Origin of the sequence: Burkholderia sp. AU30280 (assembly GCF_020420125.1) — a bacterium.
Lineage (GTDB): Bacteria > Pseudomonadota > Gammaproteobacteria > Burkholderiales > Burkholderiaceae > Burkholderia.
This window is the reverse complement of the sequence record NZ_JAIZRY010000019.1, coordinates 111,955-156,034: the sequence shown is the minus strand read 5'-3', so window position 1 is coordinate 156,034 and position 44,080 is coordinate 111,955. Positions and strand designations below refer to the sequence as shown.

Here is a 44,080-nt window from a genome sequence, read left to right as displayed (position 1 = left end):
GTGACCACAGTTCGTCATCGAGTATCGGTTTGGCCATGGCCTCCTCGTCAGCGAAACAACGAAGAGGTTAACAAAACGCGCGGCGGGTTAACAGCCCCCGAACACTCATTTTGTTAGAGATTTTAAGGGAACAATTACGTCCTGGGAAGACGGTGACTTTGTGCGTAGAACAATCTCATGCCTCGGCAGTAACGGTTCGGCCTTGATGGTGCCATCGACATCGACGAATTGAAACGTGCCCATGCGGTCTAGTACGCCTTCGACAAGCGGAACTGGGCGCACGTTTGACTGCAGAACGGCGACATCGAGCCACTGATTGAACCCGTTGAGCTGACCGAGGACCGCGGAGAGCACAAGGAGTTGCGGAGCTACGCCACGTGCTCTGGCGCGTGTAAGCATTGCCAGCAACAATTCGACAGTGATGCCTCGACGAGAGTCCGTGATGAACTGCCCTTCATCCAGCACCACAACGCCCAGGCGATTCAGTACATGCGGCGAGGTTAGCGCAATGTTGAGGAACATCTCGTATGTGAAAAACGCAATGTCGTAGCGACTCGAGAGAATGGCGCCCACGGTATCGTTGGCGTCTCCAGTGCATCGAACAACCCGCAATCCGACCTCGCCGTACCTGGCTGAAAATTCCTCACATTTCTCATTGACGAGAGCGCGATACGGAAGCAAGAAAATAGCCTTCCTTCCCGCGAGCACTGCTTGGACGGCGGCAAGTTCGCCAATCAATGTCTTCCCCGAACTTGTTGGCGCTATCACCATCAGGGATTTGCTCGCGAGCACGCCAAACTCATTCACTGCTCGCAGCTGGAGCGGATTCAGGCCATCCGGGAAGCGAGATGCCCATTGGTCGACGACGCTCTGTGGAAATCCGTGCGGAAGGAGGTCGGAGAACGCGCCAGTCGTACTGACGATGTCCATCGACGGAAAATGCGCTTGAAAATTTTCGCCGCGCTTCAACCGTGGGAAAACGAGGCCGCCCTCAACCTGACCCAGGAACACAGGGGTTTGGGTGACTCCGATACCAAGGCCGGCGACGCGAGCGATTTGAATGATTTCGTCAGCGATGGCAGGGAAGCTCACAGTGTCAACCGACTCGTTCGTCATGGCCTGAATCAGCGCTGCAGTGAGCAATCCATGACCGGTTCCTGGTTGCTCCCATGCGGACTGGGTTGCCGTGCACGCAGCGAGAAGGATTCGACCGTCGCCGGCAACTTGCTCGAATGTGAACGCGTTACGAGGCTTCGCATCAACTTCGAGAACGCGGGCAGGAGCATGACCTGCGAAGCAGGCATCCAGTATGAACAGCACTACGCGGGCATTCGACGCTTTGAAGGCGTCGGCGAAAGTTGCCATTGGCAGCGTAGTGCCTGTTATGTCCGTCCGCTGGGTGTCATAGAAAACGAGGCTACCGTCGGGCGTGCCATGGCCAGCGAAGCTGATGATGACAACGTCGTCATTTTCCGCTGTCTCAAGAGTTTGCAGGATGGCCTGAGACGTCGCTTGTTTGGTCGCAGACTCGTCGACTATAAGCCGTGAGCTGATGTCAGGCAGCGTGTCGGTAAAGAGCGACCACAGCGCGACAGCGTCCCGACGAGTGCCCGACAATTCGTCGATAGTAGGGTCAAGCTGCTTGCTAACGCCAACGAATACTGCTTTGGTGGCCATGGCGGCTCCGGTTCGACAACTCATACGTATTGGTTCGACGGCTCGCCTTCTTGCAGCAATATATCTTCGCTACAATGTTCTCGGCGACGCCGTTTCCTGAAGACGTGCGTCTAAATCATAGCCCGGATTCCGTGGACCTCGGCATCCGCGGGAAACACCGGAAAGACGCGGACATTGACACAGCTGATAAAAGTTGATTTGCGTCAAGAACGATTTCAACAACAAGACCACACGGGAAAGGGTTTACACGAATGACGGAAGCCGATAATCAAGCCCAGGACGCGAATACTGAGGCTGACGGTGGATATGGGGACAAGTGGAAAGATTTGGACCAACACATCATCATTCGCAGGGCGCGGGACTACTGTGTCTGCCTCAAAAAGGACCTTCGAATAGATTGGCAGACCAGCGAGGAATTCGACAAGGAGGAGGAGTCCGGCGAGCCCGAAGTCAGGAAAAAGCGCTCAGCACTCCTGGCGGAAATCACAGTCGAAGAATTGAAGCCCGCAGACGGCTTCAGCGAATCTGTTCTCATTCGGCAACGTACACTGCTCGGAGAGGCAACCGTCTTATGCTTGGAAGGCGACTTTGACGGTGCTGAAAAGACCATCGCATCTGCCAGGGCGGTATTTCAGTCGCGCAGCGATGAGATGTCGCGTCAGTGGTATCTCCAGGCGAGCGCCGTTGCTCTGCTGCCATTCATTGTTGTCTGCGCCGTGTTTTGGCTTAAGCGTCATTGCATCGAAGAACTCCTGGGTTCTACAGCATACTGGCTTCTCTTTGCCGCGTGCGGTGGCGCGCTCGGCGCACTCTTCTCAGTCATCATTCGCAGCGGAGACATGCACTTCGAACTCGGAGCCAGCAAGAGTCTCCATCACCTGGAGGGAGCATCTCGAATAGTTGCGGGAGCAATCTCGGGGTTGGTCGTGGCTATGGCAGTTCGTTCAGACTTGGTCTTTGGCGCATTCGCTCGCGGTGAGCACATGTCGCTCGTATCAATGTTGGCGGCGATTGCCGGCGGGACCGGGGAGCGGCTTGCGAAGTCGATTATTTCTCGGTTTGACGAAAAACCTCAGGAAGAGAAGGGCAACGGCTCTTAAGGAGAATGATGTGACCAGTTTACAACGTAAGGCGCTGGTGATTGGATGCCCGGACAAGGAAATTCCGGGAGTGTGGGACGACATGAAGAACTATCCGGCGTTCTTCAAAAGTTCTGCCGGCGGGGGGTGGTTAGCCAACGAAATCATAATTCTCGAGTCGCCTACGGTAGCGACGGTAAAGAGTGAGATTCAGAAGCTGCGCGAAGTGGACTACTCAGTCGTCGTTTTTGCCGGGCACGGTCGCTACTCGCCTTCAGCCGGTACGGGCATGCTGACCCTGTCGCCCGGTGTCGAGATGGACGAATTCGAATTGAAGCAGGGAGCGGCAAGGAGGACGGTAATTATCGACGCCTGTCGCGTCTTGCCGCGCCAAATCATTTTGGACGAGGCTCGTGCTTCATTGGAAAAATTTGCCTTGGCCCAGGACATACAGGCGAGCCGTCGCATCTTCAATACTCATCTGGAAAAATGTTCACCCGGCATCGCGATAATGTATGGGTGTGCCATCGGTGAAGGCGCTGGCGAAGAGCGCGGGAAGGGCGGGTACTACTCCGCCGCGTTGATAAACGAGGGAAAGAAGTGGGGCGAGTCTTCGTTAGGTCTTGGCGGAGTGTTGACCGTCAGTGAGGCTCATGACAGCGCAGCACGCTGGGTTCAGCGCCATACGGGTATGGAGCAAAATCCCCATGCCGGGTTTCCCCGGACTTTGCCGCGATTCCCGTTTGCCGTGCGCACGTGATATAGCTCACATGTCGCGATGTATCGATTGGATGCGACGCGAGCGTTAGCGTTTGGTCGTGCTCCAACCCAGAGCCAGCAGAGGTTGCGAAGGTGCTCGCTTCGTCTCGCTGAATCTTCCGCGGCTCCCAACAGGCCACCGTTCGATGGCCTGTTCCCTATTGCAGATGCCAACAAGTCAACTTCCATGAATTAGCTTTCTGGAACGCGCAGGCAAAAAGTCAGAATGAAAAAATCGGAGCGGTTTTTCCGCGTCGTCGCGAGACAGTGCAAATCGTGAGCAGGAGGCCGGTACAGTCTGCCGAGTACGTCTGGCAATCGCTGTCGCATCTCGTTTTACAGTGTGACCATTTGTGCTAGGCCTCCGCTCTTATGCGCCTCGACCAGCTACTCCCGGGATACGCTGCTGTCACCTTCGTCGCTGATACCACGCACCGAGTCGAGCAGGAGAAAGTCTCGTACGAACTCACCAGGTTCGCGGCCGAAATGGTATCCACCTCTCCCTACTACCAGACCCGCGCGGTCCGAGAACCTGCAACTTACTGTATTGACTCTGCAAAAAAATGACATTCCGTCCCGCCAGACTACTTCCTGACGAACCTGCAATTGCTGACTCGTTCGGAGCACATGACCGAATCGCTACCGCTCTAGCAACGCTGATTGAATCATCTGATGGGGGAAAAAGCATCCGTCTCGACGGCGAATGGGGCGTAGGTAAGTCAACGGTTGTACAGATTCTTAGAAAGCGCCTATCCAAGGGTCAAGCGCCTGAGGTCGAGAAGAATCCGCTTACTCGGATGTTTGTCTACGACGCATGGGTCCACTCCGGTGATGGCCTGCGTCGCGCCTTCTTTGAAAGCCTCGTGAGAGACCTCCGTTCTTGCGAGTGGATTCATCCAGAATCTGATGCAGATAAGAAATGGACCAAGAAACTTTTGAGCATGTCTGGCAAGCGCAAGCTCGTCATAAAGTCATCGTGGCCGGAATTAACGCAGCGCGCCAGAGTGGCAATGGCTCTCGGCGTGACTGGCGCGCTGTTTTCGCCTGTCGTCTTCAGCTTGCTTTCAAAGGCACTGCAAGGTTTGCCAGCTTCACTATTGTGGGGATTGACCATATCCGGTGCGGCAGGTCTGTTCTATATCGTGCAACGAATAAGTGCGTCGGACCTTCGAGTCATGACGACGAGGTCCACTTTGGATGAGACAACTGAGACGCTGACAGACCCAGAGCCTACGTCAATAGAGTTTCAGGAGGCTTTTGAGAGTTTGATGACGGAGACCCTGACGTCAGCACGGAAACTTGTCATCGTTGTCGATAACCTAGACCGCATCGACTCTGATGAAGCGAAGCAGGTATGGACTCTACTTCGGTCATTCCTTGACAACCCGACGTTTCGAAAGAGGGATTGGTTTAAACGCTTATGGCTGCTCGTTCCCATAGCAGACGCAAGTCGCATCTTGGGACCAACAAGCGTGGACATTGCAGCACCGGTCGCAGGCAGCATGAGGGGGAACATTCTCGAAAAGGTTTTCCAGGTTCGGATGACATTGCCGCTTCCAATGCTGCGACCTTGGAAAGAATTTCTCGCGGATAAGCTCGAATATTGCTTTGGCCCAGACGATGATGGAAGCCACGAAGTCATTGCGCGCTTACTGCACGCTACCAATTCACTTGGCTCACCAACACCTAGAGAGATAGTTGTTCTGGTAAATGAGCTCGTCGCCCTTCATACAGAGCGGCGCGGCGACATGCCGCTATCAACGCTGGCAGCCTACGTTCTTTCCCGGAACATGGAGAGGCACCGAGAATGGCAGGTTCCGCTTGAACTGGCACAAGTGTACTACTCTACTTCCATGGAGCAAGACTTTGCAACTTTGTATTTGCATGCAGTGAAATCTGAAGAATCATTGTATCTATTGATTTTGCCGAGTCTCGAAAGGGCTTTGGAAAAAGGTGATTCTGCCGAGCTTCGTGACATTCTCGATAGCAGTCCAGCCGCGCAGGATGTTCTGGAGCAACGTCTAATTCAGATTTTCTCGATGATGTCGCAATCTCCGGAGAACGCGAATAGGGAGCAGCCGCTTTTCTTTGCGTATCTACGGGCTCTTGTTATTTTTACCGACCCGACATTTTTGAGCCCATTCAAGATTGGGTTGCTGTCCCATATTCGCCCGCGAATTGACCATGTGATGGCAACCGCGTCTCTTCTAAATCTATCCAATCCGAATGCCGCGGATGGCGTTGCTGCATATCTCAAGCTCACCAATAATGATGCATTTTCCGCCAGAAGAATATGTCACCTCTTGAATTCCCTTGTCCCTCTTTCTGAGTCGAGCGAGTCTACTCCACCGGCTGCTTGGGATGTTTGGGTAATGTCTCTGATTGAAATTTTATCAATTGCCGAAATTCGCAATTCCGCGATTGACTTCGTGGGAGGGCGAATTCGTTTGCGAGTAAGCACCGAACGTTGGGCTTCCATCTGCATGAAGATAAAAGCGGAGCCAGAATATGACTTTGCTTTGGATTTTCTGGATACAGCCGATAGTGATAATTATCTGGCGGAGTGGATTGCAAGGGAACTGTTGCCAATGAATTCGGATGGCCGTGCACAATTGGTTCTTCAGCAAGGGTTGGAATCTAGAGGTTCAGGATTTTTTCGGACCGTGACTGACATACTTGAAAAGACAACTCTTGCGCGCGAAAATTTGGATGCGTATGAGATATTGGAATGCTTGACTTGCGTGATATCCGCGTCGAATGACCACGCACGCCCCTTCGTAAGGGCATTGGCGGAGGCCGATAAATTTGCTTCGTGGGCAAGAAACACACAACACGGAGTGGTGTCATTCACGGTCGATGCGAAATTAATTAAATTCGGGATAATTCATATATGGTCAGGCTGCGTATTGCCCAGTGACTCCCGAGACGTCGTCATGACCGTGTTTTCGTCTAACATCCGTCAATTCTTTCGCGAAAGGAATCCTGGATTAAATCACCTCACGAAATCGTGCAGCGAAATTATTTTGCGCACTGGTATATACGACGTGCTATCTATCATCGTGGGTATATCTGATGGGCAACACGAAGTACTGAGCCAGCTGCTGTTGGAGTTGTGTGCGGATGCACATTTTAGGGATGTTGCAGCTGCAGAGTTGACGAGTGGTCTCAATGGGCCGGCATCGAAACTACTTGTTGGACAAAACGCTGCGGTTCTTCGCAATTTGTTAGTTCGTGCTATGGAACACACCGGGCAGAAAGCTTCGAGCCCATCTGCTTGACCTTGGAGGTATGAGGGACTACTGGCCGCTGGATAATGCTGATGAGCTTGAGCAGGCCGCCAAACGCTAATGCAAGCCGCCGCGCGCCTGCCCTTCACTTCGCCGCCCCCCTCTCCGGCCGTGCTCAGTTTGGCTGCGGTCCACGCTGTCGTCTGCCGTCATCACGCGAAGCACCGAGGGATTCGCCCGTGCGAGATGCTGCATTTCCACGTTGTACCCATATAGCCGATGAAGTCCCAGGGCAATTGCGCACGACCGCGAGTACCCGCCCTCACAGTGAACGACAATCGAAGACACCGCGTCGGGCAGGCCTTCGACGAACGAGCGGACCACGCGAGCCTGCTCGGGCGTGAATGCCTGGCTGAGTTTCTCCTGCGCCTTGCTTGACAATTTGGGCTTCAGGAAGTCCACGTCGGCGAAGCTCAGGCGCAATAGATGGTTGAAGCCGTCGAGACGGGCCGGCGGCCTTTCCGGCGCAGTAATGGAGACGATGGCCAACGACGGCAAACGTGGCAGTCTTTCCGCTTCGCATCGCGACAGCGCGAATACTTGGCGCATACCATTCGCCGGCGGCCTGTATAACTTGCCCAAAACATCCCGAAGTCGCTGCGTCATCTCGCCTTGCTCGCACTCTGCTGGCGCTGCTTAACGGCTCTGTTAGCTTTCGCGCGCGTTGCACGACATCGCTCCAACTCTATGCAAAGCAAATCTATTTCAGCTTGCATTTCAGCGGCTTGTTGTAGAAGCCGTCCGACTTCGTACCAATACGCATAGCCTAAATCACCTTCGGCCATCGCCAGCTCGTGAATCTTGCGGAGAGCAATCTCCAGGTCAATGTGATTGTTTGAATGCATCTTGTACTCCTCCGTAGACCTAGCATTTCGCGACTGAAAGGATAAGAGCGCGCGGGCGAAGCTGATGCGATTGTCCGTACGCGATTCGATGACTGCCTTTGTGCGCTCATATGCTGTGGTCATGGGATATTGTTCAATATACGTCGCAATTGCCGGTGCAATTGCACGCGCAGGCGCGCAATGTTCGCTGGCTTATCCGTGTGAGTCGGCTGGAACCAGGTCGGCGACTGGGGCGATGCATTCGTCGCAATAGACGCGGTGCCAATAACCTTTCCGAAGTTCGCCTGGCTTGCCGCAGCTCTCGCATACCTGCCGGGCGCCTGTCACTGCGATTTGCACATGCGCTTGGATGCGCGATTCCACATCCGGGGGACACAGCTGTCCACTGAGGAGAACTACCGTAAGCTGGCCGCCGACCTGCGTGATGTCGGTGCAGAGGGACAGTGCGGGATAGGTGGCCCGGCCGTGCAGGAGTGCCCTATCCATCTGGGCGATTTGCTCCGGAAACTGGAGTTGCTCCCGCCAAAAGGTGCGAAGCTCGGCCTCAATGTCGCGCGCCAGCGCTTCGATGATTGGGTACCAGCCAACGCCGCACTGAATACCAAAGTGCGAGATGTTCGCAAGGTACGACTCAGGATAATGCACCGCGCGAAAGAACAGCGGGAAGCAAGAAAACAGCTCGCGCTGCCTACTGTTCGCCATCCACATGCGGGGCTTAGGGTGCAGTTCGGTGTCCACGGGTTCAACCATCTTCAACAGCCGGCGCACCGCCGGCGAGTTATCACACGACAGCGTGCGACGCAGTCCTCGAGGAGCAATCACCAATAATTCTCCGTCATCGACCTGCGGCGGGACGCGCATGTCCTTCGCGAGGAACGATTGTGAAAGTGAAGTTTGCTACCGGTGCGTGCGTCGTGTGATGTTGACATTCAACGGTAGCGCGGCATCGCGAATCCGCGCGGTGGCAGGCCGAGGTTCGCTTTGCGAATAGTCTATTTTGGACTATTCCAAAATCGCTTGCAACCTTGCGGCTCTTCGCGTCGAGCCGCCAATGGAAAAATCTATCTACTCTCGCCGATACGCTCTGTTCGCTAAGCTGCTGCGAGCAGCCAGAGAAGAGGCAGGCTTTACACAAGAAGAGGTCGCAGCTCGCCTTGAGACCACTCAGACGTTCATTAGCAAGTGCGAGCGCGGAGAGCGCCGGCTGGATGTTATTGAACTATGTACCTGGTGTGAGGCTCTGGGTATACCAGCAAGCCAGTTCGTCGCTGAACTTGAGCAGAAGTTTTGACCAGCTGAGCGCGGTCATCGAGAACGCACAGCGCCATCTGAAAAATGGCCGACGTCAGGTAACAGTGCAAGTTCCCCCGTGTCCACACCTCTGCTGCCCACACCAGAGGTGTGGACAGCCGCCCTACGGGCGGCTCCAGAGTCGCCCAAACTCGAAGGTGTGACGCGCAGGTTTATCCACATCCCTTTGCGCGGCAACGCTCATCCCATTCTCATCGCCTGTTCTTGCTGGCTGCCGTTCGCTTCGTTACTGCGTGCAGCGGTTTGCTTCGCTGACGGTCTACAGCAGGAAGCGGATGGTTCAAGAAATCCTCTGTCAGGTTGCGGGTCTGTGCGTTATAGGCCCAGCGAGCAAACTGCTCCAGCAAAGCGTTGTTCTCGGCAGCAAGTCGTTGGTTTTCCGCTTCCAGCCTTGCGATACGCTGCAGGGCGACCTGCAACTCCGGCGATGCTACCGCCCTGGACTCTGCACTTTGCCCCGACAGCGCCTTCTTTCGCACCGTGAAGGCCAGCCGGATTCGCTCGTGGCGGTGAAGCGTCTGCCGCGTGTATCTGAGGCCCTCCCGTTTCTCGACCGCCTCGATAAGCGCTTCCCAGGTCAACCTGCCATTCCAGCCGTCAAGCACCTCGACGATGATGGTAACGACCTTGTCGTCAAGGTTCCTCTCTCTAATACGAGTCATTCCACACCCTCGCGAGGCGGCGATGAGTCTCCGCCTAAAGGCGCAGACAGCAATACGCGGGCTTGTTCCGCCTGCTCAAGCCGGGACGGAATGTCTGCGGGCATCAACTGGATGACGGCACCGCGCGGAACAGCCGGGTCATCCAGAATGTCGAGCAGTGCCGTTATCCGGGCGAGTTGGGTCCGATGATGCTCTGCCCATTCGCCGGCCCCAAGTTCACCGTCGGCGTCCGCCTGCTCAGCCATCGCCAGCAACCGCGTCGCCTCGGCATGGGCCTGTCGGATGCGATTTTCCTTATCCGACTCACCCTTCACGCAAGCCTGTTCTCCACAGTTGAGGCAATCGCGGTGCATCTGGCACGGCGACATCACGTAGTCGTGGATGCAATATCCGAAGTCCGTCGTGTGCGCCGTCGGCACCTTTAGCCTAGCAAACTCGTCGCGAGTGATGACTGCTGCGCGGGGCCCTGCGGCCAGCGGGCCAAACATGCGTGTGTCGTCGCCGACCGCAGTCCGGATGCGCGCCACGACGGCTGCGGGCGTCTCGTGGTCGTAGTAGCGGTTCTGCCGCACGTCCTTCCGGCCGGACCACTTGGCTATGTCAAGCTGGCTCAGACCACCAGCCTGCGCAAGTGTGTTCAGATAGTGGCGGAACTGATGGGTGTGGACACGAATCGGACCACCGTCGTGCTCATAAAAGCCGCAACGGTCAAAGATAGACTGGATGCCGTTGTTCGCCCCTTGGCCTAAGCGAGGATGGATGTGCGAGTCTGTCACCGGCTCAAGGACGCAGCGGAAGCGCGCCCGCCGCGGATGCAGCGCATTGCGTTGCATAACGAAGAGCGCATTGCTGTATAAGAGTCCTGTCTTTGCGACAACAACGGGGAATCCCCGCGGCAGTTGTCGAAGCACGACCGCCTCCACGTCAGCGAAACGGACATAGGCGTATCCGCTGCGCTTCTGCTTAGAAAGCCGATTGGCATCGCACCAAATGCGTGACGCGTTCGCGTCTACCGGCTCAGCAAAGACGATGTCAGCAACCTCAGCCATACTGAGCCACTCCTGCGTGCGGAGGTGCTCCATGTCTTCGGTCAGGTAAAGCTGGGTCGGGTGCTCTTCATACCAGCGTGCAACGACGCGCGCCTCATCGGTGAGTCTGCGGATTTTTGCAATTGCCGCTTCGACGACGCCGGACATCGTTGGAACAACCCACTTCACCATCGGAGCTGCCCCTTTGGCGGGCCACCATCTCAAGCCGTAGGCCGGCTCCTCCGAGCCTTCGCGTTGCTGCCGGACTTCGCAGTTGACCGGAAGCTGGAGTACCTCGCTGATACGGTCCGGCGCCGAACAAAGAATCGCTATGACCGACGACACGAGAACGTCGCCCGGCGACGTGGCAAGCTGAAATACCTGGGGCAGCGCATCAAGCGCCGCCGGGCTCGGCATCTTGGCCAACCGGCGCTCGTCAGCCTCCTTGCCAACCCTTACCGTATCGCTCGGCCGCCTCAATGGATTTCGCCATCGGTTCGGTACGGCAATCAAACGGTTGTCGCACAGGAAGTTGGCAATTTTTTCGAGTTGACCGCCGGTCCTGTATGCCGTGGTCGAGGCGGTTCGCTCACCAAGACGCTGAGCGGCGCGGTTTAGAACGTACCTGTCAATCCGCACCGGGTCCGCAGTTCCGGTCTCCAGCAGTGCTGCTTCCAGTGCCCTGAGGGCAAGGATGCGCTTCCCTACGTCGTGGGTCGGATTCATTCCGTGCTCATAGCGCATGTAGGACTTTGCGAAGGACTTAAACGGTTCGCGCATCATGACGCGCATCGGCTCGTTACAGGTATCGAGATTGCTATAAATGAGCCGCAGCCTCTTCAGTTTCCCAGCCAGCTTGATGGTGTCGGACACGTCCCAGAAGTCAGCCTCAAAGTCGAGTGACTGGCCGAATACCGTAAGCCTGGTCCTGCATAGGTCAATGAAGGCCATTAAATTGGCCCGGGCATCGAGGTCAGCCTGCGGCACGAACGTAACGAGGTTAGTCATTGGCCGTGCTGCTGTCATCGCGAGCAGCCTTGCAGAGCTGGACGACCTCCGCAACAGCCAAGATGGTACGGTCGTTAATCGACGCGATTCGCGCATCGCCAGCGGCCATCAAACGCTCCCGCTCTGCAATCAGATACTCCAGAACCTCCTCGTGCGGGCCGTCGAGCCACGGTTCGAAACTGTTGCAGGTGTAGCAGGCGATAGGCTTCAGGAACCCGCAGAAGCCGTGATTGCCACAACTGGACATCGCCTCGAATTTGCCAGTAACCGCCGGTGCCCGTATCCGACTCGCCGGGTCGTCGCTCCTCGTGGCCTCGGACGGACCGTTGACGAGCTTACCGGCAAACGCCCGCGCGAGCGGAGCGAGCTGCATCGCGACTGCGCGGTCGATGCGTTCAACAATAGCCGGCGTTGACCGTACGTACACGCCGACGTTTTGCGTGTCGGAATGGTCGAGCAGCTCGGCTATCACCAACTCGCCGTGGCCTTCTTCGGCTGCACGGGTACCTACTGTCTGGCGAAACCTCTTTGGCCCGATATGGATGTTGTCACCGGTGCGCTCCGAGATGACTTTGAGAGCGCTCATCGTCGAATTAATCTTGCCCCGCATTTGACCAGATGTCTGGTGATACTCAAACCCAGCAATCGCGCCATCCACTTTCTCCCCGGGAAACAGAGGAGCATCCAGAGGGTCATCGAGCAATCCGGCGAAACGCGTCTGGACCTCGTGGGCATGTCTGGCTACCAGCGCCCCAATCTCGGGAGTCAGCACGCGGTCCCTGAACTCGCCCCGCGCGTCGCTGTCACGCCCCTTCGCCCTTGGCATGCGGAGTGAATAAGTCGTTGCGCCGTCCTTTTCATGAACAACGACAACATCGCGGACCTTCAACGCCGCGTACTGCGTCGGCCGCTGACCCAGCATCATCAACAGCCAGCACAGCACATACGCTTCCATGCCGACGTCACGCCGGGCATAGGCGGCGTTGAGTGCCGTTTGAAGCGCCTCCAGCTCCAGCGCCGTGAACGGCCCATTCACAGGGTCCAACGTGGCTACGTCTACGCCCTTAGGGTTACCTTTCAACCGAAGCTGGGCCAAGAGCATGTCGGCATCTGACGTGACGCCGGTATAACCGAGTAGCCGCCAACGCTTCAAGAAGCCTGAGACGGCACCCAAATACCATTCATTATCCGGTCCAATATGCGACCTGTAGTTCAGGAGGTCCACACTTGAAATCACTACCAGAGGGGCTTTGCTCGTTTCGGCGACAAATTCAAACAAATGGCGCGCCCGATAGAACATGTTCCTCAAATGTGGCAGCGACTGATTCTGAGCGTACCAAACGAGTGTCGACCGAAACGCCAACTCGAAGTGGCTTCCAAGTCCAGGCAATGTGCCGAATTGGAGTTTTGCACTGAAGGTCGGCTCTCGCAGTTCCCACTCGTCGTCACGGGGGTCGAATATTACGCCCCCACGCGTCCTCACACTGACCGGCAGGATACCGGCATATGGCACAACGACCGGCAAGTCAACGCTGTTACTCGTTCTCATTGCGTGGTTTCACCATCGTGTTCTGCAGTTGCAGCGAGGCCTCGCGCGCCTTCCGCTGGATTTCGCGACGGGTATAGGTTTCAGCTGTGCCCGACGTTTCCGACCAGCCCATCAGGTGCGACCGAGTCTTCTTTTCCTTTTCCGGGTCCATGCCCTGCTCGTCAGCTTTCTTGGAGAAGTTGTAGTTGTTCGTGTGGCGGAACAGGTGCGGGAAGACACCCATCAGTTCAGGGTGCTTCGCGCTCAGCACCTCAAAAATCTTGTTGAGTCCGCGCAACGAAAGCGGCGCCCCACCGTTGGCCACGAACAGAAACGCATGCCTTCGTGCCTCGGGGAAGCCGCGTCGTTCCTCCAGGATGTAATGACGCGTCCGGCGTGCCAAATCGTCACTGATAGGTAGAAGTCGGTCGGCCGTCTTAGCATTGGGCTGATGAACGCGCGGGTCGCTGGGGTCATCCGGCCGTCGGGCGATAAACACTTCGTTCGCCCGGAAGTTCACGTCGTTAACCTTTACGCCAAGAAGCTCACCACGCCGGACGCCAAAGCCCATGAACCAGCGCACGATGAGTTCGTTGCGCAATCTGGCATGCCGACCTTCCCACGGATTATCCGGCGAATTGACGTCGACAATTTGCCACAGACGCTCCTGTGCTGCGTCATCGAGCGCCCTGCGGCCATGCGTCTTGTTGCGGTTGTTGCCGGTCGGAACACGGGCAGCCAAGCCGGCGACCACAATGTCTCTGGCACTAAGCAGTGCCGCGCGCGACGGATGTCGGGCGCTCAGACTCAGCAAACGCCGGTCGGCTAGCCAGCCAATGAACTGCCGGATGTACCGTATCCGCACACCAGCGGAATCGCCTGCAACTTCTGGAAGGCTTCTGTTCGCCCTAGCCCGGTAGCGTTCGATAGAAACGGCCGCTCGCTCAGCCGCAGTCGGGCACGCATCGACCTGCGCCTCGATATCCGACATTGGAAGGCGGCACATTTGCACGAGCGCATCAAGCTCCCCGAGGTCAAGTAACTGCCCTTCCAGCATGCGCGTGGCCAAGTCGATTCGATGCTTGTCACAGAAAAGCAGGAACACCTTCAGCGCACGCAGCACCTGCTCAATGGTGGCGCTCGCCCGATTGCGCGCCCGGAACTCGCTGAGGACGAAGACCGTCGGGTCGAACAACGGCACACCAGTGCGGACATCTATCAGCAGCGGGCAACGCTCGCCTGACTCAAAAACGGTACTCCTGACGGTGTAGCGTTCGGCCATTTATTTACATTTTAAAAGTGCCCGGTTCGCAGCACGATACAAGGCCATGAAAAAAATGTAAATAATAAAAAAGCCCGCAACCACGAAGGTTGCGGGCAAGATAGTTACACTTTCCTAAAAGTACCCGTCAGAACGGAATATCGTCGTCCATCTCGTCGAAGCCGCCGCCTGCCGGTGCGCTCGGACGGCTCTGCGCGCCGCCGCCTGCACCGCCACGCGCTGCGCCGCCGGCACGACCGCCGCGCTCCATCTGCTCGCCGCGGCCGCCGCCACCACCACCACCGTAGCCGCCGCCGTAACCGCCTTCATCGCCGCCGCCACCGCCGCCGCCCGCACCACCGCGGCCGCCGAGCATCTGCATCTGGTCGGCGACGATTTCGGTCGAGTAACGATCCTGCCCGTCCTGGCCCTGCCACTTGCGCGTGCGGATGCGGCCTTCGATATAGACCGACGAACCCTTCTTCAGGTATTCGCTGACGATTTCCGCCAGGCGACCGAAGAACGCGACGCGATGCCACTCGGTCATTTCCTTGAAATCGCCGCTTGCCTTGTCCTTGTAGCGGTCGGTCGTCGCGAGACGGATGTTCGCAACCGCGTCGCCGCTCGGCAGGTAACGGACTTCAGGATCGGCGCCGAGATTGCCGACGAGGATGACCTTGTTGACGGATGCCATGTGTTTCTCCAGTAAATTCGATGCCGGGCCGCCCGGTCATAGTGTCGGTACGGCCCGCCGGGCAAGCCGGCGAACGCCGTCGGTGCCTGCCCGAAGTAAGTTCAGGCCTTGCGCGGTGGCGCTTTCATGCTGGCCGCGATTATAAGCCAGGCGGCAACGAGCCCCGAGCACGTGTAGAACACCGTATTGGCGCCTCCGTGCTTCAGCAGCCAGCCACCCGCGATGCCGCCGAGCGCGAGCCCGATCGACTGCGTGGTGTTGTAGACGCCCGTGGCCGCGCCCTTGCGCGAGCCGGGCGCGAGCTTCGATACGAGCGACGGCTGCGACGCTTCCAGGATGTTGAAACCCAGGAAGTAGACGAAAAGAATCGCCGCCACAATCAGGATGGTATGCGGCGCGCTGCCCAGCAGCAATTGGCCGATCAGGATAGCCAGGATGCCGCCGAGCAGCACCGGCTTCATCTTGCCCCGTTTTTCCGCAACGATGATCGCCGGAACCATCATCACGAACGCGAGCCCCATCACCGGCAGGTAGACCTTCCAGTGCGCGGCGACCGGCAGGCCGCCGTCGACGAGCAGGCGCGGCACGACGAGGAACAACGCCGTCTGCGTCGCGTGCAGCACCAGCACGCCGAAGTTCAGGCGCAGCAGCTCGACGTTGTGCAGCACCTCGGCGAACGGCGCGGGCACGTGCACCGGCTTCGCCGCATCGGGCACGATCCACAGCACGACGCCGATCGCGAGGATCGACAGCACGCCGACGATCGCGAACAGCCCGCTCATCCCGACCCAGTGGAACACGATCGGCGCACCGACGATCGCGACCGCGAACGACACGCCGATCGAGCCGCCGACCATCGCCATCGCCTTCGTGCGGTTCTGCTCGGAGGTCAGGTCGGCGATGAATGCGAGCACCGCGGACGACACCGCGCCCATCCCCTGGATCACGCGGCCGACGATGATCCACGTGATGTCATGCGCGGACGCGGCGACGAAGCTGCCGATCGCGAAGATCACGAGGCCCGTGGCGATCACCGGCTTGCGGCCGAACTTGTCGGACGCCCAGCCGTAGAAGATGTAGAACAGCGACTGCGTGACGCCGTAGGCCCCGAGCGCGATGCCGACGAGCAGCACGTTGTCGCCGCCCGGGATGGTTTTCGCGTAGACCGAGAACACCGGCATGATCATGAACAGGCCGAGCATGCGCAGCGCGAAGATCGCCGCGAGCGACGCGGTCGCGCGCAATTCGGGCGCAGTCATGCGGGAAGACGTGGCAGACGGATTGGACATCGGGAATGAATTTCGAATGATCGGAATGGCCGCCCGACACCGGGCGGCGGAAGATCAGGACCAGCGGCCCGGGAGGCTTGGCCGGCAACACGTCGGGGCAGGATTCAGGCAGCCCGCAGGCCGCCCGGAACCGCGCGGCGCGGCCGCTTTCCCGGCGCAGGCGCCATCTTGCTGCCATCCGCTGCTAAGGCTGGGGGCCCCAAACGACGGCCTCGAAAAGCCGTTATAGTAGCAGGTTTGGTTCCCTCCATTTTGGCCAGGTTCATGGAACAGATCCGCATCCGTGGGGCTCGTACCCACAACCTGAAAAACGTCAATCTCGACCTGCCGCGCCACAAGCTGATCGTGATTACCGGGTTGTCCGGGTCGGGCAAGTCGTCGCTCGCGTTCGATACCCTTTATGCCGAGGGCCAGCGCCGCTACGTCGAAAGCCTGTCCGCGTATGCCCGCCAGTTCCTGCAGCTGATGGAGAAACCCGACGTCGACCTGATCGAAGGCCTGTCGCCGGCGATCTCGATCGAGCAGAAGGCGACGTCCCACAACCCGCGTTCGACCGTCGGCACGGTCACGGAAATCCACGACTACCTGCGACTTTTGTTCGCACGTGTCGGCACGCCGTACTGCCCCGACCACGACATCCCGCTGGAAGCGCAAAGCGTGTCGCAGATGGTCGACGCGGCGCTCGCGCTGCCCGAGGAAACCAAGCTGATGATCCTCGCGCCCGTCGTCGCGAACCGCAAGGGCGAGCACGCGGAGCTGTTCGAGGAGATGCAGGCGCAGGGTTTCGTGCGCTTTCGCGTGCGCTCGGGCGGAGGCGCCGCGAACGAAGGCGTCGCGAAGATCTACGAAGTCGAGTCGCTGCCGAAGCTGAAGAAGAACGACAAGCACACGATCGACGTCGTCGTCGATCGCCTGAAGGTGCGCCCGGACATGAAGCAGCGCCTCGCCGAGTCGTTCGAGACGGCGCTGCGCCTCGCCGACGGCCGCGCGATCGCGCTCGAGATGGATACCGACCACGAGCACCTGTTCAGCTCGAAATTCGCGTGCCCGATCTGCTCGTACTCGCTGCAGGAGCTCGAGCCGCGCCTGTTCTCGTTCAACAACCCGATGGGCGCGTGCCCGGAATGCGACGGCCTCGGCCAGATCACGTTCTTCGACCCGAAGCGGGTCGTCGCGCACCCGTCGCTGTCGCTCGCCGCCGGTGCCGTGAAGGGCTGGGACCGCCGCAACCAGTTCTACTTCCAGATGCTGCAGAGTCTCGCGGCGTTCTACGAATTCGACATCGACGCCGCGTTCGAGGATCTCCCGGAAAAGATCCGCAAGGTGCTGCTGTTCGGCTCGGGCAAGCAGACGATCCCGTTCTCGTACATCAACGAGCGCGGCCGCACGACAATTCGCGAGCATGTGTTCGAAGGGATCATCCCGAACCTCGAGCGCCGCTACCGCGAGACCGATTCGGTCGCGGTGCGCGAAGAGCTGTCGAAGTACCAGAACAACCAGCCCTGCCCGTCGTGCGACGGCACGCGCCTGCGCCGCGAGGCGCGCCACGTGCGGATCGGCACGGGCGACTACGCGCGCGGCATCTTTGAAATCAGCGGCTGGCCGCTGCGCGACGCGCTCGGCTATTTCGACGGCCTGTCGCTCGACGGCGCGAAGCGCGAAATCGCCGACAAGGTGATCAAGGAAATCGTCGCGCGCCTCACCTTCCTGAACAACGTCGGCCTCGACTACCTGTCGCTCGAACGCAGCGCGGAAACCCTGTCGGGCGGCGAGGCCCAGCGCATCCGGCTCGCGTCGCAGATCGGCTCGGGCCTCACGGGCGTGATGTACGTGCTCGACGAGCCTTCGATCGGCCTGCACCAGCGCGACAACGACCGCCTGATCGCAACCCTCAAGCACCTGCGCGACCTCGGCAACTCGGTGATCGTCGTCGAGCACGACGAGGACATGATCCGCACGGCCGACTACGTCGTCGACATGGGCCCGGGCGCCGGCGAGCACGGCGGCGTGATCGTGGCGGAAGGCACGCCGAAGCAGGTGCAGTCGAACCCGCAGTCGCTCACCGGCCAGTATCTGGTCGGCAAGCGCACGATCGAATACCCGGACGAGCGGCTTGCCCCCGATCCCGAGCGGATGCTGCGCATCGTCGACGCGCACGGCAACAACCTGAAGCACGTCGATCTGGAACTGCCGGTCGGCCTGCTGACCTGCATCACCGGCGTGTCGGGTTCCGGCAAGTCGACGCTGATCAACGACACGCTGTATCACGCGGTCGCGCGACACCTGTACGGCTCGTCGGCCGAACCGGCGCCGCACGAGGCGATCGAGGGCCTCGAACACTTCGACAAGGTGATCAACGTCGACCAGTCGCCGATCGGCCGCACGCCGCGCTCGAACCCGGCCACCTACACGGGCCTGTTCACGCCGATCCGCGAGCTGTTCTCGGGCGTGCCGACCTCGAAGGAGCGCGGCTACGATCCGGGCCGCTTCTCGTTCAACGTGAAGGGCGGCCGCTGCGAATCGTGCCAGGGCGACGGCGTGCTGAAGGTGGAAATGCACTTCCTGCCGGACGTCTACGTGCCGTGCGACGTGTGCCACGGCAAGCGCTACAACCGCGAAACGCTCGAAGTGCAGTACAAGGGCAAGAACATCAGCGAAGTGCTCGACATGACGGTCGAGCACGCGTACGCGTTCTTCAGCGCGGTGCCGGTCATCGCGCGCAAGCTGAAGACGCTGCTCGACGTCGGCCTCGGCTACATTCGCCTCGGCCAGTCGGCCACGACGCTGTCGGGCGGCGAGGCGCAGCGCGTGAAGCTGTCGCTCGAACTCTCCAAGCGCGACACCGGCCGCACGCTGTACATCCTCGACGAGCCGACCACCGGCCTGCACTTCCACGACATCGCGCTGCTGCTGGAAGTGATCCACCGGCTGCGCGACCAGGGCAACACGGTCGTGATCATCGAGCACAACCTCGACGTAATCAAGACGGCCGACTGGGTCATCGACCTCGGCCCCGAAGGGGGCGCCGGCGGCGGCCAGATCATCGCGCAGGGCACGCCCGAGCAGGTCGCGAAGACAAAGGCGAGCTTTACCGGCAAGTATCTGGCGCCGCTGCTCAAGCGCCCGGCCCGCAAGGTCGCGGCGGGCTGACGCGTCCCGCCCTCTCCTGCCGCCCCCCCCCCCCCCCCCCCCCGCGCCCCTGCGCACCGCGCAACGAGCCCCCTCTCGTTTTCCCTTCTGCGTTTACACCATGCGCCAAACGGCTCCGTTGCGGACCATAATGGCGGCTATACTTTACGGTCGTAAGGTTCGCCGTACGCACCAATCCGGTGCGGCGTCGGGCGAACACGGCTCTGCCGCGCATTCCGCGGCATGACACACGAACGACAGGAATCCACGATGGAGAAGCAACCAGACTCGTCTCGCGATGTGCAGAATCGCGAACCGCACCTGCGCAGCGTGCGGCTGACGAGCGACTTCAGCCTGCCGAAACTGTCGGCACTCGAGATCGGCAGCTATGTGTTCGCGATCCTCGCCATGTGGCTCGTGATCGAGCTCAAGCTGCTCGGCGGGCTGCTGGCCGGCCTGCTCGTCTACCAGCTGATCCACACGATCGCCCCCGTGATCGAACGCCACACCACGAGCATGCGCGCACGCTGGGTCGCCGTCGTGCTGCTGTCGATCGCGATCGTCGGCGCGCTGACGGGCCTGACGATCGGCATCATCGAACACTTCGAGCGCACGGTGCCGAACCTGCAAAGCCTGCTCGACCAGCTGATGCAGATCGTCGAGCAGACCCGCGCACGCACGCCGGCCTGGATCGCGAACCTGCTGCCCGTCGATGTCGAGCAGATGAAGACGAAGGCAGCCGTGCTGATGCACTCGCACATGGACCAGCTCCAGCAAAGCGGCAAGAGCGTCGCGCGCGGCTTCGGCCACGTGCTGTTCGGGATGATCATCGGCGCGATGATCGCGATCGGCGTCGAGCACGGCAAGGTGCGCCGGCCGCTGTCCACGGCGCTCGTCACGCGCGTGTCGCGCTTCGCCGACGCATTCCGCCGGATCGTGTTCGCGCAGATCAAGATCTCGGCGATCAACGCAGTGTTCACGGGCATCTACCTGCTCGTCGCCCTGCCGATCTTTCACCAGCGGCTGCCGCTGTCGAAAACGCTCGTGCTCGTCACGTTCATCGTCGGGCTGCTGCCCGTGATCGGCAACCTGATCTCGAACACGCTGATCGTCGCCGTATCGCTGTCGGTCAGCATGGGCACCGCGATCGCGTCGCTGGCGTTCCTCGTGGTCATCCACAAGCTCGAATACTTCCTGAACGCGAAGATCATCGGCGGCCAGATCGAGTCGCGCGCATGGGAGCTGCTGCTCGCGATGCTGATCATGGAAGCCGCGTTCGGGCTGCCGGGTGTGATCGCCGCGCCGATCTTCTATGCGTACCTGAAGCGCGAGCTGTACCTGCTGCGGCTGATCTGACGCAGCCCGTGCGTCAGCGGCAATAAAAAACGCCGCGCCCCGTGAAGGGCGCGGCGTTTTTGTTTGTGGGGGGCGGCCGTCCAGCGCCCGACGAATCAGCGGAACACGACCGTCTTCGTCCCGTTCAGCACGATCCGGTGCTCGACGTGCCACTTCACCGCGCGCGCGAGCGTCACGCATTCGACGTCACGGCCGATCGCGGTCAGCTGATCGGGCGTCATGCTGTGGTCGACGCGCTCGACTTCCTGCTCGATGATCGGGCCTTCGTCGAGATCGGTCGTCACGTAGTGCGCGGTCGCGCCGATCAGCTTCACGCCACGGTCGAACGCCTGGTAGTAAGGCTTCGCTCCCTTGAAGCTCGGCAGGAACGAATGGTGGATGTTGATCGCGCGACCGGCGAGCTGCTCGCACATGTTCGGCGACAGGATCTGCATGTAGCGCGCGAGCACGACGAGATCGGCCTGGTGCTCGTCGATCACTTCCAGCACGCGTGCTTCCTGCGCGGCCTTCGCGGCATCGGACGAACCGCCGATCAGCGGGAAGTGATGGAACGGGATGTTGTAGCTCGCGGCGAGCTGGTAGAACTCCTTGTGGTTCGACACGATCGCCGGGATCTCGATCGGCAGCTGGCCGGTGCGATAGCGGAACAGCAGGTCGTTCAGGCAGTGGCCGATCTTCGACACCATGATCACGACGCGCGACTTCACGGCTGCGTCATGCAGTTCCCAGCGCATCGAGAACTGTTCCGCGAGCGGTGCGAATTCCTTGCGAAGCGTGTCGAGCGCCGACGCGGCATCCGCGCCGCCGCCGTCCTGCTCGAAGTGCACGCGCATGAAGAATTCGCTGGTGCGGCTGTCGCCGAACTGCGCCGAATCGAGGATGTTGTTGCTGCGCTCGAACAGGAAGCCCGAGACCGCATGGACAATGCCGTGCCGGTCGGGGCACGACAGTTTCAAGATAAAGCTGTGATCGGTCGGCATGACCGCTACTCCCTTCGTTTCCGTATTCGTCAAATGGCCCGTTCGCGCCGCCAGGCTGCATGCATGGCACGCGTCACGCGGCCGGTGCGAACAGTGCGTCGATGCCCGCGGCGTCGGCCGCCGGGATCCAGCGGTGGCGCAGCAGCGTGTCGAGCGTCGCGAGGCTTGCATCCATCGTCGCGCGGCCGGCGCGCAGCCAGCCGATCACCTCGGGCACGCCGGCCAGCAGGTGTTCGGCCACTTCGCCGTCCTGGTTGCGCGGCGCGAAGTCGCGCGGCAGCGGCAGGTCGTACACGAAGATCAGTTCGGACTGCGTGCCTTCCGGCAGCGAGCACAGCACCTGCACCGCGCGGCCCGCGATCGCGCGCGCGGCCAGTTCGGCCGGAATGCCGGCTTCTTCCCAGCATTCCTTCGCGAGCGTCTCGTGAACGCCCAGGCCCCAGCCGATCCCGCCCGCGACGACGTTGTCGAGCATGCCGGGGTCGGTTGCCTTGGTCTCGCTGCGGCGGCCGAGCCACATCTGCGGGACGGCCGCGGCAGACGGCTCGCCCGGCGTAACCGCATATTCTACGATGCCGTTCAGATGCACCGCGTAAGTCTGCGTACCGAAGAAGCGCGACGCGGCGCGCTCGATGTACGCCAGCGGCGGATCGTCGAAGCGGTTGCGGATCGCGTAGATCTCGTCGCGCCAGCCGGGGATCGCGCCTTCGGCCGCGAGCGCGCCGATCGCGCTCGCCAGCGCCATGCTGCGTGCGTCGACCGATTCGTAGCGCGCCGACAGCACGGCGCGCTCGTCGGTCAGCTCGAACACGTCGGGCCAGCGGGCGAGCCTCGCGACGTCCTCGCGGCGCACCCAGCCGACCGCCTGGCCGGCAATCTCGAAACGCAGGTGCGCGGCCGGATCGAAGCGGCGCGCGGCCGCAATGCATGGAAACGTCATCGCGATCAGTCCTTCAGCGCGACGCGGATGCCGATCGCGATGAACGTCGCGCCGGCGATCCGGTCGAGCCACACGCCGGCCTTCGGGCGGCGCTTCAGCCACGCGCCGATCATGCCCGCGCCGACGCCGAACAGCGAAAAGATCGCGGCCGTCTGCAGCATGAACAGCGCGCCGAGTTCGAACATCTGCAGCGTCACGCTCTGCCCGCCGTGCGGATCGACGAATTGCGGCAGGAACACGACGAAGAACAGCGTGACCTTCGGGTTCATCAGGTTGCCGATCACGCTCTGCCGGAAGATCGTGCCAAGCGGCTGCGGCGGACGCGCATGCGCATTCGCGAGGCCCTGGCTGCGCAGCGCCTTGATGCCGATCCACACGAGGTATGCGGCGCCCGCGAGCTTCAGGATCTCGAACGCGACCGGGGACGAGCGCAGCACGGCCGCGACGCCGAGCGCCGCGAGCGTCGTGTGGAACAGGATCCCGGCCGTGAAGCCGAGCGCGGCGACGAAGCCGGCCGCGCGGCCCTGCGAGATGCCGCGTGCGAGCACCTGCAGGTTGTCGGGCCCCGGCGCGAACGTGATCGCGATCGACGTGGCGAGAAACAGCATGAAGTTGGGCATCGTGACCTCGCGGCGTAGCGTGGAAGTTCAGACGGGCCGGCGTTCAGTGGCCGGCGAATTCGGTGACGGTATAAACCGGCAGTCCGGCGTTGCGCAGCAACGCCGAGCCGCCGAGATCGGGCAGGTCGATGATCGCCGCGCCTTCGACGACCTCCGCACCGAGCCGCTGCAGCAGGTTGCGCCCCGCCATCATCGTGCCGCCGGTCGCGATCAGGTCGTCCATGATGATCACGCGATCGCCGGGGCGGCACGCGTCTTCGTGGATCTCGACCGTCGCGCTGCCGTATTCGAGCTCGTACGATTCCGAGCGCGTCTTGTACGGCAGCTTGCCGACCTTGCGGATCGGCACGAAGCCGACGCTCAGTTCGTACGCGACGATCGGCGCGATGATGAAGCCGCGTGCATCGAGGCCCGCGACGTAGTCGAGCTTTGCATCGACATAGCGCTCGACGAACAGGTCGACGAGGATGCGCAGCGCCTTCGGGCTCTGCAGCAGCGTCGTGATGTCGCGGAACATCACGCCCGGCTGCGGCCAGTCAGGCACCGTGCGGATCTGGCTGTGGATGAAGGCGACCGGATCGAGCGGTGCGCCCGACGACGAATGCGGCATGAAACTCTCCGAAAAAAACGGTGCGCGAAGATCGGGCACCGTTTCGAATCAATACGGGTCAGATTGTGACACCAAGCGCGGCTCAGGCGGCCGCAGCCGGCGGATCGCGCCGATGCCGCGACAGCCGCTCCTCCGCGAGCGCGAGCGCCTCGGGCAGCCCGCGCAGCACGACGATGTCGCTCGCGCGCAGCTTGGTCTGCGGATCGGGTTCGACGCCGCGGATACCGTGCCGGCGAATCGCCGTGACTTCGAGCCCGAATGCATACAGCCCCAGTTCTTCCAGCGAACGCCCGACGGCGTCCGCGCGCGCATCGACCGGCACCGATTGTAGCCGCACCAGCTCGCGGTCGTCGTCGTCCGCGTCGTCCGCGCCGCGGAAATAGCCGCGCAGCAGGCTGTAGCGTTCGTCGCGCATTTCCTCGACGCGCCGCACGACCTTGCGCATCGGCACGCCGACCAGCACCAGCGTGTGCGACGCGAGCATCAGGCTGCCTTCGACGATTTCCGGAATCACCTCGGTCGCGCCGGCCGCGAGCAGCTTCTCGAGATCGGCATCGTCGACGGTGCGCACGATCGCGGGCAGCGTCGGCTCGAGTTCGTGCACGTGATGCAGTACGCGCAGCGCGGACGGCGTGTTCGCGTAGGTGATCGCCACCGCCGCCGCGCGGTGAATACCGGCCGCGAGCAGCGACTCGCGGCGCGCCGCGTCGCCGAACACGACCGATTCGCCGGCCGCCGCGGCCGCGCTCACGCGATCGGGGTCGAGGTCGAGCGCGACGTACGGAATGCCCTCCTGCTCGAGCATCCGCGCCAGGTTCTGGCCCGCGCGGCCGTAGCCGCAGATGATCACGTGGCCGCGCTGCTTGAGGCTTTGCGTCGCGATCCGCGTCATCTGCAGCGACTGCTGCATCCATTCCGTCGACGACAGCCGCATCACGATCCGGTCGGCGTTCTGGATCAGGAACGGTGCGGCGAGCATCGACAGCAGCATCGACGCGAGGATCGCCTGCAGCAGCGTCGAATCGACGAGATGCCGGTCGAGAATCAGGTTCAGCAGCACGAAGCCGAATTCGCCGGCCTGCGCGAGGCCGATGCCCGTGCGCATCGCGACGCCCGGCGTCGCGCCGAACAGCCGCGCGAGCCCGGCGATCATCGTCGCCTTGAACAGGATCTGCCCGACGAAGAAACCGAACACGAGGAACGGGTGCTCCCAGATCACGCGCGGATCGAGCAGCATCCCCGTCGTCACGAAGAACAGGCCGAGCAGCACGTCGCGGAACGGCTTGATGTCCTCCTCCACCTGATGGCGGAACGGCGTCTCGGAGATCAGCATCCCCGCGATGAACGCGCCGAGCGCGAGCGACAGGCCGAACTTGTCGGTGATGAATGCGGCGCCGAGCGTGACGAGCAGCAGGTTCAGCACGAAGAGTTCCTGCGAGCGGCGCCGCGCGACGACGTTGAGCCAGCGCGTCATGAAGCGCTGCCCGATGACCAGCAGCAGCGTGAGCGCGATCACGATCTTGACGGCCGCGAAGCCGAGCGTGATCGCGAGGTCCTTCGACGATTCGGCGCCGAACGCGGCGATCACGATCAGCAACGGCACCACCGCGAGATCCTGGAACAGCAGCACGCCGAAGATGTTGCGGCCGTGCTCGGTCTCGATCTCGAGCCGCTCGGCGAGCATCTTCGACACGATCGCCGTCGACGACATCGCGAGCGCCCCGCCAAGCGCGATGCTGCCCTGCCACGTGATGTGCTCCCAGCGCTGGAACAGCGCACCGAGCACGAGTGCGAGCGCCAGGGTCGCGACCACCTGCATCAGGCCCAGCCCGAACACGAGCCGCTGCATCGACCTCAGCTTCGCGAGCGAGAATTCGAGGCCGATCGAGAACATCAGGAACACCACGCCGAATTCCGCGAGATGCTCGGCCCGTTCGAGATCCGCCGTAATGCCGAGCGCGTGCGGGCCGACCAGGATGCCGACGGTCAGGTAGCCGAGCATCGGCGGCAGGTTCAGCGAACGGAATACGACGACACCCACCACCGAGGCCAGCAGCAGCAGCAGGGTCATTTCGAGCGGGGAAATCACGGGCAAAGCGTCCTCGTTCGTCGGGGCCACCGCGAAGCGGAAACGGTGGCGTAGCGTGGGATAGGCGGCATCGGACGAGTCCGATGGCCCGGCGCGGCGAACAAACGCCTTTGCTATACTCCGCGCATGATAGCGAAAATCAATGATGACCGGGCGCTCGCGCTCGCCCGCGACGTGCTCGACATCGAGGCGGACGCCGTGCGCGCGCTGCGCGACCAGCTCGACGGCGGCTTCGTCCAGGCCGTCGCGCTGCTGCTCGGCTGCCGCGGCCGCGTGGTGGTGTCCGGTATCGGCAAATCGGGGCATATCGCCCGCAAGATCGCAGCCACGCTGGCCAGTACCGGCACGCCGGCCTTCTTCGTCCACCCTGCCGAGGCCAGCCACGGCGACCTCGGGATGGTCACCTCCGACGACGTCTTCATCGGCATCTCCTATTCCGGCGAATCGGAAGAACTCGTCGCGATCCTGCCGCTCGTCAAGCGGATCGGCGCGAAGCTGATCGCGATCACGGGCCGTGCGGAGTCGAGCCTCGGCACGCTCGCCGACGTGAACCTGAACGCCGCGGTCTCGAAAGAGGCCTGCCCGATGAACCTCGCGCCCACGGCGAGCACGACCGCCGCGCTCGCGCTCGGCGACGCGCTCGCCGTGGCGGTGCTCGACGCGCGCGGCTTCGGCTCGGAAGATTTCGCACGCTCGCACCCGGGCGGCGCACTCGGCCGGCGCCTGCTCACCTACGTGCGCGACGTGATGCGCTCGGGCGACGACGTCCCGTCCGTCGGGCTCGACGCGACGCTGTCGGACGCGCTGTTCCAGATCACCGCGAAGCGCCTCGGCATGACGGCCGTGGTGGACGCCAACGGCAAGGTCGCGGGCATCTTCACGGACGGCGACCTGCGCCGCGTGCTCGCGCGCGACGGCGACTTCCGCACGCTGCCGATCACCGACGTGATGACGCGCAACCCGCGCACGGTTGCACCGGATCACCTGGCGGTCGAGGCCGTGGAACTGATGGAGCGCTACCGGATCAACCAGATGCTGGTGGTCGATGCCGACGGCGTGCTGATCGGCGCGCTGAACATGCACGACCTGTTTTCGAAGAAGGTGATCTGATGAGCGCAGCGCTGACTGCGGCCGAACGCGCGAGCCGTGTGAAGCTGATGATTTTCGACGTCGACGGCGTGCTGACCGACGGCGGCCTGCTGTTTACCGCGACGGGCGACACGATGAAGTCGTTCAATTCGCTCGACGGCCACGGCGTGAAGCTGCTCGGCGAAGCCGGCATCGCGACCGCGATCATCACGGGCCGCCGCTCGGAGATCGTCGCGGCGCGCGCGAAGGAAATGAAGATCGCGCACCTGTTCCAGGGCGTCGAGAACAAGCTGACCGTGTTCACCGACCTGATCGCCTCGCTCGGCCTCACCGCCGACCAGTGCGGCTACATGGGCGACGACTGGCCCGACCTGCCCGTGATGCTGCGCTGCGGCTTCGCGACGGCTCCGGCGAATGCGCACCCCGAGGTGATCGCCCGCGCGCACTGGGTGGCCGAGGCCCGCGGCGGCCACGGCGCCGTGCGCGAAGTCTGCGACGCGATCCTGCGCGCGCAGCGCCGCTACGACGCGCTGCTCGCGACCGCCTGCGGAGCCTGACGGATGAACAAGCATTTCCGCTGGACCCAGTTGCTGCCGCTCGCCGCGGTCGCCGCGCTCGCGGGCATCACGTGGTGGCTGCTGCAGGCGACGCTGCCGCCGCCGGGCGAAGGCGTCGCGCAGCCGAAGCGCCATACGCCCGACTATTTCGCGGACAACTTCTCGGTCACCGAACTCGACCAGTCCGGCACGACCCAGTACCGGCTGACGGCCGCGAAGCTGATCCATTACGAAGACACCGAAAACAGCGACCTGGCCGATCCGGCCATGCGCGCATTCCAGCCCGGCAAGCCGGTCGTGACGACCACCGCGAAGCGCGGCACCGTCAACGGCGACGTATCGATCGTCGACTTGTACGACGACGCGCGCATCCTGCGCGCGGCCGGCGGCGGCGATCCGCAGATGCAGGCCGATTCCCAGCATTTCCGGATCTTCGTCAATGACGATGTGATCCAGACCGAAAAGCCGGTTAAACTTCAGCGCGGCCTGTCGCTCGTCAATGCGACCGACGGCATGAAGTACAACAACGTCACCCGGGTCATCGAGCTTTACGGCAACGTGCGCGGCACGATCGCCGCGGCGGACACGTCCGGCGGCTCGAAAGGTCAACCCAAGTGACGACTCCCTCACGTGACTGCATGAACGAACCGTTCCCTCGACATATTTCCGGCGGCGCTGCGCGCGCCGTCCGCGCCGCGCTTGCCGCGACGCTCGTGGCGCTCCCGCTGGTCGGGCTGGCGCCGCTCGCCCATGCCGAGAAGGCCGACCAGAACAAGCCGATCAACGTCGAGGCCGACAACCTGACCTATGACGACCTGAAGCAGGTCACGGTCGCGACCGGCAACGTCGTGATCACGAAGGGCACGATCATCATCAAGGGCGATCGCGTCGAAGTGCGCCAGGATCCGGAAGGCTATCAGTACGCAACGTCGTTCGGCAGCGGCAAGAAGCACGCGACGTTCCGCCAGAAGCGAGAAGGCCTCGACGAGTACATCGACGGCGACGCCGAGCGCATCGACTACGACGGCAAGCAGGACCTGACCACGCTGACCACCGCCGCGACCGTGCGCCGCCTGCAGGGCACGTCGACGATCGCCGATACCGTGCACGGCAGCGTGATCACGTACGACGGCCAGCGCGACTTCTACACCGCGAAGGGCGGCAAGGACGTCGCCGCGCCGGGCAACCCGAACGGCCGTGTGCGCGCGATGCTGTCGCCGAAGAACGGCGGCCCCGCGCCACTGAACGGCGCGCCTGCGAAGCTGTCGCCGTCGACCACGATCCAGGGGGCGCCGGGCCAATGAACGCGCTACCGAACCGCCAGCCGGCCGGCACGACGAGCTCGCTCGTCGTCCGCAACCTGAAGAAGCGCTACGGCTCGCGCACGGTCGTCAAGGACGTGTCGCTCGACGTGAAGAGCGGCGAAGTCGTCGGCCTGCTCGGCCCGAACGGCGCCGGCAAGACCACGTCGTTCTACATGATCGTCGGCCTCGTGCCGCTCGACGCGGGCGAGATCTCGCTGAACGGCAGCTCGATCAGCCTGCTGCCGATCCACAAGCGCGCATCGCTCGGCCTGTCGTACCTACCGCAGGAAGCGTCCGTGTTCCGCAAGCTGACCGTCGAGGAGAACATCCGCGCGGTGCTCGAGCTGCAGCACGACGAAAACGGCAAGCGGCTGTCGAAGGACGCGATCTCGTCGCGCGCCGAAGCGCTGCTCGACGAACTGCAGATCGGCCACCTGCGCGAAAACCCCGCGCTGTCGCTGTCGGGCGGTGAGCGGCGCCGGGTCGAAATCGCGCGCGCGCTGGCAACCAACCCGAACTTCATCCTGCTCGACGAACCGTTCGCCGGCGTCGACCCGATCGCGGTGCTCGAGATCCAGAAGATCGTCAAGTTCCTGAAGCAGCGCAACATCGGCGTGCTGATTACCGATCACAACGTCCGCGAAACGCTCGGCATCTGCGACCACGCCTACATCATCAGCGACGGCTCGGTGCTCGCCGCCGGTGCACCAAGCGACATCATCGAAAACGAAAGCGTGCGCCGCGTATACCTCGGCGAACACTTCCGGATGTAACTCCTCCTCGTGGCTGGCTGCACCCCGCCCGGCGCTGCCGCGCGGGGCCGCGCCCCGCTTCGCGGCCATGCCCGCGGCCGGGCGGCGCGCCGCGCGTAATCGCGGATGGCTCAACGCGCCTGGGTCGTGGCAAACTGCCGGTATGACTCCCTCCTCGCCATGAAAGCCAGCCTTCAACTCCGCCTGTCGCAACATCTGGCGCTGACGCCCCAGCTACAGCAGTCGATCCGGCTCCTGCAGTTGTCGACGCTCGAACTGCAGCAGGAAGTCGCGATGGCCGTCGCGCAGAACCCGCTGCTCGAGAACGACGATGAATGGATCGCGAGCCCGCTGCGTGTCGCAGCGGACGGATCGCTGATCGCGCAAACGCCTCCCGCACAGAACACCGAGCCCGCTGCGGCAAACAGCAGCAATTCGTCGAGCGAGCGCGCCGAGCGCGACGAGCCGGCCGGCGCGGACGAATACGACGGTTACGCGTCCGGCGACGGCAACGACGGCCCGCAGTGGAACCTCGACGAATTCGGCCGCTCGAGCGGCGCGTCCGACGACGACGACCTCCCGCCGCTGCAGGTGCAGGAAGCGGCGACGTCGCTGCGCGACCACCTGTCCGCGCAATTGCGCGTCACGCAGGCCAGCCCGCGCGATCGCGCGCTCGTGATGTTCCTGATCGAGTCGCTCGACGACGACGGCTACCTGACCGCCACGCTCGACGAAGTGCTCGCCGACCTGCCGCCCGAGCTGGAGATCGACTGCGACGAACTGAACGCGGCGCTCGCGCTGCTGCACAGCTTCGATCCGGCCGGGGTCGGTGCCCGCTCGGCATCCGAGTGCCTGAAGCTGCAGTTGCTGCGCCTCGATCCGTCCCCGACACGTACGCTCGCGCTCGAAATCGTGTCGCAGCATCTCGAACTGCTCGCCGCCCGCGACTTCACGCGGCTGCGCAAGCACCTGAAGGCGAGCGACGACGCGCTGCGCGACGCACACACGCTGATCCGCTCGCTGGAGCCGTTCCCCGGCGCCGCGTACGGCAAGGCCGAGGCCGACTACGTCGTGCCCGACATCATCGTGAAGAAGGCCGGCCAGGGGTGGCTCGCGGAGCTCAATCCGGAAGTCGTGCCGCGCCTGCGGATCAACAACCTCTACGCGAACATCCTGCGCAACAGCCGCGGCGATCCGTCGGCCGGTTCGCTCAAGCAGCAGCTCCAGGAAGCACGCTGGCTGATCAAGAACATCCAGCAGCGTTTCGACACGATCCTGCGTGTCGCGCAAGCGATTGTCGAGCGTCAAAAGAACTTCTTTGCGCACGGTGAAATTGCCATGCGCCCCTTGGTTTTGCGGGAAATAGCTGATACGCTGGGCCTACACGAGTCGACTGTCAGCCGTGTGACAACCGGGAAGTACATGCTGACCCCGTTCGGGACGCTTGAATTTAAGTACTTCTTCGGATCTCACGTTTCGACCGACACCGGTGGCGCCGCTTCGTCGACTGCCATCCGAGCCCTCATCAAGCAACTGATAGGAGCTGAAGACCCTAAATCGCCACTTTCGGACAGCCGCATTGCCGAGCTGCTGGCAGAACAAGGATTCGTGGTCGCGCGCCGCACGGTCGCGAAGTATCGCGAAGCCCTCAAGATCCCGGCAGTGAATCTGCGCAAGTCTCTTTAGCCTGCTGCCTGCCCGGCGGCAGGCGTGTTCCGGCCACCGCGCACACGGGGAACAGGCCGGGCGACCTGTCCACGATACGCCGCCTCGTGCGGCACGGGCAAGTCGACCGGAGCGCCGCCTCGATGCGGCCGGGTGGTCACTCGCTTGGAGAAGCACTATGAACCTGAAGATCAGTGGACATCATCTCGAAGTCACGCCTGCAATTCGCGAATACGTGATCACCAAGCTGGACCGGGTGCTACGGCATAGCGATCAGGTGATCGATGGCACTGTGATCCTCTCGGTCGACAACCACAAGGAAAAGGACAAGCAGCAGCGCGCGGAAATCAACCTGCACCTGAAGGGCAAGGACATCTTCGTCGAAAGCGCGAACGGCAACCTGTACGCAGCGATCGACCTGCTGATCGACAAGCTGGACCGGCAGGTCGTCAAGCACATGGAGCGCCTGCAAACGCACGCGCACGACCCGATCAAGCTTCAACCGTCGATCGACCAGATCGAACTGCCGCCGCAGTAACCTGCACCGCAACACACACGTCGCCCGGTTCGCCGGGCGTTTTTTTTGCGACTCCGCGCCCGTGGTGCAACCGGTCCGCCCGCGCTGCGCCACGCACGCGGCTGTGCTCTATAATGTTCCGGTTATCGCCGGGGGGCGCTGGATGCGGTAGCTGCGTTGCACGTTGCCGATGCCGAACGCCTTGATATCGCCGAACATGGATAATCAGTCTGCCGCCGCAAGGGGACCCCAGGCCGCCCAATCGCCTGCCAACATGAATCGCCTAGCCAAAATCCTGCCCATAGAGAACGTCGTCATCGACCTCTCAGTCACCAGCAAGAAACGCGTGTTCGAACAAGCCGGGCTGATGTTCGAGAATCAGAACGGCATCGCCCGCAGCACTGTCACGGACAACCTGTTCGCGCGCGAGCGCCTCGGCTCGACCGGGCTCGGCGAAGGCGTCGCGATTCCGCACGGGCGCATCAAGGGTCTCAAGCACCCGCTCGCCGCGTTCGTCCGGCTCGCCGATGCGATTCCGTTCGAAGCCCCCGACGGCCAGCCGGTCGGCCTCCTGATTTTCCTGCTCGTGCCCGAGCAAGCCACCCAGCAGCACCTCGAGATCCTGTCGGAAATCGCGCAACTGCTGTCCGATCGCGACGCGCGCGAGCGTCTGCACAACGAAACGGATATCGCCGAGTTGCATCGCCTGCTCACTCAGTGGCAACCTTGAGTTGATCCGGGTGGAATATTTTCCCGTACGCGGCGGCATACGCCGCCGTTCAGGACCGCCCGGCGCCGGCCCGGCATGGCGACGTCCGTCGCCACGCGCACGCACCGGCCCATTGGAGTGACGAGAGTCATGGATACGTCCAGCATCAACGCCCAGAGCATCTTCGACGACAACGCGGCCACGCTGAAACTGAGCTGGCTGACGGGGCATGAAGGCTGGGAGCGCGGCTTTTCAGCCGACACCGTCGGCAATGCAACCTCGAGCGCCGACCTCGTCGGTCACCTGAACCTGATCCACCCGAACCGGATCCAGGTGCTCGGCGAAGCCGAAATCGACTACTACCAGCGGCAGACCGACGAAGACCGCTCGCGCCACATGGCCGAGCTGATCGCGCTCGAACCGCCGTTCCTCGTCGTCGCCGGCGGCGCCGCGGCGCCCCCCGAACTCGTGCTGCGCTGCACGCGCTCGTCGACCCCGCTGTTCACGACGCCGATGTCGGCCGCCGCGGTGATCGACAGCCTGCGGCTCTACATGTCGCGCATCCTCGCGCCGCGCGCGACGCTACACGGCGTGTTCATCGACATCCTCGGAATGGGCGTGCTGCTGACCGGCGATTCGGGCCTCGGCAAGAGCGAGCTCGGCCTCGAGCTGATCAGCCGCGGTCACGGCCTCGTCGCCGACGACGCGGTCGATTTCGTCCGACTTGGCCCCGATTTCGTCGAAGGGCGCTGCCCACCGCTGCTGCAGAACCTGCTCGAAGTGCGCGGCCTCGGCCTGCTCGACATCAAGACGATCTTCGGCGAAACCGCCGTGCGGCGGAAAATGAAGCTGAAACTGATCGTCCAGCTCGTGCGGCGCCCCGACGGCGAATTCCAGCGCCTGCCGCTCGAAAGCCAGACCGTCGACGTGCTCGGCTTGCCGATCAGCAAGGTCACGATCCAGGTTGCGGCCGGCCGCAACCTCGCGGTGCTCGTCGAGGCGGCCGTCCGGAACACGATCCTGCAGTTGCGCGGAATCGACACATTGCGTGATTTCATGGATCGGCAACGACTCGCGATGCAAGATCCCGACAGTCAGTTCCCCGGCAAACTGGTGTAACCCTCACGCGCCGGCCACGCAACGCCGACGCGTCGAGCCGGTGCTATGATGAAACGTCAGGATTCTCTGCTTCCCATGCGCATCGTCCTCATCACCGGCATCTCCGGCTCAGGCAAGTCCGTCGCGCTGAACGCGCTCGAAGACGCAGGCTATTACTGCGTCGACAACCTGCCGCCGCACGTGCTCCCCGAACTCGCCCGCTACCTCGCCGAGCATGGGCAGCACCGGCTCGCGGTCGCGATCGACGCACGCTCGAGCGCGTCGCTCGACGAAATGCCCGGCCTGATCCACGATCTGTCGCGCGAGCACGACGTGCGCGTGCTGTTCCTCAACGCGAGCACCCAGGCGCTGATCCAGCGCTTCTCCGAGACGCGCCGCCGCCATCCGCTGTCCGGCTCGCTGTCGCACGATGCGGACGTCGGCCTGCTGTCGTCGCTCGAGGAAGCGATCGAGCGCGAGCGCCACCTCGTCGCGCCGCTCGCCGAATTCGGCCACCAGATCGACACGAGCACGCTGCGCGCGAATGCGCTGCGTACGTGGGTCAAGCGCTTCATCGAGCAGAAGAGCAACGACCTGATGGTGATGTTCGAGTCGTTCGGCTTCAAGCGCGGCGTGCCGCTCGACGCCGACCTGATGTTCGACGTGCGCGCGCTGCCGAATCCGTACTACGACCACGAGTTGCGCCCGCTCACCGGGCTCGACCAACCGGTCATCGCCTTTCTCGACGCACAGCCGATCGTCCACCAGATGATCGACGACATCCATGCGTTCCTGATGAAATGGCTGCCGCACTTCCGCGATGACAACCGCAGCTACCTGACCGTCGCCATCGGCTGCACGGGCGGGCAGCATCGGTCGGTGTTCATCGCGGAAACGCTCGCCGCGCGCCTTGCGCACGAGGCGAACGTGATCGTGCGGCATCGTGATGCGCCAGTGGATGTCGACGCGTCGTCGCGGCTCGTCTCCGAGGTCGACCGACCCTAGCGACGCCCGTCCCTTCACCCGCGCGCCATGTCCTCCCTATCGACCACCCTGATCGACCTGCCGCTGTTTCCGCTGCACACAGTGCTGTTTCCGGGGGGGCTGCTCCCGCTCAAGGTGTTCGAGGCACGCTATCTCGACATGTCCCGCGCGTGCCTGCGCGACAACGCACCGTTCGGCGTGTGCCTGCTGAAGAGCGGGCCGGAAGTCGCGCAGGACGGCGCGGTGTCGGTGCCCGAAACCATCGGCTGCATGGCGCGCATCACCGAGTGCGATACCGGTGAATTCGGCATGCTGTACCTGCAGGCGGTCGGCACACAGCGTTTCGAGCTACTGTCTCATCGCGTCGAAAGCAACGGGCTGCTGGTCGGCATTGCGGAGCCGCTACCCGACGACATCCCGCTCGAAGGCGAGCAGGCGCTCGCACAGTTCGGCTCGTGCGCCGAGGTGCTCGAGCGCATCATCAACGCACTGAAGAAGTCCGATCCGGAGAAAATGCCGTTCGGTGAACCGTTCCGCCTCGACGATCCGACCTGGGTATCGAACCGTCTCGCGGAACTGCTGCCGCTCGACCTGCGCGCGCGGCAGAAGCTGATGGAGTTTCCGGACGTCGGCGCGCGCATCGACGCCGTGCACCACGTGCTCGACCGGCACGGCTGGCTGTAAGCGCCTCCGGGCCGGTCGCTTCGCGCCACGCGTCCCGAGAGACGCGGCCCGGCGCTCACTCGAGCGCCCCCCGAACCTGCCGCGTCGCGCGAGCCCCTGCGCCGACGGAATCATTCCCCGTGGGGACGCCCTTCGCAGCGGAAACCCGGGGCGGCCCGGTGTTTTCGTGATAGCGCGAACCGCCGCTCTCGTCTCGTTAAAGCAGCGGCCCGCTCAGTGCATCGAGCAGCTTGCGCACCGGCGCCGGCACCCCGTACGCATCGAGCCGGCTGAGCGGCACCCACGCGGTGTCCGCATCCCGCGCGTGCGACGGCAGGCCGTCACCGTCGGCCATGTCGCTCAACCGCGGCTCGATCTCGAGCCGGAAATGCGTGAACGTATGCGTCAGCGGCGCGAGCGGTACCGTGCCACCGCCGCCGAAGCCGCGGGCGAGTGCCGCGAGCGCGACGTCGCCGTCCGCTTGCGGCAGGCTCCACAGCCCGCCCCAGATGCCGGTCGGCGGCCGCCGCTCGAGCAGCACGGCGTCGCCGTCGCGCAGCACGAGCATCCAGGTCTTGCGCGTCGGCACGGCCTTCTTCGGCCGCGCGGCCGGCAGTTCGCGCTGGCGGCCTGTCGATTGCGCGACGCAGTCGCCCGCGAACGGGCAGCGCGTGCAATCGGGCTTGCCACGCATGCACAGCGTCGCGCCGAGATCCATCAGCCCCTGCGTATACGCGCTCACGTCGGCCGCGTTCGCGGCGTCCGGCAACAGCGATTCGGCGAGCGCCCACATGTCGTTCTCGACGCGCTTCTCGCCCGGGAAGCCCTCGACGCCGAATACCCGCGCAAGCACGCGCTTCACGTTGCCGTCGAGAATCGTTGCGCGCGCGCCGTACGCAAACGACGCGATCGCCGCGGCCGTCGAACGGCCGATGCCCGGCAGTTCGGCCAGCGCGTCGGGCGTCGCCGGAAACGCACCGCCGTGCTCGGCGACGACGACCTGCGCGCAGCGGTGCAGGTTGCGCGCGCGCGAGTAGTAGCCGAGCCCCGCCCAGAGCGCCATCACGTCGTCGGTCGGCGCGGCCGCGAGCGCGGCGACGTCGGGGTAACGTTCAAGAAAGCGCGTGTAATACGGGATGACGGTCGATACCTGCGTCTGCTGCAGCATGATTTCCGACAGCCAGATCCGGTACGGATCACGGGTGTTCTGCCACGGCAGGTCGTGGCGGCCATGCTCGCGCTGCCACGCGACCAGGCGCGAGGCGAACGTGCGATGCAGCGGCGTGACGGGGAACGGTGCGGGGGCGATGCGGGGCGGCTTCAAGTTATGTGATCGTGGAAAAAGGTTTCAACGCTGGCAGGTCGGGCAGAAATAGGTCGACCGCTGACCTTGCACGATCTGGCGGATCGGCGTGCCGCATACGCGGCATGGCTGGCCCGCACGGTCGTAGACGAAGCAGTCGAGCTGGAAATAGCCGCTTTCGCCGTTGCTGCCGACAAAATCGCGCAATGTGCTGCCGCCGCGCTCGATCGCGTCGGCAAGCGTCGCGCGCACTGCGTCGGCGAGCCGCTCGTAGCGCGGCAGCGACACCTTGCCGGCGGCCGTCGTCGGCCGGATGCCGGCGCGAAACAGGCTCTCCGACGCATAGATGTTGCCGACGCCGACGACCATGTCGCCCGCGAGCAGCGCCTGCTTGACCGACACGGTACGGCCGCGCGTGCGCGCGTGCAGGAGCGCCCCGGTAAACGCCGGCGAGAACGGCTCGACGCCGAGGCTCGCGAGGAGCGGATGCGCATGGACGTCACCTGCTTCGCGCGGGTGCCACAGCACCGCACCGAAGCGGCGCGGATCACGGAACCGCAGCACGAATTCGTCGAAGATCCAGTCGATGTGGTCATGCTTCGCGGCGACCGGCACGCCCGCCGCGGGCAGCACGCGCAGCGTGCCCGTCATGCCGAGATGGACGATGAACCAGCCCGCGTCGACCTCGAACAGCAGGTACTTGCCGCGACGCTCGACGGCGAGCACCTCACGTGCGCGCAACTGCTCGGCGAGTCCGGCCGGCACGGGCCAGCGCAGCATCTCGGTACGGACGTCGACACGCTCGACGCGGCGACCCGCGACAAAGGGCTCGATGCCCCGGCGCGTGACTTCGACTTCTGGCAACTCTGGCATGTTTTGCGGGTCTGAGACTGGATTCACGATCGTGCGTGTATTGTAGCGAGCGCGTTACAATCGGTTGAAACATCGAACGGATTTCCATGACCCTGCCCTCGAAGCTGCTTCTGAAGCGCCCCGCCGCCGTGCGCGGCGCGCGCGCCTTCCCGGTCCGCCGTGCACTCGGCGCCGCGCTGTTTGCCGCCTGGACCCTCACCGCCTTCCCGGCTCACGCACAGGATCCGGCATCGGACGACGCGGAGTCGCAGGGTGCGTTCGAGCATGTGATGCCGGACGAGCAGAAGAATCTCCCCGGCGTCCCGCTGACGAGCCAGATCGTCTACCAGGTGCTCGCCGCCGAGGTCGCGCTGCAGCGTAACCAGCCCGCACCGGCCTACCAGACCTACCTCGCGCTCGCCCGCGACACGCGCGATCCGCGCATGGCGCAGCGCGCGACCGAAATTGCGCTGGGCGCGCAGAGCCCGGCCGATGCGCTGTCCGCCGCGAACCTGTGGCGCCAGTACGCACCGGATTCGAATCGCGCATCGCAGGTCGACGCCGCGCTGCTGGTGCTGGCCGGCAAGCCGGCCGACGCGCAGCCGATGCTCGCGCGCGAGCTGGCCCGGGCGACCGGCGAGACGCGCGGCCCGGCGATCCTCGCGCTGCAGGCGTTGCTGGTGCGCGGCCCCGACCGCGTCGGCGGCCTCGCGGTGCTGAAGGACATGCTGAAGAACGACCTGAACCGGCCCGAAGCCCAGCTCGCGATCGCGCGCCAGCAGCTCGCGGTCGACGACAAGGACGGCGCCGCGCAGTCGCTGAAGCAGGCGCTGCAGATCCGCCCCGACTACCTGCCGGCGGCCCTGATGCTGTCGCAGATGGGGCCCGCGGAACGCGCGGCGGGCATCGTGTCGTTCGAGAAGTATGTTCAGCAGAATCCGAAGTCGCGCGATGCGCGGCTCGCGCTGTCACAGCTCTATCTCGCCGACGATCGCCTCGACGACGCGCAGAAGCAGTTCGAGACGATGCGCAAGCTCGACTCGAAGGATCCGACGCCGCTGATGGCACTCGCGCTGATCAAGATCCAGCAGAAGAAGCTCGACGACGCGACCGTCTACCTGAAGCAGTACGTACAGCTCGGCGACAAGCAGCCGAACCTCGACGTCGGCCAGGGCTACATCTACCTCGCGCAGATCGCGATCGACCAGAACAACGATGCGCAGGCGTCGCAATGGCTCGACAAGGTCGACCAGACGAGCCAGCACTACCTCCCCGCGCAGATCACGCGCGCGCAACTGCTGCAGAAACAGGGCAAGACCGACGAGGCGCGCAAGGTGCTCGACGACCTGCCGATCACGGATCCGCGCGATGCGGCCGTGGTCGCACGCACCGACGCATCGATCCTGTTCACCGCGAAGCGCTATCCGGAAGCCGAGGCACGGCTCGGGCAGGCGGTCCAGGACTTCCCGGACGATCCCGACCTGCGCTACGACTACGCGATGGCGGCCGAAAAGACCGGCCACTACACGACGATGGAAAAGCAGCTGCGCGAGCTGATCCGCACGCAGCCCGATAATCCGCAGGCGTACAACGCGCTCGGCTATTCGCTCGCCGACCGCAACCAGCGGCTGCCCGAAGCCAGCAAGCTGATCGACAAGGCGATGACGCTCGCGCCGAACGACGCCTACATCATGGACAGCCTCGGTTGGGTGAAGTACCGGATGGGCGATACGGCCGGCGCGGCGAAGGTGCTGCGGCGCGCGTACGAACTGCAGCCGAACGCCGAGATCGGCGCGCATCTCGGCGAAGTGCTGTGGAAGAGCGGCGCGCAGGACGACGCACGTTCCGCGTGGCGTGACGCACAGAAGCTCGAGCCGGACAACGACACGCTCGTGCAAACGCTGAAACGCTTCCAGATCAACGGTCTCTGATGCAGATGTTCCCGACGTTTTTCCGGTCCTTCCGCGTGCAGCGCACGCTGGCAGCAGTCGGCGCGGCGCTCGCGCTCGCCGGTTGCGCGAGCACACCGCCGTCGGCCAGCGCGCCGACCGGCGCAGCGCTGCAGACCGCCGCAACACATGCTTACCATGGCCGTTTCGCGGTGCAGTACGACGACCGCCTCGGCAAGCAGCAGAACGTGTACGGCAACTTCGACTGGCAGGAGCACGGCGACGACGTGTCGCTCGAACTTCGCAGCCCGCTCGGCCAGACGCTCGCCGTCGTGAAGTCGACGCCGCAGGCGGCATCGCTCGAATTGCCGAACCGTCCGACGCAATATGCGCCGGACGTCGGCGACCTGATGCAGAAAACACTCGGCTTCGAACTGCCGCTCGCGGGCCTGCGCTACTGGCTGCTGCCGACAGCCGCGCCCGCAACGCCCGCGGAGACGGTGCGCGATCCGGCTGACGGCACGCGCGTCAAGCAGATCCGCCAGGACGGCTGGACGATCGACTACCTTGCCTACGCGGATGCCCCGGCCACGGGCGTCAAACGCGTCAACCTCGTGCGCGCGACACCGCCGCTCGACATCAAGCTCGTGCTCGATCAGTGAGCACCCGCCTAGCCCAGACATACGCATGACCGATTCGACCCGCTCGCTGCGCAACTGCCTTGCGCCCGCGAAACTCAACCTGTTCCTGCACATCACCGGCCGCCGTGAGAACGGCTATCACGATCTGCAGAGCGTGTTCCAGTTGCTGAACTGGGGCGACACGCTGCACTTCACGCTACGCGACGACGGTCGCGTCGCACGTGTCACCGACGTGCCCGGCGTACCCGAGGAAAGCGACCTCGTCGTGCGCGCGGCCAACCTGCTGAAAGCGCACACGGGCACCGCGCACGGTGTCGACATCGAGATCGACAAGTGCCTGCCGATGGGGGCCGGCCTCGGCGGCGGCAGCTCCGACGCGGCGACGACGCTGCTCGCGCTGAACCGCCTGTGGCAACTCGACCTGCCGCGCGCGGAGCTTCAGTCGCTCGCGGTAAAACTCGGCGCGGACGTTCCGTTTTTTATTTTTGGAAAAAATGCATTCGCGGAGGGTATCGGAGAGGAATTAGCTGAGGTACAATTGCCGACTCGCTGGTTCTTGGTTGTAACGCCTCGCGTTCACGTCCCAACCGCTGAAATATTTTCAGATAAGTTGTTGACAAGAGATTCGAAGCGCGTCACAATTACGGACTTTCTTGCACAGCAAAGCAGCGATGCGGGATGGCCAGATAGTTTCGGTCGGAACGATATGCAGCAAGTTGTGACAAGTAAGTACGCGGAAGTTGCGCAGGTGGTCAAATGGTTGTATGATGTGACCCCCGCGAGGATGACCGGCTCCGGAGCAAGCGTGTTTGCAGCGTTTCGCAGCAAGCATGAGGCAGAAGCGGCGCAAGCCAAGCTGCCCACCGGTTGGAACGGTGCAGTTGCCGAGAGCCTGAACGAGCATCCGCTCTTCGCTTTCGCGTCATGAGGTTTTACTTTGCCGGATGGCCTACACAAGTCCGGTGAAGTTATCAGTTAAGTGTAGGGGAGTCGCCAAGTTGGTCAAGGCACCGGATTTTGATTCCGGCATGCGAGGGTTCGAGTCCTTCCTCCCCTGCCAAAAATTTTCCCGCATTTCCCGCCTAAGCCCGAAGCAGGTGCACGATGAGCAGCCATGACGGCCTGATGGTTTTTACTGGCAACGCGAATCCCGCGCTCGCCCAGGAAGTCGTCAATATTCTTGGAATTCCCCTCGGCAAAGCAATGGTCAGCCGTTTCTCCGACGGCGAGATCCAGGTCGAGATCCAGGAAAACGTGCGTGGCAAGGACGTCTTCGTCCTGCAATCCACGTGCGCACCGGCGAACGACAACCTGATGGAACTGATGATCATGGTCGATGCGCTCAAGCGCGCGTCTGCCGGCCGGATCACTGCAGCCATCCCCTACTTCGGTTACGCCCGTCAGGATCGCCGCCCGCGTTCGGCGCGCGTCGCGATCTCGGCGAAGGTCGTCGCGAACATGCTGGAAATCGCGGGCGTCGAGCGGATCATCACGATGGATCTGCACGCCGACCAGATTCAAGGCTTCTTCGACATCCCGGTCGACAACATCTACGCAACGCCGATCCTGCTGGGTGACCTGCGCAAGCAGAACTACCCGGATCTGCTCGTCGTGTCCCCGGACGTCGGCGGCGTGGTGCGTGCCCGGGCACTCGCGAAGCAGCTCAACTGCGATCTCGCGATCATCGACAAGCGTCGCCCGAAGGCGAACGTCTCCGAAGTGATGAACATCATCGGTGAAGTCGAAGGCCGCACCTGCGTGATCATGGACGACATGGTCGATACGGCAGGCACGCTCTGCAAGGCCGCACAAGTACTGAAAGAGCGCGGCGCAAAGCAGGTATTCGCGTACGCGACGCACCCGGTGCTGTCGGGTGGCGCAGCTGATCGTATCGCCGCATCGGCGCTCGACGAGCTGGTTGTCACCGACACGATCCCGCTGTCCGCCGAATCGCTCGGCTGCTCGAAGATCCGTTCGCTGACGAGCGCGAGCCTGCTGGCCGAAACGTTCTCGCGGATCCGCCGCGGCGACTCGGTGATGTCGCTGTTCGCGGAATCCTGATCGCGAATCGACTGAACAAAGCATGCGCGGAAAGCGAAGCGGCAACGCTTCGCTTTTTGCACAATCGGACGGGATAGACGAAACCCCGTCCGTTTCATCGGGGGCCGCAGTTTGACGGCCCCGTTTTACTGCCTGGTCGCGGGCAGCTATTGGAGAATCACATGAAAGTCGTCGCTTTCGAGCGCCAAGAGCAAGGTACGGGTGCGAGCCGCCGCCTGCGCAACGCTGGTAAGACCACGGGTATCGTTTACGGTGGCGAAGCAGCCCCGCAAAAGATCGAACTCGATCACAACGCCCTGTGGCACGCCCTGAAGAAGGAAGCTTTCCACTCGTCGATCCTCGACCTCGAAGTGGCTGGCCAGTCGCAACAGGTTCTGCTGCGCGACGTGCAATACCACCCGTTCAAGCAACTGGTGCTGCACGTGGACTTCCAACGCGTTGACGCGAAGAAGAAGCTGCACACGAAGGCACCGCTGCACTTCCTGAACGCTGAAATCAGCCCGGCCGTGAAGCTGTCGAGCGCGATCGTTTCGCACGTCGCGACGGAAATCGAAATCGAGTGCCTGCCGGCTGACCTGCCGGAGTTCCTCGAAGTCGACCTGTCGAAGATCGAAGCCGGTCAGTCGCTGCATGCGAAGGACATCACGCTGCCGAAGGGCGTCGCGCTGGTCGCGCACATCGACGCGGAAAACCCGGTCGTCGCATCGGCGACGGTTCCGGCCGGTGCCGTGTCGGACGCAGCAGAAGGCGAAACGCCGGCTGCCTGAGCGGGCTGCCCACGCGCCCCATCGATCCGTTTCACGAAACGGTCGACGCAACCCGCCGCGGCTTGCCCGGCGGGTTTTTCTTTTTCTGCGCCCAGGCGGCAGTTGCCGCCTTCGAAACGTCATGATCAAACTGATCGTCGGCCTCGGCAATCCCGGGGCGGAATACACCGCGACGCGCCACAACGCCGGCTTCTGGCTGATCGACCAGCTCGCCCGCGAAGCGGGCACGACGCTGCGCGACGAACGCCGCTTCCACGGCTTCTACGCGAAAGCGCGCCTGCACGGCGAGGAAGTCCACCTGCTCGAGCCGCAAACCTACATGAACCGCTCCGGTCAGTCGGTCGTCGCGCTCGCGCAGTTCTTCAAGATCCTGCCCGACCAGATCCTCGTCGCGCACGACGAGCTCGACCTGCCGCCCGGCACCGTGAAGCTGAAGCTCGGCGGCGGCAGCGGCGGCCACAACGGCCTGAAGGACATCACCGCGCACCTGTCGTCGCAGCAGTACTGGCGGCTGCGGATCGGCATCGGCCATCCGCGCGACCTGATTCCGGAAAGCGCGCGCGCGGGCGCGAAGCCCGATGTCGCGAACTTCGTGCTGAAGCCGCCGCGCCGTGAGGAACAGGACGTGATCGACGCGTCGATCGAACGCGCGCTCGCCGTGATGCCGATGGTCGTCAAGGGCGAGCTCGACCGCGCGACCATGCAGCTGCATCGCAACTGACCGCATCGCACCGCTGCGGTGCATCGAGCCGTCCGGCTTGCCGCAGGGCGGCCTTACCCGCCCCACCCTGCGCGCACATGCGGTAATCTGGTCGCTTTGCCCGACAGGAGCCAAGCGGTGAGCCGTTACTGGAGCGACGTCGTTCAGCAACTCGTGCCTTACGTGCCGGGCGAACAGCCCGCACTCGCACACCCCGTCAAGCTGAACACCAACGAGAATCCCTATCCGCCGTCGCCGCGCGTCGTCGCGGCGATCGCGCGCGAACTCGGCGAGACCGGCGACACGCTGCGCCGCTATCCCGACCCGGTTGCGCGCGCACTGCGCGAGACGGTCGCAGCCCATCACCGCATCAAGCC

General features: G+C 63.1%; 41 protein-coding genes and 1 tRNA gene (1 of these 42 cut by a window edge). 25 read left to right on the top strand and 17 right to left on the bottom strand.

The features are described 5' to 3' along the window. Nucleotides 1-105: 105 nt before the first annotated feature. A complete protein-coding gene (locus tag LGN17_RS33175) occupies nt 106-1,677 on the bottom strand; it encodes a DEAD/DEAH box helicase (protein ID WP_226201074.1) in 1,572 nt (523 codons plus the stop codon). Between the two features lie 251 nt (nt 1,678-1,928). Here LGN17_RS33175 and LGN17_RS33170 point away from each other — a divergent pair, with 251 nt between their 5' ends. The 3 genes from LGN17_RS33170 to LGN17_RS33160 all read left to right on the top strand — a co-directional run bounded on the left by LGN17_RS33170 (nt 1,929) and on the right by LGN17_RS33160 (nt 6,793). After that, nucleotides 1,929-2,777 carry a hypothetical protein gene (locus LGN17_RS33170; RefSeq protein WP_226201073.1) on the top strand — a complete coding sequence of 283 codons (849 nt, stop codon included), beginning with the start codon at nt 1,929-1,931 and terminating at the stop codon, nt 2,775-2,777. A 10-nt stretch (nt 2,778-2,787) separates the two neighbouring features. Further along, nucleotides 2,788-3,516, top strand: a complete 729-nt coding sequence (locus tag LGN17_RS33165; RefSeq protein ID WP_226201072.1) for a caspase family protein — start codon at nt 2,788-2,790, stop codon at nt 3,514-3,516. Between the two features lie 562 nt (nt 3,517-4,078). Continuing rightward, nucleotides 4,079-6,793, top strand: a complete 2,715-nt coding sequence (locus tag LGN17_RS33160; protein WP_226201071.1) for a P-loop NTPase fold protein — start codon at nt 4,079-4,081, stop codon at nt 6,791-6,793. A gap of 66 nt (nt 6,794-6,859) precedes the next feature. On the opposite strand, the gene LGN17_RS33155 is transcribed toward LGN17_RS33160, so the two are convergent. The 3 genes from LGN17_RS33155 to LGN17_RS33145 form a co-directional block, all read right to left on the bottom strand. Further along, nucleotides 6,860-7,351, bottom strand: a complete 492-nt coding sequence (locus LGN17_RS33155) for a hypothetical protein (RefSeq protein WP_319000880.1) — start codon at nt 7,349-7,351, stop codon at nt 6,860-6,862. Between the two features lie 53 nt (nt 7,352-7,404). Beyond that, a complete protein-coding gene (locus tag LGN17_RS33150; RefSeq protein WP_226201069.1) occupies nt 7,405-7,647 on the bottom strand; it encodes a hypothetical protein in 243 nt (80 codons plus the stop codon). A gap of 192 nt (nt 7,648-7,839) precedes the next feature. Further along, complete coding sequence (locus LGN17_RS33145; protein ID WP_226201068.1) at nt 7,840-8,508, bottom strand: hypothetical protein; 669 nt, start codon at nt 8,506-8,508, stop codon at nt 7,840-7,842. A 190-nt stretch (nt 8,509-8,698) separates the two neighbouring features. Here LGN17_RS33145 and LGN17_RS33140 point away from each other — a divergent pair, with 190 nt between their 5' ends. Further along, nucleotides 8,699-8,938: a helix-turn-helix domain-containing protein gene (locus tag LGN17_RS33140; RefSeq protein WP_226201067.1), complete on the top strand. Its 240-nt coding sequence runs from the start codon at nt 8,699-8,701 to the stop codon at nt 8,936-8,938. A gap of 211 nt (nt 8,939-9,149) precedes the next feature. Here LGN17_RS33140 and LGN17_RS33135 read toward each other — a convergent pair whose 3' ends face one another. From LGN17_RS33135 to LGN17_RS33110, 6 genes are all read right to left on the bottom strand, one after another. Then, nucleotides 9,150-9,620, bottom strand: a complete 471-nt coding sequence (locus LGN17_RS33135; RefSeq protein WP_226201066.1) for a hypothetical protein — start codon at nt 9,618-9,620, stop codon at nt 9,150-9,152. Beyond that, a complete protein-coding gene (locus LGN17_RS33130) occupies nt 9,617-11,656 on the bottom strand; it encodes an integrase (protein WP_226201065.1) in 2,040 nt (679 codons plus the stop codon). The genes LGN17_RS33135 and LGN17_RS33130 overlap by 4 nt, the downstream gene beginning before the upstream one ends. Further along, nucleotides 11,649-13,205: a site-specific integrase gene (locus tag LGN17_RS33125; protein WP_319000879.1), complete on the bottom strand. Its 1,557-nt coding sequence runs from the start codon at nt 13,203-13,205 to the stop codon at nt 11,649-11,651. Before LGN17_RS33125 ends, LGN17_RS33130 begins: the two co-directional genes overlap by 8 nt. Then, nucleotides 13,192-14,466 (bottom strand): tyrosine-type recombinase/integrase, encoded by a 1,275-nt coding sequence (locus tag LGN17_RS33120; protein ID WP_226201063.1) that lies wholly within the window; start codon nt 14,464-14,466, stop codon nt 13,192-13,194. The genes LGN17_RS33125 and LGN17_RS33120 overlap by 14 nt, the downstream gene beginning before the upstream one ends. 127 nt (nt 14,467-14,593) lie before the next feature. Then, the gene (locus LGN17_RS33115; protein ID WP_226201062.1) at nt 14,594-15,139 is read right to left on the bottom strand and encodes a single-stranded DNA-binding protein; all 546 of its coding nucleotides are present in this window, start codon (nt 15,137-15,139) and stop codon (nt 14,594-14,596) included. A 101-nt stretch (nt 15,140-15,240) separates the two neighbouring features. After that, nucleotides 15,241-16,428: an MFS transporter gene (locus LGN17_RS33110; RefSeq protein WP_175958400.1), complete on the bottom strand. Its 1,188-nt coding sequence runs from the start codon at nt 16,426-16,428 to the stop codon at nt 15,241-15,243. Nucleotides 16,429-16,692: 264 nt separating this feature from the next. Here LGN17_RS33110 and uvrA point away from each other — a divergent pair, with 264 nt between their 5' ends. Together uvrA and LGN17_RS33100 are read left to right on the top strand one after the other, a co-directional pair. Then, nucleotides 16,693-19,578 carry an excinuclease ABC subunit UvrA gene (gene uvrA / locus LGN17_RS33105; protein ID WP_226201061.1) on the top strand — a complete coding sequence of 962 codons (2,886 nt, stop codon included), beginning with the start codon at nt 16,693-16,695 and terminating at the stop codon, nt 19,576-19,578. Between the two features lie 249 nt (nt 19,579-19,827). Further along, nucleotides 19,828-20,913: an AI-2E family transporter gene (locus LGN17_RS33100; protein WP_226201060.1), complete on the top strand. Its 1,086-nt coding sequence runs from the start codon at nt 19,828-19,830 to the stop codon at nt 20,911-20,913. Between the two features lie 95 nt (nt 20,914-21,008). Here the strand turns inward: LGN17_RS33100 and purU are convergent, their stop codons facing one another. The 5 genes from purU to LGN17_RS33075 form a co-directional block, all read right to left on the bottom strand. Beyond that, nucleotides 21,009-21,893: a formyltetrahydrofolate deformylase gene (gene purU, locus LGN17_RS33095; RefSeq protein WP_226201059.1), complete on the bottom strand. Its 885-nt coding sequence runs from the start codon at nt 21,891-21,893 to the stop codon at nt 21,009-21,011. A gap of 73 nt (nt 21,894-21,966) precedes the next feature. Further along, a complete protein-coding gene (locus LGN17_RS33090; protein ID WP_226201058.1) occupies nt 21,967-22,833 on the bottom strand; it encodes an NUDIX hydrolase in 867 nt (288 codons plus the stop codon). A 5-nt stretch (nt 22,834-22,838) separates the two neighbouring features. Continuing rightward, complete coding sequence (locus LGN17_RS33085) at nt 22,839-23,453, bottom strand: LysE family translocator (RefSeq protein ID WP_175221625.1); 615 nt, start codon at nt 23,451-23,453, stop codon at nt 22,839-22,841. A gap of 43 nt (nt 23,454-23,496) precedes the next feature. Beyond that, complete coding sequence (locus LGN17_RS33080) at nt 23,497-24,063, bottom strand: adenine phosphoribosyltransferase (protein ID WP_175958405.1); 567 nt, start codon at nt 24,061-24,063, stop codon at nt 23,497-23,499. An 82-nt stretch (nt 24,064-24,145) separates the two neighbouring features. Next, nucleotides 24,146-26,152, bottom strand: coding sequence for a cation:proton antiporter (locus tag LGN17_RS33075; protein ID WP_226201057.1), 2,007 nt, complete (start codon nt 26,150-26,152; stop codon nt 24,146-24,148). A gap of 126 nt (nt 26,153-26,278) precedes the next feature. Here LGN17_RS33075 and kdsD point away from each other — a divergent pair, with 126 nt between their 5' ends. The 11 genes from kdsD (at nt 26,279) to LGN17_RS33020 (ending at nt 35,511) form a co-directional block, all read left to right on the top strand. Then, the gene (kdsD, locus tag LGN17_RS33070) at nt 26,279-27,262 is read left to right on the top strand and encodes an arabinose 5-phosphate isomerase KdsD (protein WP_226201056.1); all 984 of its coding nucleotides are present in this window, start codon (nt 26,279-26,281) and stop codon (nt 27,260-27,262) included. Continuing rightward, the gene (locus LGN17_RS33065) at nt 27,262-27,798 is read left to right on the top strand and encodes a KdsC family phosphatase (RefSeq protein WP_226201055.1); all 537 of its coding nucleotides are present in this window, start codon (nt 27,262-27,264) and stop codon (nt 27,796-27,798) included. Before kdsD ends, LGN17_RS33065 begins: the two co-directional genes overlap by 1 nt. Nucleotides 27,799-27,801: 3 nt before the next feature. Next, the gene (gene lptC / locus LGN17_RS33060; RefSeq protein ID WP_175958408.1) at nt 27,802-28,416 is read left to right on the top strand and encodes an LPS export ABC transporter periplasmic protein LptC; all 615 of its coding nucleotides are present in this window, start codon (nt 27,802-27,804) and stop codon (nt 28,414-28,416) included. A gap of 20 nt (nt 28,417-28,436) precedes the next feature. Continuing rightward, nucleotides 28,437-29,102 carry a lipopolysaccharide transport periplasmic protein LptA gene (lptA, locus tag LGN17_RS33055; RefSeq protein ID WP_175958409.1) on the top strand — a complete coding sequence of 222 codons (666 nt, stop codon included), beginning with the start codon at nt 28,437-28,439 and terminating at the stop codon, nt 29,100-29,102. Further along, nucleotides 29,099-29,875 carry an LPS export ABC transporter ATP-binding protein gene (gene lptB / locus LGN17_RS33050; protein ID WP_175958410.1) on the top strand — a complete coding sequence of 259 codons (777 nt, stop codon included), beginning with the start codon at nt 29,099-29,101 and terminating at the stop codon, nt 29,873-29,875. The genes lptA and lptB overlap by 4 nt, the downstream gene beginning before the upstream one ends. A 159-nt stretch (nt 29,876-30,034) precedes the next feature. Then, the gene (locus LGN17_RS33045) at nt 30,035-31,540 is read left to right on the top strand and encodes an RNA polymerase factor sigma-54 (RefSeq protein WP_226201054.1); all 1,506 of its coding nucleotides are present in this window, start codon (nt 30,035-30,037) and stop codon (nt 31,538-31,540) included. A 157-nt stretch (nt 31,541-31,697) separates the two neighbouring features. Next, the gene (gene hpf / locus LGN17_RS33040) at nt 31,698-32,057 is read left to right on the top strand and encodes a ribosome hibernation-promoting factor, HPF/YfiA family (protein WP_006477786.1); all 360 of its coding nucleotides are present in this window, start codon (nt 31,698-31,700) and stop codon (nt 32,055-32,057) included. 169 nt (nt 32,058-32,226) lie between these two features. Next, nucleotides 32,227-32,766 (top strand): PTS sugar transporter subunit IIA, encoded by a 540-nt coding sequence (locus LGN17_RS33035; protein ID WP_226201053.1) that lies wholly within the window; start codon nt 32,227-32,229, stop codon nt 32,764-32,766. Nucleotides 32,767-32,895: 129 nt separating this feature from the next. Beyond that, the gene (hprK, locus tag LGN17_RS33030) at nt 32,896-33,864 is read left to right on the top strand and encodes an HPr(Ser) kinase/phosphatase (protein WP_011353227.1); all 969 of its coding nucleotides are present in this window, start codon (nt 32,896-32,898) and stop codon (nt 33,862-33,864) included. A gap of 75 nt (nt 33,865-33,939) precedes the next feature. Then, complete coding sequence (gene rapZ, locus LGN17_RS33025) at nt 33,940-34,848, top strand: RNase adapter RapZ (RefSeq protein WP_226201052.1); 909 nt, start codon at nt 33,940-33,942, stop codon at nt 34,846-34,848. Between the two features lie 27 nt (nt 34,849-34,875). Next, nucleotides 34,876-35,511, top strand: a complete 636-nt coding sequence (locus LGN17_RS33020; protein WP_226201051.1) for an LON peptidase substrate-binding domain-containing protein — start codon at nt 34,876-34,878, stop codon at nt 35,509-35,511. Nucleotides 35,512-35,707: 196 nt separating this feature from the next. Here LGN17_RS33020 and mutY read toward each other — a convergent pair whose 3' ends face one another. Both mutY and mutM read right to left on the bottom strand, forming a co-directional pair. Continuing rightward, nucleotides 35,708-36,814, bottom strand: coding sequence for an A/G-specific adenine glycosylase (gene mutY, locus LGN17_RS33015; protein WP_226201050.1), 1,107 nt, complete (start codon nt 36,812-36,814; stop codon nt 35,708-35,710). 24 nt (nt 36,815-36,838) lie between these two features. After that, complete coding sequence (gene mutM, locus LGN17_RS33010; protein WP_034189270.1) at nt 36,839-37,666, bottom strand: bifunctional DNA-formamidopyrimidine glycosylase/DNA-(apurinic or apyrimidinic site) lyase; 828 nt, start codon at nt 37,664-37,666, stop codon at nt 36,839-36,841. 86 nt (nt 37,667-37,752) lie between these two features. Between mutM and LGN17_RS33005 the strand changes: the two genes are divergently transcribed. The 8 genes from LGN17_RS33005 to hisC all read left to right on the top strand — a co-directional run. Then, the gene (locus LGN17_RS33005) at nt 37,753-39,576 is read left to right on the top strand and encodes a tetratricopeptide repeat protein (protein ID WP_226201049.1); all 1,824 of its coding nucleotides are present in this window, start codon (nt 37,753-37,755) and stop codon (nt 39,574-39,576) included. Next, the gene (lolB, locus tag LGN17_RS33000) at nt 39,576-40,196 is read left to right on the top strand and encodes a lipoprotein insertase outer membrane protein LolB (RefSeq protein ID WP_226201048.1); all 621 of its coding nucleotides are present in this window, start codon (nt 39,576-39,578) and stop codon (nt 40,194-40,196) included. The genes LGN17_RS33005 and lolB overlap by 1 nt, the downstream gene beginning before the upstream one ends. 25 nt (nt 40,197-40,221) lie before the next feature. Continuing rightward, nucleotides 40,222-41,103, top strand: a complete 882-nt coding sequence (ispE, locus tag LGN17_RS32995) for a 4-(cytidine 5'-diphospho)-2-C-methyl-D-erythritol kinase (RefSeq protein ID WP_175970675.1) — start codon at nt 40,222-40,224, stop codon at nt 41,101-41,103. Nucleotides 41,104-41,158: 55 nt separating this feature from the next. Beyond that, nucleotides 41,159-41,235: transfer RNA gene (locus tag LGN17_RS32990), tRNA-Gln, on the top strand. Nucleotides 41,236-41,279: 44 nt separating this feature from the next. After that, nucleotides 41,280-42,236, top strand: a complete 957-nt coding sequence (locus tag LGN17_RS32985) for a ribose-phosphate pyrophosphokinase (protein WP_069248896.1) — start codon at nt 41,280-41,282, stop codon at nt 42,234-42,236. A gap of 161 nt (nt 42,237-42,397) precedes the next feature. Further along, nucleotides 42,398-43,003, top strand: a complete 606-nt coding sequence (locus LGN17_RS32980; RefSeq protein WP_085042200.1) for a 50S ribosomal protein L25/general stress protein Ctc — start codon at nt 42,398-42,400, stop codon at nt 43,001-43,003. 121 nt (nt 43,004-43,124) lie between these two features. Beyond that, on the top strand, nt 43,125-43,724 hold the full coding sequence (pth, locus tag LGN17_RS32975) for an aminoacyl-tRNA hydrolase (RefSeq protein ID WP_006477776.1): 600 nt from the start codon (nt 43,125-43,127) through the stop codon (nt 43,722-43,724). A 117-nt stretch (nt 43,725-43,841) separates the two neighbouring features. Further along, nucleotides 43,842-44,080, top strand: the beginning of a protein-coding gene (gene hisC, locus LGN17_RS32970; protein WP_226201047.1) for a histidinol-phosphate transaminase. It continues 829 nt past the right edge of the window; the window shows 239 of its 1,068 coding nt (coding positions 1-239); it begins with the start codon at nt 43,842-43,844; its stop codon lies beyond the right edge, outside the window.

Excerpts from the sequence above, each read along its gene's own strand:
- LGN17_RS33135 (WP_226201066.1), bottom strand. The coding sequence starts at position 9,620 with ATGACTCGTATTAGAGAGAGGAACCTTGACGACAAGGTCGTTACCATC.
- lptB (WP_175958410.1), top strand. The coding sequence starts at position 29,099 with ATGAACGCGCTACCGAACCGCCAGCCGGCCGGCACGACGAGCTCGCTC.
- hprK (WP_011353227.1), top strand. The coding sequence starts at position 32,896 with ATGGATACGTCCAGCATCAACGCCCAGAGCATCTTCGACGACAACGCG.
- LGN17_RS33120 (WP_226201063.1), bottom strand. The coding sequence starts at position 14,466 with ATGGCCGAACGCTACACCGTCAGGAGTACCGTTTTTGAGTCAGGCGAG.
- LGN17_RS33100 (WP_226201060.1), top strand. The coding sequence starts at position 19,828 with ATGGAGAAGCAACCAGACTCGTCTCGCGATGTGCAGAATCGCGAACCG.
- LGN17_RS33045 (WP_226201054.1), top strand. The coding sequence starts at position 30,035 with ATGAAAGCCAGCCTTCAACTCCGCCTGTCGCAACATCTGGCGCTGACG.
- LGN17_RS33175 (WP_226201074.1), bottom strand. The coding sequence starts at position 1,677 with ATGGCCACCAAAGCAGTATTCGTTGGCGTTAGCAAGCAGCTTGACCCT.
- kdsD (WP_226201056.1), top strand. The coding sequence starts at position 26,279 with ATGATAGCGAAAATCAATGATGACCGGGCGCTCGCGCTCGCCCGCGAC.
- LGN17_RS33090 (WP_226201058.1), bottom strand. The coding sequence starts at position 22,833 with ATGACGTTTCCATGCATTGCGGCCGCGCGCCGCTTCGATCCGGCCGCG.
- LGN17_RS33145 (WP_226201068.1), bottom strand. The coding sequence starts at position 8,508 with ATGCGCGTCCCGCCGCAGGTCGATGACGGAGAATTATTGGTGATTGCT.
- LGN17_RS33110 (WP_175958400.1), bottom strand. The coding sequence starts at position 16,428 with ATGTCCAATCCGTCTGCCACGTCTTCCCGCATGACTGCGCCCGAATTG.
- LGN17_RS33150 (WP_226201069.1), bottom strand. The coding sequence starts at position 7,647 with ATGCATTCAAACAATCACATTGACCTGGAGATTGCTCTCCGCAAGATT.
- LGN17_RS33125 (WP_319000879.1), bottom strand. The coding sequence starts at position 13,205 with ATGAGAACGAGTAACAGCGTTGACTTGCCGGTCGTTGTGCCATATGCC.
- LGN17_RS33065 (WP_226201055.1), top strand. The coding sequence starts at position 27,262 with ATGAGCGCAGCGCTGACTGCGGCCGAACGCGCGAGCCGTGTGAAGCTG.
- lptA (WP_175958409.1), top strand. The coding sequence starts at position 28,437 with ATGAACGAACCGTTCCCTCGACATATTTCCGGCGGCGCTGCGCGCGCC.
- LGN17_RS33035 (WP_226201053.1), top strand. The coding sequence starts at position 32,227 with ATGCCGAACGCCTTGATATCGCCGAACATGGATAATCAGTCTGCCGCC.
- pth (WP_006477776.1), top strand. The coding sequence starts at position 43,125 with ATGATCAAACTGATCGTCGGCCTCGGCAATCCCGGGGCGGAATACACC.
- mutM (WP_034189270.1), bottom strand. The coding sequence starts at position 37,666 with ATGCCAGAGTTGCCAGAAGTCGAAGTCACGCGCCGGGGCATCGAGCCC.
- hpf (WP_006477786.1), top strand. The coding sequence starts at position 31,698 with ATGAACCTGAAGATCAGTGGACATCATCTCGAAGTCACGCCTGCAATT.
- LGN17_RS33155 (WP_319000880.1), bottom strand. The coding sequence starts at position 7,351 with ATGCGCCAAGTATTCGCGCTGTCGCGATGCGAAGCGGAAAGACTGCCA.
- LGN17_RS33130 (WP_226201065.1), bottom strand. The coding sequence starts at position 11,656 with ATGACTAACCTCGTTACGTTCGTGCCGCAGGCTGACCTCGATGCCCGG.
- uvrA (WP_226201061.1), top strand. The coding sequence starts at position 16,693 with ATGGAACAGATCCGCATCCGTGGGGCTCGTACCCACAACCTGAAAAAC.
- LGN17_RS33170 (WP_226201073.1), top strand. The coding sequence starts at position 1,929 with ATGACGGAAGCCGATAATCAAGCCCAGGACGCGAATACTGAGGCTGAC.
- LGN17_RS33115 (WP_226201062.1), bottom strand. The coding sequence starts at position 15,139 with ATGGCATCCGTCAACAAGGTCATCCTCGTCGGCAATCTCGGCGCCGAT.
- LGN17_RS33085 (WP_175221625.1), bottom strand. The coding sequence starts at position 23,453 with ATGCCCAACTTCATGCTGTTTCTCGCCACGTCGATCGCGATCACGTTC.
- ispE (WP_175970675.1), top strand. The coding sequence starts at position 40,222 with ATGACCGATTCGACCCGCTCGCTGCGCAACTGCCTTGCGCCCGCGAAA.
- LGN17_RS32980 (WP_085042200.1), top strand. The coding sequence starts at position 42,398 with ATGAAAGTCGTCGCTTTCGAGCGCCAAGAGCAAGGTACGGGTGCGAGC.
- lolB (WP_226201048.1), top strand. The coding sequence starts at position 39,576 with ATGCAGATGTTCCCGACGTTTTTCCGGTCCTTCCGCGTGCAGCGCACG.
- lptC (WP_175958408.1), top strand. The coding sequence starts at position 27,802 with ATGAACAAGCATTTCCGCTGGACCCAGTTGCTGCCGCTCGCCGCGGTC.
- purU (WP_226201059.1), bottom strand. The coding sequence starts at position 21,893 with ATGCCGACCGATCACAGCTTTATCTTGAAACTGTCGTGCCCCGACCGG.
- LGN17_RS33020 (WP_226201051.1), top strand. The coding sequence starts at position 34,876 with ATGTCCTCCCTATCGACCACCCTGATCGACCTGCCGCTGTTTCCGCTG.
- LGN17_RS33140 (WP_226201067.1), top strand. The coding sequence starts at position 8,699 with ATGGAAAAATCTATCTACTCTCGCCGATACGCTCTGTTCGCTAAGCTG.
- LGN17_RS32985 (WP_069248896.1), top strand. The coding sequence starts at position 41,280 with ATGAGCAGCCATGACGGCCTGATGGTTTTTACTGGCAACGCGAATCCC.
- LGN17_RS33160 (WP_226201071.1), top strand. The coding sequence starts at position 4,079 with ATGACATTCCGTCCCGCCAGACTACTTCCTGACGAACCTGCAATTGCT.
- LGN17_RS33005 (WP_226201049.1), top strand. The coding sequence starts at position 37,753 with ATGACCCTGCCCTCGAAGCTGCTTCTGAAGCGCCCCGCCGCCGTGCGC.
- LGN17_RS33080 (WP_175958405.1), bottom strand. The coding sequence starts at position 24,063 with ATGCCGCATTCGTCGTCGGGCGCACCGCTCGATCCGGTCGCCTTCATC.
- rapZ (WP_226201052.1), top strand. The coding sequence starts at position 33,940 with ATGCGCATCGTCCTCATCACCGGCATCTCCGGCTCAGGCAAGTCCGTC.